The following is a 56,814-nucleotide window of genomic DNA, read 5'->3' as shown; positions in this document are numbered from 1 at the left end:
ACAGCATGACGCCAATATCCTTATACATTGTCTGCGATGGCCAAAAAGGGGCGCCAGTGTAGCGATCCCTGACGCGGGTTGCCACATTATCGACAAAGCGGTGGCGGTGACCACTCCCCTGACCAGGAAATGCGCAATTTATTGGCCTATATCAAGATCCCTCCGGGCGGGGAGATATTTAATTGGCATTAAATATGTTCATTATTGAGGTGAGAGATGTCGCAATCGGTTCATGGTCACGAAGTGATGGAGATGATGTTGGCACAAGGGGGGCAATTTACCCGTGCCAGCCTGAAACAGGCGATGGCCGAACGGTTCGGTGCCGAAGCCCGTTTTCATACCTGCAGCGCCAGCGAGATGGATGCGGAAGCGCTGATCGACTTTCTGGCTGCCCGCGGCAAATTCATCGACTCGGCCGAGGGTTTCCAGACCCGTGCCGACAAGATCTGCAACCACGGTTAATCCCGCTGCGAGCGCATCATGGCGCTCGCTCAATTCTTCGCCCTTTGCTATATTTCGCCCCCTCTCTTTTCCCTATTCAGGGCGTAGCCCGGGCGTTGTATGGATACTTTTTCTGCCGCAGTCATGCTGTTTCTGATCATGGACCCGCTGGGCAACCTGCCGGTCTTCCTCTCTATCCTGCGTCATATCGATCCCAAGCGACGTCGCAAGGTGATGGTGCGCGAGCTGCTCTTCTCGCTGGCCATCATGATGCTGTTCCTGTTCGTCGGTCAGCAGATCCTCGGTTTCCTCAACCTGCGGCAGGAGGCGGTCAGCATTGCGGGGGGCATTATCCTGTTCCTGATCGCCATCAAGATGATCTTCCCGAGTGAAGGGGGGGTGACCGGGCTGGCGGCGGGCGAGGAGCCCTTCCTGGTGCCGATGGCGATCCCGATGATTGCCGGCCCCTCGATCCTCGCCTCTTTGATGCTGCTGGCCAATCAGGAGCCGACCCGGATGGTGGACTGGTCGCTGGCACTCTTTCTGGCCTGGGCTGCCAGCGCGGTGATCCTGATGTTCTACGAGGTATTCAACAAGCTGCTGGGTGAGCGGGGACTCACTGCGGTGGAGCGGCTGATGGGTATGCTGCTGGTGATGATCTCGGTACAGATGCTGCTGGACGGGGTGCATCACTATCTGGCGGTGACCGGTCAGGGCTGAGTGGGTTACATCTTGAAGTGAATGAAACGGGGCTACGCAGAGCCCCGTTTTTTGTGCCGCCGAGAAGGGGGGGCGGTCACCCGTGAGTGGTCGCAGCGGGTTCTAGTTTGCTCATGATGAGGGAGAGCAGCAATTCCCGCAGCCAGCGGTGGCCCGGATCCTCGCTGTGACGCTGATGCCAGATGAGCAGATGGGAGATGCTGTCCAACCCGATGGGCAGCGGCAACTGCAACAGCGGATAGACCTGGGTGGCGTGGCGAGCGTAGAGCCTGGAGAGGGTCACTATCATGTCGGAGTGCATCCCCATCCGCAGCGCCGCCTCGAAGGAGGGCACGGTTGCCTCGATACGTCGGTAGAGATCCTGCTCTGCCAGCTTGTGATCCAGCATCCAGCGGTCCCGCCCCTCGCAGTAAGTCTGCACATGGGGATAACTGAGGTAGTGCTCCAGATTCCAGTTGGGCTCTCGCAGCGCGGGGTGGTGCTGCTGCACCAGACAGGTGAGATCATCGACCGCCAGCACTCGCTGACAGATGCTGTCGGGCAGGGTATCGAGCCGATAATCGGAGCTGATGCAGTTCTCTCGCACCGCGAAGGCGATGTCCACCTGTCCCTGACTCATCTCGGTTAGACTGTTCTCGGTCCACTCCTCGTAACGCAAGCGGATCCTTGGTGCCTGCCGCTTCAGCTCGCTCAGGTAGAGCGGGGCAAACAGGGTGAAGGCGCTGTCCATGCTGGCGATGACGAACTCTCGCTCCGAGCTGGCGGGGTCGAACTCGGGCGGCTGGATCAGGTTGTCCAGCGACAGCAGGATGGGTTGCAACTGCTGCTGCAGTGCAAGGGCACGGCCGGTGGGTTCCAGCCCGTAGGCAGAGCGGATGAAGAGGGGATCATTGAAGGTATCGCGCAGACGGCCGAGGGCTTTGCTGACGGCGGACTGGCTCAGATGAAGGCGGCGTGCCGCCTTGCTGCCGTTGCGCTCCTCCAGCAGTACCTGCAGGATAATCAGCAAATTGAGGTCGATGCGACCCAGTTGTTCCAGCAGCATGATATGAATCCTCTTCAATTCTAAGATGAATTTATACCATTTGTTTTCATATCTTGGCGATCTTATCCTCAAATGGTCTCAGGTTCGCATGAACCACTGGTACAGGATGTAGCGGTTGAGGGGACATGTAGCACAATCAATATGGCGACCTTTGGGTCGCCCTATTTTTTGGCTATGATTTATTTGCTCACTTGCACCTGCCTTGATTTTGCCCAACAATCCCTGCGCTCTATTTTGATACAAGTAACAGATATCTCTTTGTGAGGGAGTATCCCTATGGGACTCGGTGGAATTCATATCTGGCATATGCTGATCCTCTTGCTGGTCGTTGTGCTGGTCTTCGGCAGCAAGCGTCTTGCCAGTGCAGGTGAGGATCTGGGTACCGCCATCAAAGATTTTCGCAAGGCGATGCGTGACGACGCAAATCATCCGAAATAAGCAGTAGGAGTAGAAAATGTCTGTAGACGAGAAAGTTGAACTGAACGAAACCTGTGACAGCTGCGGCTGTTTTGCCGAGATCGGCACCATCATCGGCGAAGGCGACGATGTGATGGATCTGGTGATTGAAGCCGCTGCCGAGGCTGATGCCCGCGCCAAGCTGGCTGCCTATGAAGCACTGGCCAAACAGGTCACTGCCGAAGCTCAAGTGAGCAGCGAACTGACCCAGGGCGCCAACGGCGTGATCCTGAAAGCCCGCCTGCAATTCACCTGCACCGCCGAAAAACTGATTTTCGAAATGCGGGCCCGCTCTATCTGAGTTGTCTGATAACGCGGCAGGTTTGCCTGCCGTGTTGACCCTTCTGCTGTGGGTCGGCGTTCTATAGTTACTCTATCCCACAGACGTTTTTGCCCGGCGCGAGTCGGCCAACAGAAGGCGTAAATATCATGATGCAGCGATGGATCTCTGCTCCCAATCCCACCCTCTATCGTGATCCGTGCTGCCAACAGGCAGCAGGCGTGACCTCAGCACAGGGGCAGCCATCGTGATGCGACGCTGGATCTGGGCTCTGCTGGCCCTCTGCTGTTTTCCCCTGCTGGCGGCTGAACTCAAGCCACAGCGTCTGCCCCAACCCGGTGACCTCGAAAGCATTCTGCAAAAGCGCGAACTCAGGGCTCTGGTGGTCTATGAGCGCGGCTTCTATTTTCTCGATCGCGGCGCCCAGTACGGCATTCTGGTCAATCAGCTGCAAGGGTTCGAGCGCTGGCTGAACAAGACCTATCTCGCCAAAGAGAAGGTCAAACTCAAGGTGGTCTACATCCCGGTGCGCCAAGACAAGCTGCTGGACTATCTGACCGAGGGGCGTGGCGATCTGGTGGCGGCGACCATGACGGTGACCCCGACCCGGCGTGAACAGGTGGCCTTCTCCCGGCCGCTCATTTCATCCATCGAGGAGTGGGTGGTGAGCCAGCAGAGCCTGCCCGCCTTCAGCCGTATTACCCAGCTCTCCGGCAGGCGGGTCTGGGTGCGCGCCAGCTCCAGCTACTACGAGAGTCTGCGCCAGCTCAACTGGCTGTTTCGCGAGCTGGGGCTGCCCCCCGTCTATATCGAAACGGTGCCCGAATATCTACAGGATGGCGATCTGCTGGAGATGGTGGCCGCTGGCATTATTCCCCTGACGGTGACCGACAGCTACAAGGGGAGGATCTGGCTGGGTGGCATGATCTCCGGCCTCAAGGCCCACAAGTTGATCCCCCTGCGCAGCAACGGCACCAGTGCCTGGGCGCTGCGCAAGAACAGCCCCGAGCTGCTCAAGGCGGTCAATGGCTATCTGGCGAGCGTCAGCCGCAACAGCCTTTACAGCGACATGACCCTGCGCCGGTTGCTGGTTCGCAGCGATCAGATGAGCAATATCCTGGCGCCGGATCCCATGGGGCGCCTCGCGACCATTCGCAAGGTGCTGGAGAAGTACGCCAATAAATACGATCTTGACTGGCTGATGCTGGCGGCGCTTGGTTACAAGGAGTCCGGCCTCAATCCCAAGGCGCGTTCGCCCAAGGGGGCCGTGGGCCTCATGCAGCTGCTGCCCAGTACGGGGCGGGAAGTCGGCATCAACGGCGCCAGACTCACCACGCTGGAGGGAAATGTGGAGGCCGCCTGCCGCTACATGCGGTTGATCCTCGATACCTACTTCAATGATCCCAAGCTGGATCGGCTCAACCGCCACCTGTTTGCCCTCGCCGCCTACAACGCCGGGCCGAACCGGGTGCAGGCGCTGCGAGGCAAGGCGGAGAAGCTGGGGCTCGATCCCAACGTCTGGTTCGGCAACGTGGATCAGCTGGTGGCCAACGAAGTCGGACAGGGGCCGATCAACTATGTCGGCACCATCTACAAGTACTACGTGGCCTATCGTTTCAGCCTGCCCCAGATCGAGGGCAAGGCTGCCGCTATCGAAGCGGCTCAGCCCTGAGCCGGTTGACCGGCAGGGTCGCCTGCACGGTCGGCAATTGCCAGCCACCGTCCCTGTGTTGCAAAAACCAGTGGGCGGGGCCGGTGGCCGGGATGAGATCTGGCTGGCTGAGCTGGCCCAGATAGCGCAACATCGGGGTATCATGCAGTTCCATCAGCAACTCCTTTTGAATATGTGAAGAGGCTCGCCAGCGTTATGACACCCGGCCATGACAGCAGGATGACACCATGATCCCCGGATCCTTTGCCCTGATCGACGATCCTCTGCTGGCGCTGAAGGTGCGTTGTCAATGGATCCGCCATGCCCGCGAGCGGATCCAGGCGCAGTACTACAGCTGGGAAGAGGACAGCAGCGGCAAGTTGCTGCTGAGCGAGCTGCTTCACGCCGCTCGGCGCGGCGTCAAGGTGCAGCTGCTGGTGGATGATCTCTATGCCGGTGACAACCGCTTTCTGGAAATGGTGGCTCACTACCCGGGGATCGAGGTGCGGCTGTTCAACCCCTTCTGGCTGCGGGGCTGGCGCCCGCTGGCACTGCTGCTGGAGGGGCTGCTCAGCTTTCGCCGCATCAACCACCGGATGCACAACAAGCTGCTGCTGGTGGATGGCAAGCAGGCGCTGATCGGCGGGCGCAACATAGGCGATCGCTACTTCGGTCTGGATCCGCAAGCGCCCTTCGTGGATCTCGATCTCGCCTGTCAGGGGGGACTGTGCCAGCAGATGGCGCAGGGGTTCGAGCAGTTCTGGCACAGCCGCTGGAGTCACCCCATCCGCCATCTGCTGCGCCGCGAGCTGCTGCCCGCCGAAATAGAGGTGGTCAACGACTTCTTGTTCACCATGACGGATCCGGCGGTGGCCACGGTCTACGATCTGCCTGCGGCGCTGTTTGACGAGCGCGATTTGCCGCTGCAGTGGCATGAAGGGCGGGCCGAGGTGTGGTTCGACCGTCCCGGCAAGGGGCTGATCTCCCGTCCCACCACCGCCCGTCAGCTCTGGCGCCAGCTGGATGACAATCCCGGCTCGCTGGGGTTGGTGACCCCTTACCTCATCCTGACCCGCGGGTTCCGGCACCGTCTGGCGCGGCTGCGCCAGCAGGGGATCGCCATCGACATTCTCACCAACTCGCTGGCCAGCACCGATGTGCCACTGGTCTATGGTGCCTATCAGCGTTATCTCGGCTGGTTGCTGCGCCAAGGGATCCGGGTCGCCGAGTTTGACCATGGCCACGGCAGCCTGCACGCCAAGTTGATCCTGCTGGGGGAGGAGCGGGCGCTGTTCGGCAGCCTCAACCTCGATCCTCGCTCACTCTTTCTCAATACCGAACTGATGCTGCATCTGCACTGCCCGCCGATCTGCGAGGCGCTGCGAACGTGGCTGGCTCACTGGCAGGAGCAGGCGGGTGGATTGCCGCGCAAACCCGAAGGGTGGTCAAGGCGACTGATAGCCCGCCTTAGCGACTGGTTGCCCCTGCGCCGTTGGCTGTGAGGCGGCCATTTTTTGTGCGAGATCTCGCAAAGCCTTGTAAGCCATTGCTGATACCCTTTGCGGGTGAATAACCATGCATGAATATATCTTACTGTTTTATAACAATTTAGTGGTGATGATAAGGCTGTTTTTTGTACTCTGATGTGAATGGAATTAGCATAAAAACGTTTTTTATTTTGTTTTTATGCGTAATATTTCAGTTGCAAGGACAAACACGGCGGCTTGTCTGCCGTGTGGACGAAGGTTGTAACGGGTAGCTGGCCAGTTGCATCGCTGCAATTGGCGCTCACTTCAGATGGGTCGCGAACTATCGTAAAGTGAAACAGAGACCCGGCGTGGCCGGACTCCAATATGGAACATGCTATTTGCGAGGGGGTGACATGGACATGTCACCCCACTTTTTTGGCCGCTCGCCACCGTTTACCTTTTCCATGACTGTTGCTCATCACAAGAGCCGCAGAGGGCAAGGCAATAAAAAGAGGGCCGCAATAGCGGCCCTCGGTCTCATCTGCCCGGTGGATTAACCGGCCTTGACGCTGCGGCGACGCTGCAGCCAGACGATCACCCCGAACAGCAGGAAGCCCGGGATCCACATCCACTCCTTGGTCCAGCGCTCGGTCGGTGCCTTGACGGTGAGGATCTCCTGATCGAACTCCAGTCCCATGGTGGCGGCCGGGCTGCCAAAGGCGACGTTGTCGATCAGCGTCTTGCCGTCCTGCTCATAGAGGCTAAGCCCCAGATTGGCCAGCCGCTCTTCGCCATTTGCCCCATCCGGTACGGCGACCAGCAGGGTGAACTTGCGCGGCTTGCCCACTGCATCTTCACCGAGGATCCGCAGCCGCAGGGTGCTCTCCGCCTCCACTTCACCCATGGTCTGGGCCAGCTGGGCAGGCGGGGTCTCGCGATAGGGGTCGTGCACCATGTCCATCCAGAAACCCGGGCGGAACAGGGTAAAGGCGACCAGCAACAGCAGCAGGCTCTCGTACCAGCGGCTCTTCACCAGGAACCAGCCCTGAGTGGCGGCGGCGAAGATCAGCATGGCGATGGTCGCCACGATGAAGATCAGCACGCCGTGGGCGAAGTCCACGTCGATCAGCAGCAGATCGGTGTTGAAGATAAACAGGAACGGCAGCGCCGCGGTACGCAGGCTGTAGTAGAAGGCGGTGATCCCGGTCTTGATGGGATCGCCCTTGGAGACAGCGGCTGCCGCGAAGGAGGCCAGCCCCACCGGCGGCGTCACATCCGCCATGATGCCGAAGTAGAAGACGAACAGGTGCACCGCGATCAGCGGCACGATCAGCCCGTTTTGCTGCCCCAGCGTCACCACCACTGGCGCCAGCAGGCTGGACACCACGATGTAGTTGGCAGTGGTGGGCAGCCCCATGCCGAGGATCAGGCTCAGCAGGGCGGTGAGCAGCAGCATCAGCAGCAGGTTGCCCATGGAGAGGAACTCCACCAGATCCGCCAGCACCAGACCGACCCCGGTCTGGGAGACCGCACCCACGATAATCCCCGCGGTGGCGGTGGCAATGCCGATACCGATCATGTTGCGGGCACCGGCAACCAGCCCTTCCCGCAGATCCACCACGCCATCAGCGACGGTGCCGTAGTCGTGCTTGCCGTCCTTGCGCAGCCAGTTGAGCAGCGGGCGCTGGGTTAGCAGGATGATCACCAGCATCACGGTACCCCAGAAGGCCGACAGCCCCGGCGAGAGGCGTTCCACCATCAGGCACCACACCAGTACCACCACCGGCAGCAGGAAGTGCAGGCCGGAGAGCAGCACGGCGCGGGTGTTGGGCAGCTCGGTGAGCGGCTTGTCGGGATCTTCGGCAGGCAGTGGTTCATTGCTGGCGGCGATCTTCAACAGAGCCACATAGGTGGCAGCCAGCAGTACCGAGATCCCCGGCAGGGCGTAGTCACCCAGAGCAGGTTTGAGCCAGCCGAGGCCATAGTAGACCGCCAGTGACAGGCCGCTGATGAGGGCTGCGCCAAAGGCAAAACCGGTCAGGCGACGCAGCCAGGGTTTGGGTTGATGGTTGCCGATGGGCTGCATGCCCAGTTTCAGCGCCTCCAGATGGACGATGTAGAGCAGCGCTATGTAGGAGATGGTGGCAGGCAGGAAGGCGTGCTTGATGATCTCCACATAGGGGATGCCCACGTATTCGACCATCAGGAAAGCCGCAGCCCCCATCACCGGTGGCATGATCTGGCCGTTGACCGAGGAGGCCACTTCCACCGCCCCCGCTTTCTCTGAACTGAAGCCCACCTTCTTCATCATCGGGATGGTGAAGGTGCCGGTGGTCACCACGTTGGCGATCGACGAGCCGGAGATCAGACCGGTGAGGCCGGAGGCGACCACTGCCGCCTTGGCCGGGCCGCCGCGCAAGTGACCGAGCAGGCTGAAGGCGAGCTGGATAAAGTAGTGACCTGCGCCGGCCCGCTCCAGCAGGGCGCCGAACAGCACGAACAGGAATACGAAGCTGGTGGAGACGCCAAGGGCGATGCCGAACACCCCTTCGGTGGTGATCCACTGGTGGTTGGCCAGCGCGGTGAAACCTACCCCGCGGTGTGCCAGCAGTCCCGGCATCCAGGGGCCCGCCAGGCTGTAGATCAGAAAGACGATGGCGATGACCGCCAGTGCTGGCCCCAGGGCGCGGCGCGCCGCTTCCAGCAGCAGCGGAATGCCGATGCAGGCAGTCACCAGATCGGCGGTGGTGAGGGTGCCGGGACGCAGCGCCAGCGCTTCATACATCACGAACAGGTAAGACGCGGCGCCAGCGGCGATCAGACCGAGGGCGATATCACCGAGGGGGACCCGATCCCGCGGCGAGGAGCGAAACGCCGGGAACACCAGAAAAGCGAGCAACAGGGCAAAGGTGAGGTGAATGGAGCGGGTTTCGGTGTCATTGAGTACGCCAAACCCCACCATGAAGGGGAGTGGCGAGGCGATCCAGAGCTGGAACAGCGACCAGGCCAGCGCCAGCGTGGTTATGATCCAGCCCAGCGGGCCCAGCGGCAGGCGAGCGCCCACATCCTGGGCGATCAGTTCCTCGGTAGAGAGTTGTTTATCTTGCATAGGGTTTACTTGTGCCAACGAGTACAACAAGAGCGACACCCGCCCCCGCAATCAGGCGGCAGACGGGTGTCGAAGAGAGTGACAAAGGCCCCGGGGCCTTCAATCAGAGCCAGCCGCGCTCTTTGTAGTAGCGGGCAGCCCCTTCATGCAGCGGTGCAGAGAGACCCACCTTGATCATGTCGGCCTCTTTCAGGTCGGCAAAGGCAGGGTGCAGGCGCTTGAAGCGATCCAGGTTGTCGAACACCGACTTGACCAGCTGATAGACCACTTCCGGATCGGTTTTGGCGCTGGTGGAGAGCACCGCTTTGCCACCGATGGAGGGAGTCGGCTTGTCGCTGCCCTTGTAGATGCCGCCCGGGATCTCGGCCTTGCTGTAGTAGCTCTTCTCGGCCAGCAGCTTGTCGATGTCGGCGCCGGTCACAGGGACTAGTACTGCATCTGTGGTGGTGGAGGCTTCCTGAATGGCACCGTTCGGGTGACCGACGAAGTAGCTCATGGCGTCGATGTTGTTGTCACCGAGGGCGGAGGCCTGTTCGGCCGGTTTCAGCTCGGAGACCAGACCGAAGTCACCCTTTTTCCAGCCTTTGACCGCCATGATCTCTTCCATGGTGTCACGCTGGCCGGAGCCCGGGTTGCCGATGTTGACGCGCTTGCCCTTCAGATCGTCGAAGCTGGCGATCTTGGCATCGCGGCGAGCCAGGATGGTGAACACCTCGCTCTGCAGGGAGAAGACGGCGCGCATATCGTCCATGGCCCCTTCGGCCTGGAACGGTGGCAGCCCTTTCATCGCTTTGAACTGGTGGTCGGATTGCATGATGCCGAAGTTGAACTCACCGCTGCGGATGCCGTTGACGTTGGCAACACCACCGCCACTGGCCGGGGCGTTGCACTTGATCTGGTGATCGGCGGCGCCGCGATTGAGGAAGCGGCAGATGGACTGGCCAGCGACATAGTAGACGCCGGTCTGACCGCCGGTGCCTATGGTCACGAAGCGCTCCTGCGCTTGTACCGGACCACCGAATGAGACACCGACCAGAGCCGCCGACAGGGCGCATGCCAAAGTTAATCCTTTCATTTTTTCTCCCTTTTCTTTGATTTTGTTTATCCGATCCCCGGATAAATTGATGGCAATCCCGTTCTGCGCCGGGCTTGCCCGCTCTTCTCGTTGCGCGAAAGCGGGGGAGTTGATCACCCCCTTTCCGGCAGTCACCCTCATCCTGTGGTGAGGCTACCGACCTCCTGTCGGTCGAAGATAAATTGGCCCCTGAGGGGCCAAATAAAAAGTTGCAAGCACTCCGATTAAGCACATTCACCCAACATAAATCAAACGAAATGGCAAAATAACGGAGTTAAATCTTGAGAAACATGACCTCGATCATTCATTTTCTTGCCGAAGATTAATTTGATATGGAGGGAAATGGAAGAGGGAAAAACTGCGAGAGGATTCTTATGTGGCCCTTGAATGACAAGGGCCGAGGTCATAATGGATCAGTTGGCCGGGGTGGCCAGATCCAGGATAAAGGCGTATTCCAGCGCGATATCCTCGTAGGCTTTGAAGCGGCCCGACTTGCCGCCGTGGCCGGCGTCCATGTCGGTGTTCAGTAACAACTTGTTATCATCTGTCTTCAGTTCGCGCAGCTTGGCGACCCACTTGGCGGGCTCCCAATACTGCACTTGCGAGTCGTGCAGCCCGGTGGTGACCAGTAGGTTGGGATAGGCTTGCGCCTTCACCTGATCGTAGGGGCTGTAGCTCTTCATGTAGTCGTAGTAGCGCTTCTGGTTCGGGTTGCCCCACTCGTCATACTCCCCGGTGGTGAGGGGAATCGACTCGTCCAGCATGGTGGTGACCACATCGACAAACGGCACCTGCGCCACCACGCCGCGATAGAGTTCGGGCGCCTGATTGATGACGGCCCCCATCAGCAGGCCGCCGGCGCTGCCGCCCATGGCGTAGACCTGATCCCTGGCCCCGTAGCCTTGCTCAACCAGCGCCTTGGTGACATCGATAAAGTCATTGAAGGTGTTCTGCTTTTTCAGCAGTTTGCCATCTTCGTACCAGTGACGGCCCAGCTCTTCACCACCCCGGATATGGGCGATGGCGTAGACGAAGCCGCGATCGAGCAGGCTCAGGCGCGAGCTGCTGAAGTCGGGATCCATGCTGGCGCCGTAGGATCCATAGCCATAGACCAGCAGCGGATTCTTGGGCGCATCAGCCTGCTCTTTCTTGAACTTGTCCTTGCGATAGACCAGCGACACCGGCACCGATACACCGTCGCGGGCGGTTACCCAGAGCCGCTCGCTGGCGTACTGGTCGGCCTTGAAGCCGGCCACCGGCTGCTGCTTGAGCAGGGTGCGCTTGCCGCTCGCCATATCCAGCTCATAGGTGGAGGCGGGGGTGGTCATGGAGGAGTAGCCATAGCGCAGGGCGCTGGTATCCGGCTCTGGGTTGTAGGCGAGCCAGGTGACATAGGCGGGATCGTCGAAGGCGATCTCCTTCTCGTCACCGCTCTGCCAGTTGATCTGGCGCAGTCGGGTCAGCCCCTTGTTGCGCTCTTCCAGTACCAGCCAATCCTTGAACAGGGCGTAGCTCTCCAGCAGCACATCCGGATTGGGGGCGATCACCGCCTTCCAGCGATCGACCGGGCTCTCTTGGGTCTCGTAGAGGCCGAAGTTCTTGCCATCCTTGTTGGAGCGCACATAGAAGCGGCCGCGGTAGTGATCCAGGCTGTATTCGTGATCCACCTGACGGGGCAGGAACAGGCGTGGGGCGTGCTCCGGCTGGTTGGCATCGATCAGCCGTGCTTCGCCTGTGGTGGTGCTGGAGAGCGCGATGACGATGAAATCTTCCGAGGTGGTGGCGTAGAGGCTGATGTAGAAGGAGTCATCCTTCTCTTCATAGACCAGCTTGTCCGTTGCCGGATCCGTCCCGAGCGTATGGCGATAGACCTGATAGGGCAGCAGGGTCTGCGGGTGCTTGCGCACATAGAAGACGGTCTTGTTGTCGTTGGCCCACACCAGATTGCCGGAGGTATTTTCCAGTTTGTCGGTGGCCCACTGGCCGCTCTCCAGATCGAGGAACTGGATCTGGTACTGACGACGGGAGAGGAAATCTTCCGCCACCGCCAGCCAGCGATTGTTACGGCTCACCTCAAGGGCGCCGAGGGCATAGAACTCGTGCCCTTCTGCCCGCTGGTTGCTGTCGAGCAACAGGCTCGCCTGCTCTTCACCGAGCTTGGTGCGCGAGTAGATCCCGTACTCCTTGCCCGGCTCATAGCGGGTCTGGTAGCGGTAGCCATTTTTTACATAGGGTACCGACTCATCCTGCTGGGGGATGCGGGCGACCATCTCTTTGTAAAGCTGTTCGCGCAGGGGTTGGGTCGGCTTGAGCATGGCCTCGGTATAGGCGTTCTCGGCCTTGAGATAGTCCAACACCTCGGGCTTCTGCCGCTGGTCGTCGCGCAGCCAGTAGTAGTTGTCGATGCGGGTATCCCCGTGTTTTTTCAGGGTGCGGGGATGTTTGGCGGCCACGGGCGGCTGGATTGGATGTTCGCTTGTCAGCATGGCGGGCTCTTCATTGGCATAAGTGGGGGGGAGAACTGTCAGAAAGGCTAGCAGCAGAACTCCTCGGGAAAAGGTAAACATGTCGCATCCTTGGCGCTGGAAAGGGTTGGTAGACCTGAGCATCGGCTCCATGAATTGGCGTTAAATCTGCCCCTTGTTGCCGGTGGTTGCAAGCAATCCCTTGTTATTGCAGGAAATGTAATCAAAAAAAGCCGCTATCTCGCGATAGCGGCCCTCTTTCTGGCCATGAGCGGCAAGAGTCCGCTCAGGTGTGCCTCACATGATATGGGAGTGCCCTCTCATGGCCAGTTTTCGTCAGCCTGGGTAGCTCGACCAGCGGTTGGTCGCGCCCTCGTTGCTGATACTCAGTACCTCATAGGGATGGCCCGGAATATCCATGCCCCGCGCACTCTGGGGCATGCCCGGAATGGTCAGGCCACGGATCGCCGGTTTTTCCCTGAGCAGCTTTTGTACATCGGCGGCCGGTACATGCCCCTCGATCACATAGCCATTTACGATACCGGTATGGCAGGAAGCCAGTTCCGGCGCGATACCGTATTGCTGCTTCACTGCGCCGAGCTGTTCGGTTTCGATGACGTCCAGTTCGAAGCCATTCTGCTCCATGTGCTCGTTCCAGCTTTGGCAGCAGCCACAATATTTGGATTTGTAGACGGTCATCTTCTCGGCTGCGAGAGCCGAAAAGCTGACGGTACCGGCCAGCATGGCCAGTAACAGGGGTTTGTACATCACTCACCTCAGATTGAAAGAAAAGATGCCCGATACGGGATGCGTTTCAGATCCGGGTACGTGGGGGACGTTCGAGCCGCTCGCACGGGGCGTCCGGCATAAAGAGAGAGGGGGAGGCGAAGTCGGGGGTATCCGGTTCCAGTACGGCGACCGTCAGGCTGTCGCTGCCTACCAGCGTCATCGAGAGGGCGGTGGTAAAGCTGCCGCAGGGCATTGCTTTTTCCAGGGTGCGCTCGCTCTGGCTGCAGTGGGTGGTCAGGGTACAGAGGTCGGTTGCGGCCCGGCTGCCAAACGACATCAACACCAGCACCAGACTCCACAAGGGGAGCCAGCGACGGGCGTGAGCGAGTTGGCGACGGGTGAGAACCATGGAATGACTCGAAAATAACAAGGGGCACATGGTAACCCTGTGCCCCGGGGGAGGGTCAAGCCCTCCCCATGGTGTCAGTCAGCCAGTATTAAGGTTGCTGACGGGTCGCCGCCAGCACGATCTCGCGCACGCAGACGTTGGCAGGCTGGTTCCAGGCGTAGAGCACGGCATCGGCGATCACTTCCGGCGCAATGACGCCACCCATCTGATCTTTCCAGTCGTGGTAACCGGCCTTGATGCTCTCGTCAGTGGTGTGGCTGAGCAGCTCGGTCTCGACCGCACCCGGGGCGATGGTCACCATCCGCACGCCGACATCGGCCACCTCTTCCCGGATGTTCTCGGTCAGGGCGTGCACGGCGAACTTGGTGGCGCAGTAGGCAGCATGGTTCGGGAAGGTCTTGCGACCGGCGATGGAGCTGATGTTGATGATGGTGCCGCTGCGGCGCTCCTTCATACCTGCCAGCACTGCGTGGACGCCGTTCAGCACCCCCATCACGTTGATGTTGAGCATCTGCTGCCACTCGGCGGGATCCTGCACATCGGCCTGACCCAGCAGCATGACACCGGCGTTGTTGACCATGCAGCCCACCGGGCCAAATTTGGCTTCTGCCTGCTGGACGGCGGCTTTCATGGCGGCGGTGTCGGTCACATCGACCCCGATGCAGAGGGTATCGGGCAGATTCAGCGCCTGCATCGGCTCGACCCGGCGGGCCAGCAGCAGCAGCGGATGACCGGCAGCAGAGAAGGCACGGGCGATGGCGGCACCGATCCCGGCGGAGGCACCGGTGATCACGACGAGAGATTTGGACATGGGTCTTTCCTTCTGATTCAAGAGTCGGTTTGAGCAAACAGGTGGCTGGCCAGCACGGAACCCAATCACTATAGTCACTGCATCTATAAGTGATAAATATTGTTTTCCGCTGGTTATCATCTGAAAAAACTATGGTTGGTTTATGCTGGACTTGAGATTGCTGCGTTTCTTCATCGCCATTTATGAAGAGAAGAACATCACGGCGGCGGCCGAGCGCTGCCACGTCAGCCAGCCCTCCCTCTCGGCGGGGCTGCGCCAGCTGGAAGAGGCGCTCGGTGACAGCCTGTTTGTCCGGGGCAAGAAGGGGGTGGTGGCGAAAGATCCGGCCCACTATCTCTATCCTCACGCAGTCAAGCTGGTGGAGGAGGCGCGCCGTCTGCCGGAGCTGTTTCGCCAGAAAGCGACGCGCGCGAGGCTCAATATCGCCATCATGCCGGACTTGAGTCGCCGCCGGGTGGCCGGGTTGCTGCAGCAAGTACAGCGCGTGCTGCCGCAGCTGGATCTCACCCTTTCCGATTACACCACACCCGCCGACTGCCGCTTGACGCTGGATGCCTTGCGCCGGGAGGACGAGATCTTTCTGCCGCTGTGGGAGGAGGATTATGTGCTCTGCGTGCCGGTCGACCATCCCCTTGCCAGTCGCGAAAGGATCGAGCTCGCCGAGCTGCAACATTATGATTTTATTGAGTGCCCGCCCTGCGAAGCCCATCAGCAGACTATCGGCCTGCTGGCCTGTGACCGCCTTACCCTCAATCTGGTGGCCAAGGCTGAGAGCAAGGGGTTGGTGATGGCGCTGGTGCTGGCGGGGGTTGGCATCAGTTTTCTGCCGGACGGGCTGGTCGAGGATGAGGCGGGGCTCTGTACCCTGCCGGTGAGCGGACCGCGGATGTTTCGCCGGATCGGGCTCTGCTATCCCGCTCACCAGACCCTCAATCCGGCGCTGCGGGAGCTGATCCCCGAGTTGGCAGGCTATGGCGCTTCCTGATAAGGTCGCTCTCCTGTGCACCTTTACGATGCAGCTCCCCAGACTCCCCTTTTCTGTTTACCGCGCCTTGCACAGCAAGGCTTTGTTCGGGTGATGTGGTCATGAAACGCATTCTGGTTATTTTTTCCCATCCCGCGCTACAGAGCTCGCGGGCCAACAAGCAGCTGTTGCAGGCGATTGAGGGGCTGGAGGGGGTCACGGTTCACGACCTTTACCAGCACTATCCCGACATGTTCATCGATGTGAAGCGAGAGCAGGCGCTGCTCTGTGAGCACGATATCATCGTCTTCCAGCACCCGTTTTACTGGTACTCCTGCCCGGCCATCATGAAGGAGTGGATGGATCTGGTATTGGAGTATGGCTACGCCTACGGCCCTGAAGCCCACGCCCTCAAGGGCAAGCAGTGGCTGAGCGCCATCACCACCGGCGGGGCGCCGGAGTCCTACTGCAGCGAGGGTTACAACAGCCGACCGCTGCTCGATTTTTTGCTGCCATTTCAGCAGGCAGCCACCTTGTGCGGCATGAACTGGCTGCCCCCCTTCGTGCTCCACTCCTTTCACAAGATCAAGGATCCCGCCGCCCTGCGCCGCTGTGGACAGGATTACCGCCAGCTGCTTTGCGCCCTGCGTGATGATCAGCTGACCCCGGAGCAACTGGCCGGGCGTCCTTATCTGCGTGACTTGCTGGAGGTGCTCTGATGAAACATGGGCTGCTTGTTGGCCGAGCTTATGAGCCGGACCAGATGTTCACACGGAGGGCTGACTGATGGGCCACGGGATCCTGTTTGATGCCTTTATCTACCTCTCCGCCGCCGTTATCGCGGTGCCGCTGGCCAAGCGCTGGGGGCTGGGCTCGGTGCTCGGCTACCTGCTGGCGGGGATCATCATAGGCCCCTTTCTGCTGGGGCTGGTGGGGGAGCAGAAGGATGTGATGCACTTCGCCGAGTTTGGCGTGGTGCTGATGCTGTTTCTGGTCGGCCTTGAATTGCGTCCGGCCCTCTTGTGGCAGCTGAAGGGGCCGATCCTCGGCACCGGTGGCCTGCAGGTGCTGCTCACTACGGCGGCGCTGACCGGCGTGGCGCACCTGATCGGCCTGCCGCTGCAACAGGGGCTGGCCATCGGCCTCATTCTGGCGCTCTCCTCGACCGCCATCGTGTTGCAGAGCCTGCAGGAGCGCAAGCTGATGCAGAGCGAGAGCGGTCGCTCCGCCTTTGCGGTGCTGCTGTTTCAGGATATTGCGGTCATTCCGATCCTGGCGCTGTTGCCACTGCTGGCCATGGCGCCGGTCGCCAGCAATGGTGGCTCCGAGCTGGCGGGGTGGCAGCACGGCCTGCTGGTAGTCGCGGCCATCTCAGGCATCGTGCTGGGTGGCCACTACCTGATGCGGCCGGTGTTTCGTGCCATCGCCCAGTCCCACATGCGGGAGATCTTCGTCGCCGCCGCCCTGCTGCTGGTGATCGCTATCGCCGTGTTGATGGAGTCGGTGGGGCTTTCGCCCGCTCTCGGCTCTTTCCTCGCCGGTGTGGTGCTGGCCGACAGCGAATATCGCCATGAGCTGGAGGCCGACATAGAGCCGTTCAAGGGCTTGCTGCTCGGCCTGTTCTTCATGTCGGTGGGGGCGGGGATCGACTTCGGGCTGTTTGCCGAACACCCCTTCCTGATACCCACTCTGGTGGTTGGCCTGATGGTGCTCAAATGGCTGGTGTTGATGGCACTCGGTTTCATCATCCGCATCTCGCCGAGTCAACGCTGGACCTTCGCGCTGGCGCTCGCACAGGGCGGTGAGTTTGCCTTCGTGCTCTTCTCGTTTGCCGCCCAGAACCGGGTGCTGCCCGGCGAGACCATCTCGCTGCTTACGCTGGTGGTTGCGCTCTCCATGGCGCTCACCCCGCTGCTGCTGATCCTCAATGATCGGGTGATCCAGCCCTGGTTCGATTACCGTAACCAGAGCGACGCACCGCAGCATGAGCAACCTGAGCTGGTGGAGCATCCGGTGATCATCGCGGGCTTCGGCCGCTTCGGCCAGATCGTGGGGCGTCTGCTGCATGGTCACGGCATCGGCACCACCATCCTCGAGCAGGATGCCAGCCAGATAGAGACCCTGCGCAAGTACGGTTATCAGGTCTTCTATGGCGATGCCAGCCGGATCGATCTGCTCCATGCTGCCGGGGCGCACAAGGCGAAGCTGCTGGTGCTCTCCATCAACGATCCGGCCACCTCGCTGGCGGTGATCGAGATGGTGCAGAAGCACTTCCCGCACCTGAAGATCCTGGCGCGAGCGCTGGATCGACCCCATGCCCACGAGATCCTGCGCCACGGGGTCGAGAGCGTTCACCGGGAAACCCTGGGCTCGGCGGTCGATCTGGGGGTGGAAGCCCTGACCCAGCTCGGTTTTCGGGCCAACCAGGCCTGGCGGGCGGGGCAGACCTTCAAGCAGCACGATAACTGGCTGTTGCGCGAGCAGGTCAACTATCTGGACGACGAACACACTTATATCAACAAGAGCCTGCAATACCGGGAGATCCTCTCCGATCTGTTGCAAGACGACGAGGAGGGGCAGGAGCGTATCCATGCCCACAACTGGAATAGCGGGCTACCCGACGACGACAAGGAAGCAAAATGATTGCCTATTATCCCATGTTCAAACACCTGCATATGACGCTGGCGCTGGTCAGTCTGCTGCTCTTTATCTATCGCTGGAGTCTGGCGCTGGCCGGCAGCGATCGGTTGCAGCAGAAGTGGCTGAAGATCCTGCCGCATATCAACGACACCTTCCTGCTGCTGTTTGGTGTGTTGCTGGCGGTGGCCTTGCAGTTGAGCCCGGGTCAACAACCCTGGCTGATGGCCAAGCTGATGGCACTGGTACTCTATATCGGTTTGGGTGTCATGGCGCTCAAGCGCCCGGCCCGCGGTCAGAAGCTGGTGGCCGGTGTGGCAGCGCTGGCGGTATTTGGCTACATGGTCGGTGCGGCCATCACCAAGTCAGCCTGGTCGTGGCTGATGTGAGCAAAAGGGGAGAGTCATGCTCTCCCCTGAAATCATATTCTGTGATGAATTAATTAATCGGAGTTTTATGCTAACAATAAATCGCAAGATAGAACTTTCATTTGAGGGATTTTTTGCTAATTTTAGCCTCTAGCGGCTCCTTTTTTGAGTGCATTGTCTTTATAAATCAATTGTTTAGTGTGTTTTGTATGAAAATGGCGACAGTTGTCGCAGCAAAACTTGCGACATAGACTGTCGCAAGTCACGACTAGCATACAGTCAACGCTAAACCAGTGAAGGCAAGCACCATGAGCAAGAAGCTGTTACGACAACTGACCTTGGCGCGTTGCATCCCGCACCGCCCTTACAAGCTGACCGCCAGCCAACTCCAGGTAAAACTGGAAGAGGAAGGTATCCACGTCAGTCTGCGTACCGTGCAACGGGACCTGGAGGAGATGTCCGGCATGGGACTGTTCGACCTCACCTCGGACGAGCGCAGCAAACCCCATGGCTGGTGCTTCGAGCGCCACGGCCTCAACGACTTTGCCAATATAATGCCGCTCTCGCTGGCGGTGGCCCTGAAAACCTGGAGTGATCAGGCGAGCCAACTGTTGCCGGCGAGTGTACTGACTGAATTGAACCCGCTGGTCGACAAGGCGAGCCAGGTGATCCGCGACAGCCAGAGTGAACTGGCCGAACGCTGGCTGGAGAGTGTCCACCAGTCACCGCGTCCGTTTGCCGGCAACCCGGAGATCCGCCGCAGCACCCTGATCCGCGATGCGCTCTGGCGTGGTCGCAAGTTCAGTGCCGAGATCCAGCGCGTGATCAAAGAGCGCACCGTATGGCTCTGCTACGACCGTATCAACCCGCTCGGCATTCTCAATCAGCCGGACGGTCCGATCCTGCTCTGCACTCTGTCCGAGCTGGATCCCAAGGTCTACGGCATCCCGTTTGACCATATCAAGAACGTGGAGCTGACCAACTTCAGCGCCACCCAGCCGAAGGATTTCAACATCCAGAAGCTGATCCGCGATCAGGGCTATCAGGATGTGAGCGGCCCGATCCGCTTCGTCGGCCGGATCGATGCTAACAGCCAGTCGCTGGTGGATAACCAGATCCCCGGCAACAATCCGCGCATGACCCGCTATGACAAGCGTAGCGTGGTGGTGGAGACAGAGGTGCAGGACACCCCGGAGTTTCGCAGCTGGTTGAACAACATCGGCGGTGAACTGGAGGTGCTGGCACCGGAATCGCTGCGCAAGGCCTATCTCAATCCGGCCAACCGCTTGAGCTGATTAAAAAATTGGAATGTTGAAGAGTCGAGCCTGGCCTCGGCTCTTTTTTTTGCGGTTTTTTTAAGCATATTTATTCAACTAATTTTTAAGTCTTAACGTCAGGATTGAACCGTTTTCCTGCCCCGTTTTTGGGGGCGAAACCCGTGTAAGAGATCTGCCATAGCGACTGTAAGAGGCTGGCGCTTTGAGCCGTACGCGAAGCCATGCCAGAATGATCGAGCTTTCCCGTGAAACTAAATAACTAACTGATATTAAAGGGTTAGTTTTTGAGTTCGTTTTTTGAGATGGGAGCCGCATCGGATCTTTATCATCGGATGGCCCTTGTTCGGGGTGCGCATTTCCTTAGTATGGGTCTCACAAGGACGGAGCTGGTCCGGCAGGATGCAGGGCAGCGCATAAAGATGGAATAGTCCGCAGGATGTGGACAAGGGATACCTCAGGATGAGCTCGATAATCAGGATGATTATCGTCACGGATGAATAAAGGAACACCGCGGGATGCGGCAGGACACTCTCGGGATGGGAGCAGAACGAACGGAACCTCGTTCTTCAGGATGAACAGGACCTCGCCGGATGCGAGAGGAATACTTCAGGATGAAGTGAGATAACCCGGATGGTTATCTGTCAGGAAGACGCAAGGAACCCCACAGGACGTGGTAATGGACACCTCCAGGATGGAGACAGGGAAGCAGTTCAGGATGAATTGCCAGGCTAGGAACGCCGCAGGACACGCCAACGGATTGGAAAGGGGATATTCCAAAGGATTAGGATAACGTCAGGGATTGCAGGGAGCATTGCAGTTCTACGGACAGGACGACACGACTCTAGGGGACGGCTACCGCCGTCCCCTTTTCTTTTATGGTTTGTCCGAGAGATTGCCGCGCTGGGCGGCGTTGACGATCTCTTGCAGGCGCTGACGAATGTCGACCATGCCAAACACACCAAAGATCAGCACAGTGACAAATTCGGCCTTGGTGACAGCGAAGTAGCGTTTGCAAGCCGCCTTGATCATGCTGGCCTGCAGCCAGTGCAGCAGCGCGACAATTACGCCGCAGACCGGCAGAAAGCCGTTGAGTTTGCCGGGTAGCGGGGCAATCAGGCTCATCAGCACGCCAAACCAGAAGAACAATATCAGCCCCATCGCCAACAGATTAAAGACTCGCTTCATTGTTTACCTCCCTTAGATAGAGTTGGTAGCAGACCTGACCTGCTTGTTTGTCCTTGAGTAACTGCCAGTTGGCGGGCAGCGCCAGATCGGCCATCTCCTTCTCCCGCTCCAGATAGATCAGGGCATCCGGTGCCAGCCAGCCGCGCTGCTCCAGCAGTTCGCACACCTGCGGCAGCAGCTCGCGGCGAAACGGCGGATCGAGGAACACCAGATCAAACGGCGTGGCCGGGCCTTGTAGCCAGCTCACTGCATCTGACTGGATCACCTGACCCTGACTGCTGCCGAGGGCGGTCAGGTTCTTCTTGATCTGGTCGGCGGCCCCTTTGTCCATCTCGATCAGGGTCACCTGCTCGGCATAGCGCGACAGCGCCTCCAGCCCGAGTCCGCCGCTACCGGCAAACAGATCCAGGCAGCGGGTGCCACGAATGTGGGGGGCCAGCCAGTTGAAGATGGTCTCCTTGACGCGATCCGTGGTGGGTCTGAGCCCCTCCACATCCTTGACCGGCAATTTGCGGCCTCGCCACTGGCCGCTGATGATTCTTACAAAGCCCGATTTTCCTTGCGGGGCGGGACTCTTGCTCGGGTTGCTACGGCTGGATTTCACTCTGGGCATCGCGTTTCATCGTCAGAAAATAAAGTGGTAGTATAAGGCGGTTCATTTTTATGCCGACCCGCCAAGGGACGGCTATCTTAGCAGTCAGCCTTTGATGTGAGTATTTTTAGATGGCAAAAGGTTTGTTTTCCTGGCTGGGTTTCGGCCGCAAGAAAGAAGAGGCTGAGGCTGTCCAACCACAGACACCCCAAGCCACCCCCGTTACCGTTGAGCCCGAGGTCACTGCTACCCCCGCTCCCGTTTCCGATACCACTGTTTCCGATAGTACGCCGGCCGTTGCCCCCGAAGTGCCTGCCAGCGCACAGAATTCCGTTTTGCAAGATGATTGCTGCCTGCCGACCGAGCTGGACGATCACGGCCCGCTAGTGGTGGAGGAGTGCGCCTCCGATCTGGAGCCGGTGATCGTCAACGAAACGCTGATCGCCGAAGAGGAGCGTGCCGCTGATGCCGCTCGCACTGCCGCAGAGGCGCAAGCCGCTGAGGTCAAGGCAGCCGAAGAGGCTCGTATTGCTGCCGAAGCCCGTGCTGCAGAAGAAGCACGTATCGCTGCCGAAGCCCGCGCTGCAGAAGATGCTCGTATCGCCGCCGAGGCTCGCGCTGCAGAGGAGGCTCGTATTGCTGCCGAGGCTCGCGCCGCGGAAGAGGCTCGCATTGCCGCCGAAGCTCGCGCTGCGGAAGAGGCACGTATCGCTGCCGAAGCCCGCGCCGCGGAAGAGGCTCGTATTGCAGCCGAAGCCCGTGCCGCGGAAGAGGCTCGCATTGCCGCCGAAGCCCGCGCTGCGGAAGAGGCACGTATCGCTGCCGAAGTCCGCGCCGCGGAAGAGGCCCGTATTGCTGCCGAGGCTCGCGCTGCGGAAGAAGCTCGTATTGCCGCTGAAGCTCAGGCTGCGGAAGAAGCCCGTATCGCCAAAGAGGCCCAGCGAGCGGAAGATATGCGTCTGGTCGCCGCGATGGAGGCTGAGGCCGCCGCACTGGCTGCCCTGCCGCTGGCCGCCAAGGTGGACGACGACACCCAGGACAAACCGCAGCGGGAGGGCTTCTTTGCTCGCCTCAAGCGCAGTCTGGTGCGCACCAAGGAGAATATCGGTTCCGGTTTCTTCGGCCTGTTTCGTGGCAAGAAGATCGACGATGAGCTGTTTGAAGAGCTGGAAACCCAGCTGCTGACCGCCGATCTCGGTGTGGATACCACCACTCGCATCATCGAAGGGCTGGTACAGCACGCGGATCGCAAGCAGCTCAAGGATGCCGAAGCGCTCTACGGTCTGCTCAAGCAGGACATGGGCGAGATGCTGGCCAAGGTGGAGCAGCCGCTGGTGATCGACACCAGCAAGAAGCCTTATGTGATCCTGATGGTCGGTGTAAACGGCGTCGGCAAGACCACTACCATCGGCAAGCTGGCCAAGCAGTTCCAAGCCGAGGGCAAGAGCGTGATGCTGGCGGCGGGTGACACCTTCCGTGCCGCAGCGGTCGAACAGCTGCAGGTTTGGGGTCAGCGCAACAACATTCCGGTGATTGCCCAGCACACCGGCGCCGACTCCGCTTCCGTCATTTATGACGCTATCGAGGCCGCCCGCTCCCGCGGGGCTGACGTGCTGATCGCCGACACCGCCGGTCGCCTGCAGAACAAGAGCAACCTGATGGAGGAGCTCAAGAAGGTGGTGCGGGTGATGAAGAAGCTGGATGAAGAGGCGCCCCACGAGATCATGCTGACGCTGGATGCCGGCACCGGCCAGAACGCCCTGAGCCAGGCCAAGCTGTTCAGCGAGGCAGTGGGCCTGACCGGTATCACCCTCACCAAGCTGGATGGCACTGCCAAGGGCGGCGTCATCTTTGCGGTGGCCGACAAGTTCCAGATCCCGATCCGCTATATCGGGGTGGGCGAGGGGATCGACGATCTGCGTCCCTTCGTGGCCAACGACTTCATCGAGGCGCTCTTCAGCCGCGATGAATAAGTCCGGCCGCGATGAGTCAGCTCAGCCGTGATGAGTAAGTGTTCCATACCCCGACTCCGGTCGGGGTTTGTCAATTTCAGGGAACCGTTATGATTCGTTTTGACAAGGTCAGCAAGGTATACAGCGGTGGCCATCAGGCGTTGCAGAAGGTCAGCTTTCACCTGCGCAAGGGAGAGATGGCCTTTCTAACCGGGCACTCGGGGGCGGGCAAGAGTACCCTCCTCAAACTGATCAGCGTGATGGAGCGTCCGACCGATGGTCGCGTCTTCTTTCATGGCGATGATGTCAGCCATATCCAGCGCAGCCAGATCCCCTATGTTCGCCGCCAGATCGGGATGATCTTTCAGGATCATCGCCTGCTGATGGACAGAACCGTGTTCGACAACGTGGCGCTGCCGCTGGTGATCGATGGTTACAGCCATGCGGACATCAACAAGCGGGTGGCGGCGGCGCTGGACAAGGTGGGGCTGCTCGGCAAGGAGCGTTACCAGCCGCGCATGCTCTCCGGTGGTGAGCAGCAGCGGGTCGGCATCGCCCGTGCCATCGTCAACAAGCCGCCGCTGCTGCTGGCGGATGAACCGACCGGCAACCTGGACCCCCAGCTATCCATGGATATCATGCGGCTATTTCAGGAGTTCAACAATTTTGGGGTCTCGGTACTGATTGCCACCCACGATCTGGGGCTGATCGCTCGCATGCGCTATCGCACCCTGACCCTCAAGGCGGGTCGCATGTATTCGGCCGGGGAGGAGCTCTGATGGCTATCGTTCGTCATAAACAACCGCCGCTGCGCCGTCTGATGATGTACGGGGTTGACCATGTGCGGCAGGCGTTTGCCAGTCTCGGAGAGTTGTGGCGCAATCCGCTCGCCTCCCTGATGACGCTGGCGGTGCTTGGCGTCAGTCTGGCGCTGCCATCCTGCTTCCACGTGCTGCTGAAAAACGCCGAGGTGGTGGAGGGGAGCTGGCAGAGCAGTTCCCAGATCTCTCTTTACCTGCGCAAGGATCTGCCGGAGCAGAGCATTCTCGATCTGCAGCACCGGATCCTGCTCTATCCCGAGGTGGATTCGGTCACCTACCTGAGCCGTGACGATGCGTTGCGGGAGTTTCGCGAGATCTCAGGCTTTGGCGATGCCCTCGATTATCTGGACAGCAACCCGCTACCGCCTGTGCTGAGCGTCATTCCGGATCCACGCTGGCAGAACCCTGAAGGGGCCGCCGAGCTGCTCAGCAAGCTCAACAACGAGGTGGGGGTCGAACAGGGCAAACTGGATCTGCAGTGGCTGACCCGGCTGCAGGGGATCATGAACCTGCTGCGCCACACCATTACCGGTATCGCGGTGCTGTTGCTCTCCGCCGTATTGCTGATCGTCGGCAATACCCTGCGTCTCAACATCCTCAACCAGCGTTCCGAGATTGAAGTGCTCAAGCTGGTGGGGGCGACCGATTCCTTTATTCATCGTCCTTTCCTCTATACCGGTATCTGGTTCGGGGTCATCGGCGGCATGCTGGCCTGGTGGCTGACCGAAGTGATGGTGATCTGGAGCGAAGGGGTGGTGAAGGAGCTAGCGGGCTTGTATAACAGTAACTTCCGGCTGGTTGGCATGGGGGCGGTAGACGGGATCAATCTGATCTTGCTGGGCGCTCTGCTGGGGCTGATTGCCTCCTGGTTCTCGGTCCATCGCCACATTCGCGACATCGAACCATCCTGATTACTTTGTCATCAAAGTAAATCGCTGGATTTTGAGAGGCGGATCAAGTAAAAGAGGGGCCGTTTCTGGCTTGGCCCCCATAGTCAGAGTATTCTGAATAACAATGATCTTCCGGATCTTCGCGAGATCCAGTGAACCTTCTGATTTATAAGCAGTCTATTAAAGCTGAAGCATTTATACGGGTGTGGCCCCTCTGCCTTGCTCGTCAGACTTGGCAAGCATGTGAAGGTTGCGAGCTCCGCAACAATGGACTTAGCATGCTACTTTTCGGGGGTCCTTCATTGTGACCCCCTTTTTTTGACTGTTCATTCATGATTCATCCTGCAGGCTTAAGATAAGCCGGTCTAAAACTGGGCATGTTCTTTGATACACGCCGCAGAATGGCATCCGGTCAGTAGACAGACCCTCTCAGGGTGTTAGACTGATTCGATTGAAAAGTAAGAGGTAACAGATGGGAACTTCATTGCAGCGCACTATGGCTCTGATTCCGCAAGGTAGTCTGGAAGGCTATATCCAGGCAGTAAACTCTATTCCTGTGCTGAGCGCAGAGGAAGAGCGTGAACTGGCTGAGCGTTTGCAGCAGGATGGCGATCTCGAGGCTGCCCGTCAGCTGGTTATGTCGCATCTGCGCTTTGTCGTTCATGTCGCCAAGAGTTATGCCGGTTACGGCCTGCCTCAGGCCGATCTGGTTCAGGAAGGCAACATCGGCCTGATGAAGGCGGTCAAGCGCTTCGACCCGACGGTCGGCGTGCGTCTGGTCTCCTTTGCCGTGCACTGGATCAAGGCCGAAATCCACGAATATGTCCTGCGCAACTGGCGCATGGTCAAGGTGGCGACCACCAAGGCCCAGCGCAAGCTCTTCTTCAACCTGCGCAAATCCAAAAAGCGTCTGGGCTGGCTGAACCACGAAGAGGTTCAGGCCGTGGCGGCCGATCTCGGCGTCTCTGCCGCTGACGTGACCGAGATGGAAGCGCGGATGGCCAACTACGATCAGGCGTTCGATCTGGTGGGTGATGATGAAGAAGAGGGCGGTTTCGCTCCGGTTCACTATCTGGAGGACAAATCCTCCGATCTGGCCGCGACCATCGAGAATGACAACTGGGACGATCACGCGACCCGTCGCCTGAGCTCGGCCCTCGCCACCTTGGATGAGCGCAGCCAACACATCATCCGCGCCCGCTGGCTCGATGATGACAGCAAGACCACTCTGCAGGAGCTGGCCGATACCTACGGCGTCTCTGCCGAGCGTGTGCGTCAGCTTGAGAAAAACGCACTCAAGAAGCTGAAAGATGCCATGGAAGCCTGATGCTTCCTCTCATAAAAACAGGGCCTGATGGCCCTGTTTTTGTTTCGCAAGGATCTGGTCGGCCTTGCTTTGGTTACCCTTGAGTGTGTTATGTTGCCGCCACTGCCACATTAGGGAGAGCAGAAGTGAAACTGTTGAACGACCTGTTTACCAACAACCGTGAGTGGGCCGAACGGATCAAAGCCGAAGATCCCGCTTTCTTTGCCACTCTTTCTGCCCAGCAGGCCCCCGAATACCTCTGGATCGGTTGTTCCGACAGCCGGGTCCCCGCCAACCAGCTGATGGGCTTGCTGCCGGGGGATGTCTTCGTCCACCGCAACGTCGCCAATCTGGTGGTGCATACCGATTTCAACTGCCTCTCCGTGCTGCAATACGCGGTGGAAGTGCTCAAGGTGAAGCACATCATCGTCTGCGGTCACTATGGCTGCGGCGGCGTCAAGGCTGCGATGCAGAACCAGGAGCTGGGGCTCATCGACAACTGGCTGCGCAACATCAAGGATGTCTACTTCAAATATGGTGAAGAGCTCGAGGCCATCGAGGATGAGCACGAGCGCTTCGACTACCTGTGCGAGCTGAACGTGGCCGAGCAGGTGGCCAACGTCTGCCACACCACCATCATTCAGAACGCCTGGCGCAAGGGGCAGGAGCTGGCCGTTCACGGCTGGATCTACGGGATCAAGGATGGCTTGCTGCACGATCTCGATCTCTGCATCAGCGGCCCGGATCAGATCCCCGATGTCTATCGCGCCTGGCCGGACATGCGTCCGCCCCACCGTCGGCGCTAGGGAGCTTCATGGTGGCGCCAGCCCTCTATCTGCAGATCAAGCAGCACATTCTGGACGGGATCCGCGAACGCCACTATCAGGCGGGGGACAGGATCCCGACCGAAGCGGCCCTGTGCGAGCAGTTCACCGTGAGCCGGATGACGGTCAACCGGGCGTTGCGGGAACTGGTGGCTGAGGGGTGGCTGGTGCGTACCGCCGGTTCCGGTAGCTTCGTGGCGGACAGGCGCACCGAGTCACCGCTGCTGGCTATTCGCAATATTGCCGACGAGATCGCCGAGCGTGGCAGCGAGTACAGCGCCCGGGTGATCCGGCTGCAGCGACTGGCTGCCGACGAGAAGGTGGCGGTACAACTGGGGCTACGGGTTGGCGCCCCCATCTTTCACAGCCTGATCGTCCATCAGGCCGATGGCGAGCCGTTGCAATTGGAGGAACGCTTCGTCGATGCCGGGCGCTTGCCGGGCTATGGCGAGCAGGATTTTACCCAACAGACCCCCAACCGCTATCTGATGGATGTCTGCCCCCTCTCCGAGATGGAGCATGTGGTGGAAGCCGTGCTGCCGAGCGCCGGTGAGGCGGGATTGTTGCAGATCCGCGTAGATTCCCCCTGCCTGTTGTTGCATCGGCGTACCTGGTCGGAGGGGCATCTGGTCTCCTACGCCCGTTTGCTCTCCCCCGGTTCCCGCTACAAGCTCAGCTCCAAGACTCAGCTGGAGTGAATGTATATACAACTCGATTTTGCAAAGCCCACCTCCTGGTGGGCTTTTTTGTGCTTAAACTCTAAGTTTGATGCTGTTATCAGGATGTGAACTTCGCTCTTTCTTTCGTCATAGAGATCGACTATAAGAATATGTATATACATTTGAGGTCGCTATGAACAAGGAACTGTTGAACTGCGAGCGGGTCTGGCTCAACGTGACGCCCGCCACCCTGAATGCCGGACTGGCCGATTACGGTCTGCTGCCGCGCCATGCCATCGGCGTGAAGGATGGCAAGATCCATGCGCTGGTGCCGATGGCCGAGTTGAAGGGGCCGCATCCCGCCCATTGGCAGGATATGCAGGGCAAGCTGGTTACTCCCGGTCTTATCGATTGCCACACCCATCTGGTCTTTGCCGGCAGTCGTGCCGAGGAGTTCGAGCTGCGCCAGCAGGGGGTGCCCTATGCCGAGATCGCCCGTCGGGGCGGCGGCATCATCAGCACGGTGCGTGCTACCCGCGCCGCCAGTGAAGAGCAGCTCTTTGAGCTGGCGCTGCCGAGGGTGACATCCCTGATCCGCGAAGGGGTCACTACGGTGGAGATCAAGTCCGGCTATGGCCTGACGTTGGATGATGAACTCAAGATGCTACGGGTGGCCCGCCGACTGGGAGAGGCGTTGCCGATCCGGGTCAAGACCACTCTGCTGGCGGCCCATGCGGTGCCGCCGGAGTATCGCGACGATCCCGACAGCTGGGTCGAGACCATCTGTCAGGAGATTATCCCGGCCGCCGCCGAGGCGGGCCTGGCCGATGCGGTGGATGTCTTCTGCGAGCATATCGGCTTCTCGCTGGCCCAGACCGAGCAGGTCTATCTGGCGGCGGATCAATACGGCCTGCCGGTGAAAGGGCATATGGATCAGCTCTCCAACCTTGGTGGCAGCACCCTCGCCGCCAACTTCGGCGCCCTTTCGGTGGATCATCTGGAGTATCTGGATCCGCAGGGGATCCTGGCGCTGGCCCAGCGCGGCGTAGTTGCCACCCTGCTGCCCACCGCCTTCTATTTTCTCAAAGAGACCAAACTGCCGCCGGTCGCCGCGCTGCGCAAGGCGGGGGTGGCGATGGCGGTCTCCTCCGACATCAACCCGGGCACGGCCCCTATCGTCTCGCTGCGGATGGCGATGAACATGGCCTGTACCCTGTTTGGCCTGACTCCGGTGGAGGCGATGGTCGGGGTGACCCGCCACGCCGCCAAAGCGCTTGGCGAGCAGGAGCTCCTTGGCCAGCTCAGGGTGGGGATGGCGGCTGATTTCCTGATCTGGCACTGCGCCCATCCGGCCGAGTTGAGCTACATGGTCGGAGTCGATCAGCTGGCAGGCCGCATCTTCAACGGCGAGGAGACCCTCCATGGATAAATTCAACCCGGTCGACATGTCGCTCTGGCAGGGACGACAGGATCCGGAAGATGGCGAACTGGCACTGCGCTGGCACGACAAAGTTCTGCCTTGGCAAGAGGTGCAGCCCTGGACCGCCGGGGCACAAGAGGCAGCAGGTGTAGTGCTGCTCGGTTTTGCCTGCGATGAAGGGGTGCGCCGCAATAAGGGGCGTGTCGGCGCCGCCAGTGCGCCGCTGGCGGTGCGCAAGCTGTTGGCCAACACTGCCTGGCACCTGAATCGACCCGTCTACGATGGCGGGGATGTGAGCTGTTCCGATGGGGATCTCGATGCCGCCCACGGCCGTCTGGCCGAGCGGGTCGCTGCTGCGCTCGAACTGGGCCACTTCCCGCTGGTGCTGGGGGGCGGTCACGAGGTGGCTTTCGGCAGCTGGAGCGGCCTGAACCGTCATCTTGGTGGTGAGGGGCGGGTCGGGATCATCAATTTCGACGCCCACTTTGACCTGCGGATGAAACTGGAGCAGGCAAGCTCCGGCACCCCCTTCTTCCAGATTGCCGAGCAGTGCGCCGCTCAGGGCACACCGTTTCACTACGCCTGCCTCGGGGTGGCCGAGATCGCCAATACCCAAGCCCTGTTTGCCCGCGCCAAGGCGCTGGGAGTGTGGCATGTGCTGGACGAGGCGATGACCCAGACCGGGTTGCCAGCCTTGCTAGGTGGGCTGGACGCCTTTATCGCCGATTGTGATCACCTCTATCTGACCATCGATCTCGACGTGCTGCCCGGCAACCTGATGCCGGGAGTGAGTGCCCCCGCCGCCCGCGGCGTGGAGCTGACGGTGATCGAACCGCTGATCGCCCATATCCGGGCCAGCGGCAAGCTCAGGCTTGCCGATCTGGCCGAGTACAACCCGACGCTGGATCAGGACAACCGCAGTGCCCGCGTGGCCGCGCGACTGGTTCATCTGTTGACCCGTTAACCCCTTTGGCCGCTCGTCGCCGAAGGCACCCTATTGATACAACAAGGAGTGTGTATGTCTGTGCAACAGCAGGATCCCCGTCATGATCCGAACCGCGTGATCCGTGCCCCGCGCGGCACCGAACTGACCGCCAAGAGCTGGCTCACCGAAGCGCCGCTGCGGATGCTGATGAACAACCTGGACCCCGAGGTGGCCGAGCATCCCCAGTCGCTGGTGGTCTATGGCGGCATCGGTCGTGCCGCCCGCAACTGGGCCTGCTTTGACAAGATCGTCGAGGTGCTGACCCGGCTGGAGGAGGATCAGACCCTGCTGGTGCAATCCGGCAAGCCGGTCGGGGTGTTCCAGACCCACAAGGATGCACCGCGGGTGCTGATCGCCAACTCCAATCTGGTGCCCCACTGGGCCAATTGGGAGCATTTCAACGAGCTCGATAAGAAGGGTTTGATGATGTACGGCCAGATGACCGCGGGCTCCTGGATCTACATCGGTACTCAGGGGATCGTGCAGGGCACCTACGAGACCTTCTTCGCGGTGGCCAATCAGCACTTCAACGGTGAACCCAAGGGACGCTGGATCCTGACCGGTGGTCTCGGCGGCATGGGCGGTGCCCAGCCGCTGGCTGCCACCATGGCCGGCTTCTCGATGATCGCGGTGGAGTGCGACGAGACCCGCATCGATTTTCGTCTGCGCACCCGCTATGTGGACAAGAAGGCCCACAGCCTGGATGAGGCGCTGGCCATGATCGAAGAGGCCAAGCAGAGCGGCACCGCCGTCTCCGTCGGCCTGCTCGGCAACGCCGCCGATGTGTTTGCCGAGCTGGTGGCCCGGGGCATCACACCGGATGTGGTGACCGACCAGACCTCCGCCCACGACCCGGTGCACGGCTACCTGCCGCAGGGCTGGAACGTGGCCAAGTGGCGCGAGCTGCAGCAGAGTGCCCCGCAGGAGGTTAATCTGGCCGCCCGTCGCTCCATGGCCCGTCAGGTGGAGGCGATGCTGACCCTGCAAGAGCGCGGTGCGGCGACTCTGGATTACGGCAACAACATCCGCCAGATGGCGCTGGAGGAGGGGGTGGCGAACGCCTTCGACTTCCCCGGCTTCGTCCCCGCCTATATTCGCCCGCTGTTCTGCGAGGGGATTGGCCCGTTCCGCTGGGTGGCCCTCTCCGGCGATCCGGAAGATATCTATAAGACCGATCAGAAGGTGAAAGAGCTGATCCCCGATGATCCTCATCTGCACAACTGGCTCGACATGGCCCGCGAGCGCATCGCGTTTCAGGGGCTGCCGGCGCGGATCTGCTGGGTCGGGGTCAAGGATCGGGTACGCCTCGGTCTGGCCTTCAACGAGATGGTGAAAAACGGTGAGCTGAAAGCCCCCATCGTCATTGGCCGCGACCATCTGGATTCCGGCTCGGTGGCGAGCCCGAACCGCGAGACCGAGTCGATGATGGATGGCTCCGATGCCGTCTCCGACTGGCCTCTGCTCAACGCCCTGCTCAACACTGCCAGCGGCGCGACCTGGGTCTCCCTGCACCACGGCGGCGGGGTGGGGATGGGCTTCTCCCAGCACTCCGGCGTGGTGATCGTCTGTGACGGCTCCGATGACGCTGCCAAGCGGGTCGGTCGGGTGCTGCGCAACGACCCGGCCACCGGGGTGATGCGCCACGCGGATGCCGGCTACGAGATTGCCATCAACTGTGCCCATGAGGCGAAACTGGATCTGCCGATGATTGACGGCGCCAACGGTGTCAAAGGAAAGGTGTAACACCATGTTTGAATTGACTATTACCCCGGGCAAGCTGGATCTTGCCACCCTGCGCCGCGTCAGCCGCGAGCCGGTGCATATTTCACTGGATCCGGCCGCCCTGCCGGGGATCCACGCCTCCGCAGCTGTGGTTACCAAGGTGATCGAGCAGAACCGGGTGGTGTATGGCATCAACACCGGCTTTGGCCTGTTGGCCAACACCCGCATTCCGGTGGAGCAGCTGGACGAGCTGCAGCGCTCCATCGTGCTTTCCCATGCGGCAGGGATTGGCGAGTACATGGATGACGCCACCGTGCGGCTGATGATGGTGCTCAAGCTCAACTCGCTAGCGCGGGGCTTCTCGGGCATCCGCCTGACGGTGCTTGAGGCCCTGATGACCCTCATCAACGCCGAAGTCTATCCGGTGGTGCCGAAGAAGGGCTCCGTCGGTGCCTCCGGCGATCTGGCGCCGCTGGCCCATATGAGCTGCCTGCTGATCGGGGAGGGCAAGGCCCGCCACAAGGGCGAGCTGATCGACGCCGCCACGGCGCTGAAAATTGCTGGACTCGAGCCTATCGCGCTGGCGCCCAAAGAAGGATTGGCGCTGCTCAACGGCACCCAGGCGAGTACCGCCTTTGCGCTGGAAGGGCTGTTCCATGCCGAGGATCTCTACGCCGGTGCCATCACCATAGGTGCCATGAGTGTGGAGGCTGCGCTCGGCAGCCGTCGGCCGTTTGATGCCCGCATCCACGCGGTGCGCGGTCAGCGTGGCCAGATCGACGCGGCCGCCTGCTATCGCCACCTGCTGGTGGATGGCAGCGAGATCGGCATGTCCCACCACAATTGCGAGAAGGTGCAGGATCCCTACTCATTGCGTTGCCAGCCGCAGGTGATGGGGGCTTGTCTGACCCAGATCCGCCACTCTGCCGAGGTGCTGGTGTGCGAGGCCAACGCGGTCTCCGACAACCCGCTGGTGTTTGCCGAGGATGAGGAGATCATCTCCGGTGGCAACTTCCATGCCGAGCCGGTCGCCTTCGCCGCCGATAATCTGGCGCTGGCCATCGCCGAAATCGGCTCGCTCTCCGAGCGGCGGATGGCACTGCTGATTGACTCGCGGATGTCCGGTCTGCCGGCGTTTCTGGTCAACAACGGCGGGGTCAACTCCGGCTTTATGATCGCTCAGGTCACCTCGGCGGCGCTGGCCTCCGAGAACAAGACCCTGGCCCATCCCGCCTCGGTGGATAGTCTGCCCACGTCGGCCAATCAGGAGGATCACGTCTCCATGGCGACCTTCGCTGGCCGCCGGCTTGCCGATATGGCGGAGAACACCCGCGGCATTCTGGCTGTTGAACTGCTGGCGGCGGCACAGGGGCTCGATTTCCGCGCGCCGCTGCGCAGTACCGAGCTGATCGAGCTGGCCAAGGGGCGACTGCGGACAGAGGTGAGCTTCTACGACAAGGACAGGTACTTCGCGCCGGATATCGAAGCGGCCGCCGCCCTGCTGGGCCGTGCCAGCTACAACGATCTGATCCCGGCCGGGGTGCTGCCCAGCCTGTAAGCCTTGATCCCCCTTCTCCTCTGGCGGGAGAAGGGTTGGGGATGAGGGGAAAGCCGCTTCACTGGCGCCGGTGACAGCCGGGAGCAGATAACAAAAGACCGCCCATCGGGCGGTCTTTGCGTGTCTGACGTTGGTTGAACGCGGTTATTCGTGTTCGAACATCAGGAACAGATAGACCACAAACAACACCAGATGGGTCGCACCATGGAGCACATTGGTACGGCCGCTGCTGAAGGTTACTTTACAGACCATCAAAGTCGTGACCAGCAGCACCATATCGGCGGGGGAGAGGCCGAGGCGCACCTCCTGACCCAGCATGGAGCCGATAAAGAGCACGGCAGGCACGGTGAGGGCGATGGTGGCCAGCACAGAGCCGAAGTAGAGGTTCATTGCCCGCTGAAGCTGGTTGTTGAAGGCGGCCTTGATGGCGCCGACTGCTTCGGGGGCCAGCACGATGCAGGCGACGATAAAGCCGCCCAGTGCGGCGGGTGCTTCCATTACATGCACCCCGTAGTTGATGGGGATGGCCAGGGTCTTGGCCAGCAGGATCACCACCAGCAAGTAGGCGAGCAGCAGGATGGTGTGATAGACGTTGCTCTGCAGCGGGCCGTGGTGCTCCTCGTAATCCTCGTGATCGCTGTCGACGAAGAAGTGGCTGTGGCTGCGGGTCTGGATCAGCAGAAAGACCCCGTAGAGCAGGATCGAGATGATGATCAACATCCACGACATGGCGCGCGACATACTGCCGATTGCACCGCCCTCGGTGAAGTTGGGCAGCACCAGACAGAGCAGGGCCAGCGGGATGATGGCCACCAGATAGGATTTCACTCCGTCCAGATTGAAGCTCTGGGTGTGGTAGCGCCAGCCGCCAAACAGCAGGGTGAAGCCCACCAGACCGGTACTCACCAGCATCACTACCGCAAACATGGTATCGCGGGCCATGGTGGGGTTGGGCTCGCCGGTCAGCATCACCGAGGAGATCATCACCACCTCCAGCGAGATGACCGAGAGGGTGAGGATCAGGGTGCCGAAGGGCTCGCCCAGCTTGATGGCGAGGGCATCGGAGTGGCGCACGACCGAGAAGATGGCCCAGGTGACGATGGCCAGTAGTGCCGCCGAAACCGGAAGATAGATCCCGAGCGGAGTTGTCTCTGTCAGCAGGTCACTGCCCAGGGTCTTGAAAAAGAGCAGGGTCAGCAGGCCAACGGGCAGGGCAATCTCTTGCCGGATAACTGTCTTCATAGGCAATGGTTCTCTATTGGGGGTCTTGACGACCGGATGACATAAACAGGCTGCTCGGTTATCGGTTGCGCAATAACCGGCTCCTTATGATAAAGGTTGTTATCCCCGTCAGGGCAGATCATTTTGTTGCTGAATGTAAATAAGGGGTGGCAGGAGGCGGTTCGATTTCACCATGGAGCCGGGCCCGGGTCTGCAGGGGGATTTACCCGCCTGATGGCCGGGCTGGGTTACGGCGCTACCGCCAGCATCAACCTGATGATGTCGAGCTGCTGGCCAAACCGTTTCACGGCCGGATCATGCCATATCTGCGTTAGCTGGCCTTCTGGTGTTGCGACTGCCACTCCCGTTGCCAATGGGTCAGTATCTTCAGCGGCATGGGTTTGCCGAAGAAGTAGCCCTGGATCAGATAGACGCCGTGCTGGCTCAGATAGTCGACCTGCAACTGGCTCTCGACCCCTTCGGCGATCATCTCCATGCCCGATTCCCGACCGAAGACGATGATGGCGTCCAGCACGCTGCGCTTGAGGTCGTTGGTGCCTATGGTATCGACGAACATCTTGTCGATCTTGATCTGGCGGATCCCCAGGCTCTGCAGGTAGGCAAAGCCGCCGTAGCCGGTACCAAAATCATCCAGCTTGAAGTGATACCCCATCTGTTGCAGCAGGGTGATCTCCTCGGTAGCCGCCTTGATGTCGAGGATCGGCTTGCGCTCCGTCAGCTCGAAGGTGAGCCGGGTGGGTGAGGGATTTTGGCTGTGAGCGAGCAAGGTGCGCAGCAGGGGCTGCTCGATATGGGCCGCCACCAGATTGACGCTGACCCACTGCTCTGGCGCCAGCTGCGGCAGGTCGGTGATCACCTGCTCCAGCAACTGTTCGGTCATCGGCAGGATCAGCCCCTGCTCCTCTGCATATTCGATAAAGGTGCCCGGAGGGATCAGCTCGTTTCCCCGCTGCCAGCGCAGCAGCGCCTCGAATCCCACCACTTGGTGGGTACGGGCATCCACTATCGGTTGGTAGAGGGGAATAAATTCCTTGCGGATCAATCCTGTTTGCAGCAGTCCCTTGAGGGAGCGCCGATAGCTGCGCAGCAGCCAGTATGTGACGCTTAACAGGGTACCGAGCGCGATACCGAACCAGAGACCGTAGTGATTGAGTTGGTCATGGGCATATTGCTCCAGCGCTTTTCCCGCCCAGACCGTCTGTTTGGTGAGTTCATTGGGATCGAAGAAACTGAGGCTGATATTGCTCTCTTCCTGTTTGATCTCCTTGTCGCCACGGGGAAAGTGGACTGTGCTTGCATCGGCATCCTGTCGGCTGAACTCCAGATAGAAGCAATGGCTGCAGGGGTGTTGCAGCAGGTCGTGGCTCCAGCTGTTATCCAGCACCCAGTAGGCGAGGTTGTCACCGGATCGGTAAAAGGCCATCAGCTCCTGCTCGGTATTGTATTTGGCCACAGTGGCGGTGATCCCCAGTTTGCCAAACTTCTGCCCGCTGTTCTGGAGCTCTTTGATCAGCGGGATCTCCACCCCCAGGCTGGAGCAGCTGTTGCCGGAAGCGAGCTCCAACCCTTGCAGGCGGATATGAGCGCTGTAGAAGCGCGGATCGCGCAGCAGCTCCATGTCTTTGGCACCGCAGTTGAACTCAAATTGTGCCAGCTGTTTGTTGATGGCAGCATCCAGCTCCCGGTGGCGTACGGCCATGGCTCCCTTGAGCTCGGCAACCTTCTCTTCCAGCAGATGAAAGGCCATCGGCTTGGCAAACCACAGGCCGAGAAACTGACTGCCCACGACAGGCAGGACGAACAGCAACAGAGCGATCCAGACGGGTGATTTACGCAAAGGAAGTACCTGCCAGTTTCATGAGACACAAATGGACTTTGCCATCATAGAGCATTAGTGCAATCAATTTGAGTCCGAGTTGTCACACTTGTTGATTGATTTTTTAACTGCATGATTTTAAATGTTTTTATTATTAACTTTGGCTAGATTCAATCGCTGACCTGTCATAAATGACAATTGCTCAGCTTATCCGAACTGCATTAGAGTAGCCCTGCGGTTTGACTCACCGTGTGTTCAATACTCCTGTATCTGTTTTTTGTCAGTAGCACAGAGTGTTAGTTTTGATATGAGTGTTCCTTTTGGTCCCCTTTGAGGGACCATTTTTCTGTCTGTCATCCCGCCCTTTCCCGCGTCTGTAGCCCGTCATCCTTGGTATTCTCCCTCTGCTTTGGGTTATGCTTGCCCGCTTAAATTGCAGAAGCGGGATCTTCATCCATAGCTGTGGCCCGATCGCCGCTGCTACCATGAGGCGACATGGATGATGCCGGGCATACGGAAAGGCGCATGAAACTCACTACACAGCTTGTCTCATTTATCACCCTTTGCGTGATCGCAGCCATGGCGACCGTGCTGATTGGCGGGGTGTTCAGCTTTCGCGAGCTGGGCATGGAGTTGCAGCAAAAGAAGGTGGATGCGCTGGTCGAGGTGATCGACAAGCAGCTCGATGTTGCTCACGACATGGAAGATATGAGCCACTGGCTGCCCACTCTGCTGCGGGCTGCCCATGTGGTCGAGCTGGAGGTGCGCCAGAATAACCAGCGGGTCTACTGGTTCCGCGATGTGCGCAATCCGGTCGACGAACAGCTGCTGGTGCCATACAGCCACCCGCTTCCCCATCAGGCCGGCATGCAGGCCAACTTCAAACTGGAGCGCCCCTTCAAGGAGGCGGAATACTCCATCAAGGCGATGTCTGGCATCTCGCTGGGCATCTTTATCGTGGTGTTCGGTCTCTGGTACTCCATCCGCTGGCTGCGCCAGCAGTTGCGCGGGGCCGAGCTGCTGGGCATTCGCGCCCAGCTGATCCTCGATGACAAGCTCTCCAAACTGAGTCATGACCCCGCCGAAGAGTGGCCGGTGGCCGCCAGTCAGGCCCTCGATCATCTGCTCGCCGAGCTGGCGGATGCCCGCAAGGAGCGCAGCCGCTTCGACAACTTCATTCGCAGTAACGCCTTCGTCGACAAGATGACCGGCATCGGCAACCGGCTGTTTTTCGACAACCGGCTGGAGAGCGCCATCATGGAGGCGAGTGTGATGAGCGGCGGCGTGCTGCTGATCGATCTCGCCTGTCTGGAGGAGCTGGAGGCCGATCAGTTCGAACTGCTGGGGCACGATTTGATGATGGAGGCGAGCGCCACCATAGGTGCCTTCGTGCGCAAGCATAACGGTGCCCTGCAGGCCCGCTACGCCGGCCAGGTCTTTGCGGTGCTGCTGCCCAATATGTCCGAGAGCGAGATGGTGGATGGCGCCAGCCAGCTGCTCAAGAGCCTGCAACGGCTGCACTGGCCGCAGGAGGTCAATCCGGAGACTGCGGTCTATCTCGGCGCCGTCTGTTATCAGGCAGAAGACAGCCTGCTCAAGGTGCAGGAGGAGGCGGAGCTGGCCCTCAAGAGCGCCCGTCTGCAGGGGCACAACGGCTGGTTCCTCTACGAGAAGCAGCTGGATGAGGAGCAGAGCAGCAAGGGCACGGTACGCTGGCGCACCCTGATCAGCCGACGTCTCGAAGAGCACGGTATCGAATTTTACACCCAGCCGATCCAGCAGGATCGGGGGCAGGTGGTGTTGCAGCAGGAGCTGCTCACCTATCTGCACGACGAGCAGGGGCGTGCCCTGCAGGCGGGGATCTTCATGCCGATGGCGGAGAAGGTGGGCTTGTTGCTGCAACTGGATCGGCTGGTGGCGGAGCAGACCCTCGCCCTGCTGCGCCAGCGCTCCGAGCAGAGCTGCCCCATCAGCCTGACCCTCAGTGCCCAGAGCCTGCTCAACCGCGAGTTCCAGCGCTGGCTCTTCTTCGCCCTATTCCAGCTGCCGCGCAGCACCAACGAGCGGTTGATCCTGCAACTCTCCGAATCCCAGGTGACCCGCCACTTCGAGGCGCTCAAGCGGCCGCTGCGCTCCTTGCGGATGCTGGGCTGCCAGCTGGCCATCGATCATGCCGGTCAGGATGTGGTGAGCACCCAGTACATCAAGGAGTTCGAGATCAACTTCCTCAAGTTGCACCCCAGCCTGGTGCGGGAGATCCATGCCCGTCAGGTCAACCAGATGGCGGTGCGCAGTCTGGTCGGGGGCTGCGCCAATACCCGCACCCGGGTTCTGGCAGTGGGGGTGGAGAGTGGTGACGAGTGGAAGATGCTACGCCACCTCGGGGTGCATGCAGGGCAGGGGCCCTGGTTTGCCGAGCCCCAGCGGCTGGTGCTGGAACCGGCTGGTGATTGAGATAAACGAGAGAGGGTCGCCTTGGGGCGACCCTTTGTTGTTTGCGATGCTGTTTGCGGTTGCCGTCAGGCGGGGATCACAGTCGCCCCTGCTCCCGCAGCCCGGCGAGCCCTTGCATGCCGCCAGTGTGGATAAAGACGATTTTGCAGCCGGGGGCGATACGGCCTGCTGCCAGCTCGCGAAACAGACCCCACATCGCCTTGCCGCTATAGATGGGCTCAAGGGGCAGATCGGTCGTGGCGCTGAAATCCTGCACCCACTGCCAGAGGGCTGGGCTGAATTTGGCATAGCCACCGTCGTGGTGATCGAGTGCGATGCGCCAGCCGGGGATATTGGCAGCCGCGGGATGGAGGCGACACACCTCGTCAGCGATAAAGCCACCTCCTTTCAGTACCGCAATGGCGAGGATCTGCTCCCGATCCCGTTTGCCAGCGATCAGGCCCGCCAGAGTGCCGCCGCTGGCGCAGGGCAGTACCCAGAGATCCGGCGAGAAGGGCACTTCGCCGACCAGTTCCGCCACACCGGGGATGGCCAGCGGGCTGCTACCCCCTTCCGGCACGATCAGGGTATCGGGTGCATCGAATTGGGCCAGCCAGTCGGGATCCTGCCGTCGCCGGTAACTCTGGCGGTCGACAAAAACGAGATCCATGCCCCAGCGCTGGGCATCCCGCAGGGTAGAGTTACTGACGGCGTCATATTCGCCCCGTATGATACCGGTAGTACGAAGACCAGATTGGCACCCCGCTGCCGCCAGCGCGTGGATATGATTGGAGTAGGCGCCGCCAAACGAGAGCAGATGCCGTTTGCCGTGCTCTTTGGCATGCAGCAGGTGGTACTTTAGCTTGCGCCACTTGTTGCCGGAGATGGCCGGATGGATCAGATCATCCCGCTTGCACCACAGCTCGACGCCATAGCGGGTCAGCAACGGATGGTGGAGGCGTTGCAGGGGGGAAGGGAGGATGGCTTGACCCTCTGATTCGGCGGAAAGGCTGGCTTGCAATGGTGAGTCCGTCTTTTAATCTGGAGGCTAATCTGCTGTTTATGTTAATATTTCATACATTTAATCACTATTGATGGGCGGGCTTACATGAAACAACTGTTCAGACGGTCGACGCCAAGCCGCCAGGTCGGGCTCTTGCTGGCCAATGACAGGATCATGCTGGCTGCGGTGGGCAATCCCCCCGTCTTCGCGACGCGCACCATCAACGGCCCACAGGAGTGGGCAGTGGCCATGAACGAGCTGTTCAGCCGTCATGGGCTGGCCAAGTCTACGGTGCGGGTGGCCCTCGCCGCCAGCCTTTATCAACAGATCCAGATCGACAAGCCTGCCGTGCCTGACGCCGAGATGGCGGGGGCTCTCCCCTGGGCCATCAAGGATTATGTCAGCGAACCCGTGCTGCAACTGGCGATGGATTATGTGGACTTGCCCACCCCGCCTGCCGGTCGCCCGCGCATCAATGTGATCTGCCTGCCCAAGAGCCGGGTGCAGCAGCTGGCCGATGCCATCAACGGCATCGCGACCCTGCAATCCATCATCAGCGACGAATTGGCGCTGACCTCTCTCTATGACGCTGACGAGACGGTGCGCATGCTGCTGTGGCAGCCCAAGGGGCACGATCTGCAACTGCTGGTCTTCCATCAGGGCGGGCTCTGCTTCTCCCGCCAGCTGCGCGGTTTCACCAGCCTGACTGGCGAACATGAGCCGGACAGTATGCTGCTCGATTCACTGGCGCTGGAGATCCAGCGCTCCCTCGACTATCTGGCGGGCCAGCTGAAATTGCCCGAGCTGGGGCAGATGCAGTTTGCCGTCGCCTCGCCCTTTATCGGTACCCTGGTGCGCCACATGGAGCAGACCTTCGGCTTTGCCGTCTCCGCCATGGCCAACAAGGCGGTCCTGGCCGGCGTCGAATACCTCTCGGCCTACGCCGCCGCCATCGGGGAGGATGCGTGATGAAACGTCAGATAAACCTCTATGGCGCCGAGTTTCGCCCCAAGCGGCAGTGGGCCAGCCTCAATCAGATGGCGCTGGTATGGGGCTTTGCGCTGCTGCTGATCCTGTTGACGGGTGTCGGTTACAGCTGGCAGCAGCAGCAGGTCAGCCGGGCGCTGGCGCAGCGCTCTGCCGAGCTGGAACTCAAGCGCAGCGAGGCGCAGCGGCTCGATGCCGAGCTGGCGCGCCATCAGGCAGATCCCCGGCTGCAACAGCAACTGGTCAACAAGCAGGATGAGCTGACGGCCAAGCAGGGGCTGATGCGCCAGCTGGGCAGCCTGACCCTGCAAAAATCCCAGGGCTATGCCAGCGTGATGGCGGATCTCTCCCGCATACGCAGCAGCAACCTGTCGTTGCAGCGCATCGAGATCAACGAAGGGCGGATCAACCTCTCCGGCTTTGCTGGACGCAGTCAGGATGTACCGGCCTGGGTCAATCGCTTCAAGCAGACCCCGAGTCTGGTGGGCAAGGAGTTTGGTGAACTGACCCTTGGCCGTGACAAGGAGGGCCGTCTGACCTTCCAGTTGAGCGGCATTGCGCGGGAGAAACCCTGATGAACCTGAAAGCACAATGGCAGGCATGGGGCCAGCGTATCGCCGTGTTGAGCCAGCGGGAGCGGGTGTTGATCCTGCTGACCGGTCTGGTGCTGCTGGGCGCGGCCGGACTCTACGGCTGGCTCGATGGCGCTGATACCCGCCTGCAGCAGGATCGCATGGCCCTGAGTGCCGCCGAGCGTGACCTCGAGATCATGGAGCTGGAAAACCTCGGCAAGCAGGCCCGGCTCAAGCGGGATCCCAATCAGGGAGTTCGCGACCAGCTGGCGCAGGTCGAAGCGGATCTGGCCCGGATCGACGATGAGCTGAAGGCACAGACCGTCGATCTGATCCCGGCGCACGAGATGCCGCTGGTGCTGGAGGCGCTGCTCTCCCGCTCCGCCAACCTTCACATGCTGGCCCTCAGTTCGCTGGAGCCGACCCCGCTGATGGCGGGAGAGCAGAAGGTCAATCTCTACAAGCATGGTATCCGGCTTCAGCTGGAAGGCGGCTATTTCGATGTGTATCAATATCTTAAAGCGCTGGAAGCCTTGCCGCGTCACTTCTACTGGAAGCAGTTCGACTATCAGGTCAAAGCCTATCCCGGCGCGGTGGTGGAGATGGAGATCTACACCCTGAGTACCAGCAAGGAGTTTATCCGTGGCTAGAGTATTTGCGTTGTGCTGTTGCCTGTTCAGCTTGCAGGCACAGGCGGAGCAGGTCGAGGTATTGCAGGATCCCACCGCGCCGCTGGCTGATGTGGCGGTTGGCGCCCGTGCGACCAGCGAGAGCAGCGCCGGTTTGCCGAAGCTGCAGAGTGTGGTGCTGGGCAATGGCCCGGCACTGGCGGTACTCAATGGCAAGAGTTATCGGGTCGGACAACAGGTGGACGGCTATACGCTGGTGACCATCAATGCCGATGCCGTGGTGCTGGAAAAGGCGGGAAAACGCCATGCGGTAACACTGTTTGCCAGCAAGATCCGGGTTTGAGTCGTGCTTGCCTCTCGAGAGGTGAATCGGCTTTATCGAGTTTAATTGCAAGTCAGGGTGCCCTAATTACATGAAAAAACACCGTCTCTGTCTGATCACCGTGGCCATGATGGCTGCAGGCTGTACCACGTATCAGCACCCCGAGCCGACCCAGGCCAAGGATGCTCTCAAACAGGCCATGAACGAACAGCAGAAACAGGCTGCCCCTCTGACCGCGTTGCCCAAATCGGTGCAAAGTGAATTGCTGCAGTTGAACCGGCCGCAGATGCCGGTCGGCATGCCGGAGAAGCGGCTGCGTATCGCGGCTCACGACGTGGAGGCGGTAGAGTTTTTCGGTTCCCTGTTCAAGGGCTCCCGCTACAGCGTGGCGGTTCACCCCGGGGTGGCCGGGCTGGTCTCCGTCGAGCTCAAGGATGTGACTCTGCCAGAGGTGCTGGCGGTGGTGGGCGATATGTACGGCTTCGACGTGCAGCGCAAGGGCAATGTCTTCCATATCTATCCGGCGGGTCTGCGTACCGAAACCATCCCGGTCAACTACCTGATGATGTCCCGCCGTGGCCTCTCGCGCACCTCGGTCAGCACAGGCGGGGTGACGGCCAATGACAGCAATAACAGCAGCGACAGCAGTTTTGACAGTGCATCTAACAACAACAGCGGCAGCAACAGCTCAACCAGCAACAACTCGAGCGGTGACAATAACAACGGCACCCGTATCGAAACCGACACCAACAGCGACTACTGGACCGATCTGCGCGACTCCCTGCAGACCCTGATTGGCACGGGTGACGGTCGCGCCGTGATCACCAGCCCGCAGGCGGGTCTGGTCACCATCCGCGCCTATCCGAAAGAGCTCAAGGCTGTGCGTGAATTTCTGACTCAGTCCGAGAGTCACCTCAAGCGGCAGGTGGTGCTGGAGGCGCGGATCATCGAAGTTGCCCTCAATGAAGGGTATGAGCAGGGGGTGGACTGGAGCGGTCTCTCCGCCAGCTGGGATGGCAACAAGGGGATTACCGGTGGCCAGTCGCTTGCCAATACTCAGCTGCCCAGCACCCCCAACCAGATCTTCAGTGCGCTGGGGGGCGGTGCAGGCTTCAAGATCTCTGATGGCAACTTCAATGTGGCGGTCAACCTGCTCAAGACCCAGGGCGATGTGAATACCCTCTCCAGTCCCCGTGTCACCGCGACCAACAACCAGAAAGCGGTGATCAAGGTGGGGACGGACGAGTATTACGTCACCAATGCGTCAACCACCATTACCACTACCTCGACGGGCACAGACAAGACGCCTAACGTGGAGCTGACCCCCTTCTTCTCCGGTATTGCGCTGGACGTAACGCCGCAGATCGATGAAGAGGGCAAGGTGCTGCTGCATATCCATCCCTCGGTTATCGATACCGAAGAGCAAAACAAGGTAATCGACATGGGTACCTCGGGTGGCAAGTTGCAACTGCCGCTCGCCAAGAGCTCGATCCGCGAGTCGGATACCGTGGTGCAGGCCAATAACGGTGACATCATCGTTATCGGCGGCCTGATGAAGACCGACAAGCAGGAGATCGTCAGCAAGGTGCCGCTGCTGGGGGATATTCCCTGGGTGGGTGAAGCCTTTACCAACCGCCGCGAGAGCACCAAGAAGGTGGAGCTGGTGATCATGCTCAAACCGACCGTGGTGGAGAAAGATACCTGGCAAAACGAGCTGCAACGCTCCTCCGAGCTGCTCGACAAGTGGTATCCGGCCAAGGGCTGACCCATGACACCAGATGCGGTCACCCTTATCCCGAACGGCCTGTACTGCCTTGCCAGCACAGGCGGCTTGCTTGTCGTGGCAGGTGAGGTCCCATGTATCTGACCCACTTCGGCCTGCAGGAGGCGCCGTTCAGCCTCACCCCCAATACCGGCTTCTACTACGGCCTGCCGCCTCACGAAGAGGCGCTGCAGGTGCTCAACTGGGCGCTGGCGCAGGGGGAGGGCTTTATCAAGGTGACCGGCGAGGTGGGTACAGGCAAGACCCTGCTCTGCCGCAAGCTGCTCAGCGAGCTGGGTTCGGAAGCCCGTCCGGTGCGGCTTGCCTGGTTGCCCAATCCCCATCTCACTCCGGCCGAGCTGCGTATCGCGCTGGCGCTGGAGCTGGGGTTGGCGGTACGGGATCAGAGCGAGCTGGATCTGACCGATCGCATCCATCGTCACCTGATCAGCCTGCACCAGCAGGGCAGCCGGGTGGTGGTGCTGATCGACGAGGCGCAAGCGCTGCCGGACGAGACGCTGGAGGCGATCCGCCTGTTCGGCAATCTCGAGACCGAATCCAGCAAGCTGCTGCAGATCGTGCTGTTCGGCCAGCCGGAGCTGGATACCAGACTGGGCAAGCCGCATCTGCGCCAACTGCGCCAGCGGATTGGCTTCTCCTACTGCCTGCGGCCGCTGCGTTTTGACGAGACCCGCGCCTATCTGGAGCACAGATTGCAGGTCTCCGGTTACCGCGGGGCACCGCTGTTTGCAGGTCGAGCCATGCGCCTGTTGTGGCGCGCATCGCGAGGGATCCCGAGACTGATCAATATCCTGGCGCAGAAGTGCCTGATGCTGGCCTATGGTCAGGGTGTGCGTCAGGTCGACAGTCGTCTGGTCCGGCTTGCCGTTCGCGATACCGACGATGCGAGCCGCTTTGCGCCACGGCGCTGGTGGCCCCTGTTACTGTTGCTGGGGTGCGCCCTGGCTTATGGAGTCTGGCCATGAGCGTTATCAACCAGATGCTGAAAGATCTGGACCGGCGCCAGCAAGGATCCGAAGGTGCTGCTGTCTATATTGCCCCTGCGCGCCAGCAGGGATGGTGGATGTTGCTGCTGACCCTGATCTGCGGTCTGGCACTGGGGATCCTTGGTTGGCGAACCTGGATCTATTGGCAGCAGACCCATACCGTGACGGCTGCCAGTGAAGTGCTAGCTCCCGATGCGGTGACTCCCGATGTGGTGGCAAGGGCCGCCGCGCCAGTCAGCCAGCCCGAGCCGGTCGAGGTGGCGGCCGCGCTGCCGTTGCCAAGTCAGGATGAGGTGAATGATGAGGCAGGCGAGAATGACTCGGACAGCATAGCCGACGGTGCGCCCTTTGATGCCTCCAGCGATGTTGACGAGTCCGAGCCGACCGATGAAGAGCTGCAGCCCGAGCTTTACGCCGAACTGGCGGCAGAGCAGCAGGCAGTCGCCAGCGCGCCGCGCAAGCCGAGCGTATTGAAGATCGAGACGGTCGAGCTGTCGGCCAAGGAGCTGGCGGCACTGGCGGAGCGCAAGGCGACGACCGCCATGGCCAAGGGAAGCCTGCGGGATGCGCAGGACAACTACTATCAGGTGCTGGCCCACGACCCCTATAACCAAGGGGCGCGCGAGCAGCTGGCGGGGCTGCTCTACGGCGAGGGCCGCCTGACCGAGGCGCGTCAGCTGCTGGAAGAGGGGATCCGGCTCGATCCCCAGCAGGCCGATTTTCGTCTGCTACTGGCCCGCCTTGCCATCAGCGAGGGGCAGCAGCAGCAGGCGCTTGGCTGGCTGTCCGGCTATCAGCCGGATCTCGCCAGCAACATGGACTATTACGCGACCTGGGCCGGGCTGACTCAGGAGCTGGGCCAGAATGCCGATGCTGCGGCGCTCTATGTGAAGCTGCTGCGTCAGCAGCCGGATCAGGGCCGCTGGTGGCTTGGCCTCGGCGTGGCCGAGGATGGTCAGGGTCACAGCCAGCGGGCGCTCGATGCCTATCGCAACGCCCTGCTGCACGGCAACCTCGGCGAGGCGTCGACCAACTGGCTGGAACAACGAATTGGCCAACTAACCCCTTGATAAACAGCAGGTTCGATTAGCAAAGCGGAATCGGATGCGGCAACGGGTGTGAAGTAACAGAGATCGGAGCAAACATGGCACAACCCAGACTGAAAATGCGCCTCGGCGACCTGCTGGTACAAGAGCAGATCATCTCTGATGATCAGCTGCAGCTTGCCCTGCAGCAGCAGCGTCAGACCGGCCGCAAGCTGGGCACCACCCTCATCGACCTCGGCTTTATCAGCGAGGTGCAGCTGTTGCAGTTTCTCGCCCGCCAGCTGGATGTGCCCTTCTTCGATCTCAACAACCTCACCATCGACGCCGCTGCGGTGCCGCTGCTGCCCGAAGTGCAGGCGCGTCGCTATCGAGCGCTGGCGGTCAACCTTACCGACGACAAGGTGACGGTAGCCATGTCGGATCCGGCGGATCTGAGCGCACTGGATGCCATCGCCGCCCTGCTCAGCCCGCGCATTATGGTGCTGGCGGTGGCGCGGGAAGGGCAGCTGCTGGAGTATTTCGACCGCCTCTATCGCCGTACCCGCGAGATTGAAAGTTTCGCCGAACAGCTGCAGGAGGAGTATCAGGACTCCGGCTTTGAGCTGGGCTCCAGCAATCTGGGGGCCAACGACGAGGGGGAGGCGACGGTGGCCAAGCTGCTGCGCTCCCTGTTCGAGGATGCGGTGCAGGTGGGGGCGTCGGATATCCACATCGAACCGGACGAGAAGGTGCTGCGCATTCGCCAGCGGATCGACGGCATCCTACACGAGAATATCCTCAACGAGGTGCGCATCGCCCAGGCGCTGGTGCTGCGCCTCAAGCTGGTGGCGGGGCTCGATATCTCCGAGAAGCGCTTGCCGCAGGATGGCCGTTTCAATATGAAGGTGCGCGGTCGCGATGTGGATGTGCGGATGTCCACTATGCCGGTGCAGTATGGCGAGTCGGTGGTGATGCGTCTGCTGGATCAATCCTCCGGCATCCTGTCGCTGACCGAGACCGGCATGCCGCCTGAGATCCTGACCCGTTTCCGTCGTCAGCTCAAACGCCCGCACGGCATGATCCTGGTGACCGGCCCGACCGGTAGCGGCAAGACAACCACCCTCTATGGCGCCCTCTCCGAGCTCAACCAGTCCAGCAACAAGATCATCACGGTAGAAGACCCGGTGGAATACCGTCTCTCCCGCGTCAATCAGGTTCAGGTCAACCCCAAGATTGGCCTCACCTTCTCCAACGTGCTGCGCTCCACCCTGCGTCAGGATCCGGACATCCTGCTGGTGGGTGAGATGCGGGACAACGAAACGGTTGAGATCGGTCTGCGTGGCGCCATCACAGGTCACCTGGTGCTGACCACCTTGCACACCAACGATGCGGTGACCAGTGCCTTGCGCCTTATCGACATGGGGGCGCCCGGCTATCTGGTGGCGAGCGCCCTGCGGGCGGTGGTCGCTCAGCGGCTGGTGCGGCGGGTATGTGAGCACTGCGTCGAGGAGAAGGCGCCCGACGAAGGGCAGGCCACCTGGCTCACCGTGCTCTCCGGCGAGGCGCCCGGCCAGCACATCTACCACAAGGGCCGGGGTTGCCAGAGCTGCAACTTTACCGGTTATTCCGGCCGGATCGGGGTCTACGAGCTGCTGGAGCTGGATCAGCCGATGATGGATGCTCTGCGCCGCAACGATGCGGAAGGGTTCGCCAAGGCGGCCCGTCAACACGAACACTACCGGCCGCTGGCCCTCACTGCCCTCGATTATGCCCGTCAGGGGATCACCTCGGTGGATGAGGTGCTGCGACTGGCCGAGGATTTGGGGTAAGCGATGGCTAACTTTGCCTACAAGGGGCGTGACAGCCAGGGCAACGCCACCAGTGGCGTGGTCGAAGCGGCCAATGAGATGGCGGCCGCCGAACAGCTGATGCGCCGTGGCGTGATGCCCACCGAGCTCAAACCGGGCAAGGCCAAATCCGCTGCCATCGACTGGTCATTGTTGCTGGAAGGGGGCGTCAAGCTGGATGAGCTGGTGATCTTCAGTCGCCAGATGTATGCCCTGACCCGGGCGGGGATCCCGATCCTGCGTGCCATCGCCGGGCTGGAGGAGAGCACTCACAGCAAGCCGCTCAAGCGGGCGCTTCACTCGCTGGGGGAAGATCTCGGCAACGGTCGTCCGCTGTCGAGCTCGATGCAGGCGCACCCCAAGGTATTCAGCAGCCTGTTTGTCGCCATCATCCATGTGGGTGAGAACACAGGTCAGCTGGAAGAGGCCTTTTTGCAGCTCGCCAACTATTTCGAGCTGGAGCTGGAGACCCGCAAGCGGATCAAGACCGCCATGCGCTACCCCAGCTTCGTGATGATCGCCATTGGTATCGCCATGGTGATCCTCAATATCATGGTGATTCCGGTGTTTGCCGGCATGTTCGCCAAATTCGGGGTGGAGTTGCCGCTGGCGACCCGCATTCTGCTCGCCACCTCGCACTTTTTTGTCAACTACTGGTGGCTGCTGCTCGCTATTCTGGCGGGGATGGTGTTCGGTTGGCGCCGCTGGGTTGCCACCACCAAGGGCAAGCTGATCTGGCACCGTTGGCAGCTCAAGTTGCCGATCGTCGGCACCATCATAGAGCGCTCCCTGCTGGCCCGTTTTGCCCGCAGTTTTTCCATGATGCTCAAAGCCGGGGTGCCGCTGAACACGGCGCTGACCCTGGTGGCCGATGCGGTGGATAACGCCTATATGGCGGGGCGAGTGCGGGATATGCGCGTCGGTATCGAGCGGGGCGAGAGCCTGCTTCGCACCGCCAGCAGCAGCGGCCTGTTCACCCCGCTGGTGATGCAGATGATCGCCGTGGGTGAGGAGACCGGTCAGGTCGATGACTTGCTGCACGAAGCGGCCGAGTATTACGAGCGGGAGGTGGATTATGACCTCAAGAGTCTCACCGCTCGGATCGAGCCGATCCTGATCGGGATCGTGGCGGTGATGGTACTGATCCTGGCACTGGGTATCTTCACCCCCATGTGGGACATGATGCGCGCGGTTCGCGGCAAGTAACTCGGCATCTTCACGCTTGAGTGGTGGGAGATGATGCGCGCGGTTCGTGGTAAGTCGCCTGCCTGTACAAGCGATCTTCACTTCTGGATGGCGGGCATGATGCGGGCCGTTTGTGGCAAGTGATCGGTGGAGTCGAGGGGTGGATGAGCAGACAGACGGAGCAGGATGATCGCTGGCTGACGGGATATCGGCGGATCGCCGTGATCATCCTGCTGATGGTGATTGTGGCGACCCTGGTGCGCAGCTATCAGGGCCACCGGGAAGAGGCGCAGCAGCTCACTCTCACCTTGCTGGGGGAGCAATTTGCCGAGCGGGCACAGCGTTTGCACGGCATTTGGCTCGATGAGCGGCGCCCGCAGACACTGCATGTCGCCGGCAAGGGGTGGCAGTTTGATGCCCGAGGGTGGCCCTTGGGGCTGGTGCCGCTGCAATCTCCTTCGGAAAATTGCCGTCAGTTGTGGCTGGTACTGATGGGGGAGACGAAGGGGGGCATGCCTCCCCTGCAGGTTCTGGCCCGCCCCGATGGCAATGGCTGCGAGATGGGGTGGGATGGTTATTGGCTGGTTTATCAGTTTTCTGACGGGCGGGTGATGAAAAAGCCTTGAATGAAACTAATCATATGACCCAACTACATGATTTTTTTGGGCCTGCATGAAATAATGCGGGGCATTACGGAGGGAGCATGACAATGAAACCAATGGCACCAACAATGCCGGAAAACGAGATGAGAAGACGGTCTGCCGGCTTTTCCCTCATTGAGCTGGTGATCGTTATCGTGATCCTGGGGATCCTGGCGGTGACTGCACTGCCGCGCTTTCTCGATGTGACTGACGAAGCGAAAAAGGCTAGCGTGGAGGGGGTCTCTGGCGGTTTTGCTACCGGCGTTTCACTGGTGCGGGCGCAATGGGAGGCGGAAGGTCGCGCCAAACAGGATAGCCTCAATACCGTGCTTTATGACGGTAGTCGCTTCTATCTGACCACACCGACCGAGACCCAGATCAGTAACGGCGAGCTGTCGCCCGGCTATCCGATGGATACCATTGCAAGCGGTAATCCCGATGTGGATCCGGCCAATCTGACCGCCGAACGTTGTCTCAATATTTGGGAGGGGTTACTGCAAAACCCGCCCAAGGCTACGGCCAGCTTCAATGAAGTGCGCGGTAGCGGCAATGACCTGAAATACTATGCCACAGTAAGCAGTAATGGACTGGATTCGGTCTGCCGTTACTATTTGGTCAATAGTTTGAGTAAGGGCAGTGATGGCAAGTATCAGGATCCGCAAGGCAAGACTGATGCATTTATGAGTTTCAGTTACCGTCCGGCGTCCGGTCAGGTGACCACCAATATTAACTGACAGAGGAAAGTGAAATGAAAAAACAGGCGGGTTTTACCCTGATCGAACTGGTTATCGTGATCATCATTCTGGGTATTCTGGCGGTCACCGCTGCACCCAAGTTCCTGAATCTGCAGGATGATGCCAAGAAGGCCGCTGCAGATGGTGTACTTTCGGGTATCAGTAGTGCAATGCAACTGGTTTACAGTAAATCTGCTCTTGAAGGGGAAGAGAAGGCTGAGAAAACAGATAATCCAGCGCCTTCAGTAGAATCTGCAGGGGGAGTTGTCGCCACTCACTTTGGGTATCCGACTGCAGCCTCGGCTGGCATTGAAAAGGCAATTAGCCTTGATGGAGCTTGGAAAGGTGAGATTCTTGATGATAAATCTACACCACCTACCTATCAATTCTATTCAACAGATAAGGATGGTAATGCAGTTAATAGTTCCCCTTGTGTAATCTACACCGAGGCCAGTAGTGCAACGGCTGCTGCCATGGTCAAAAAAGGTGAGGTTACTGGCGGTAAGTGTGCTTAAGCGGTTGGTCAAAAGCGAGGCTTAAGCCTCGCTTTTACTATGACGGGCATGAATAATCCAAAACCTGCCACCAAAGGCTTTACCCTGATTGAACTGGTACTGGTGATCCTGTTACTCGGGATTCTGGCCGCCTTTGCCGTGCCCAAATGGCTGGGCAAAGGCGGCTTTGAAACTCAAACCGTACGTGACGAGCTGCTGACCCGCTTGCGGCTGGTGCAGACCGTCAATATGCATGAGCCCGCCAACCGCTGCACCCAGCTGGTGGTTGCCTCCCCCCATTTTGCCCACCGTACTTATGCAGCGTGTCCCGCCAGCGATGATCTGAGCAGTGGCTGGACCGACAATCTGCGCAGCCGTGGTCGGCTGGTGACCCCCTCTGCCGGTATGTCTATCTCCCTCAATAACAGCAACAACTTCGTGTTGCGCTTCGATCAGATGGGCAGACCGCTAGGCAGCTGCGCCACCGGTTGTACCTTGCTGGTGAGTGATGGTCGCGAAACCAGCCGTATCCAGATTGAGTCAGAGGGATATATCCATGAGATCCCTTAAGCGTGGTTTCACCCTGATTGAGCTGATCGTTGGCATCGTGCTGCTGGCGGTGGCCTTGACTGGCATTTTGGGGTTGCTTATCAATCAGGCGCCGCAGGCGGTAGACCCGGTGCAGCAGGTACGCGCCGCCCAGCTGGCCCAGCGCCTCTCCGGCGAGATCTTGCAAAAGTCGTTTGATGAACATTCGGATCATAACGGTGGTCGTTATCGTTGTGGCGAGCAGGTGGCAGGGGTGACGATCTCTTCCTGCTCCACCAGTTATGGCCCTGATGGCGAGCCCGCATCCTATGCCTATAACGATGTGGATGATTTCGATACCGCAGGTAACTGGGTGGATGCCAACACCCTGACTCAGACTGCGACGGGAGTCAGCAGCGAGGAGTATCGCAAATATCAGGTGAAAATTGCGGTGAGCGGAGCCGATTTCAGCGACGGCACCTTCAAGAGTTGTGCCGCACCCTGCTCTGTGGGCAAGCGTATTGATCTGCAGATCAAGCTACCGGATCAGAGCGTGCTCGACTTCTCCTTCTATCGGGGGAATTACTGATGGATCGCTCTGCTGTTGGGGGTTGCCTCTCTACCAGAATATCCGCGCCCCTAGCCAACTCCGGCGCCAGATTAAGCCCGGCGGCCAATCGAACCGACCGTAAACCTCGGGGTAACAGTGGCTTTACCCTGGTCGAGCTGGTGATGGTCATCCTGTTGCTCGGGATAATGGCGACCTTTACCAGCCAGTTTATCGGTATCGGTACCCAGATTTATGGCGATGCCAGCAGCCGTGAGCAACTGATGAGCGATGCCCGATTCGCCATGGAGCGGCTTAACCGCGAACTGCGTGATGCGGTGCCGGGCTCGGAGCGGATCGAGACGACTGGCGGGACATGGGTCGACACCGGCGCCTGTTTGCGGTTCTGGCCCATCAGCACCTCGAGCCGCTATCTGGCACTTAACCGCGCCATGTCGGGGAGCACGGCCACCCTTGAGCTGGTGATGGCGACCCCGGCTTCTGCTGCCAATCCGCTGGATGTGGATGCCACCGCCGTTAAAAAAGACGATCAGCTGATTGTATTCCCCGTGCCGGACAAAAATGTCGGTTCGCTTACTGCAGGCTGCGATTATGGCCGCTGCGTAGCCAGGGTCACGGATGTGCTGACGCCCGTATCCGGAGCGCAAACTATCCGCTATACCAGTGCCGAGAGTCTGACTGGCCTCTCTCCAGGCAGCCGGGTCTACTTTGCCAACCAGCAGGTTCGCTACTGTGTGGAAGGAAACACGCTGACCCGTGCCGCTGCCCCCATTGGTGCATCCTTACCTGCACAGGGCGTGTTGATGGCGGACTCCCTTCGTAATGGCACCTTCTATCGGGAAACCTCGGCGTTTAACGCCGAAGGGGAGTTTGGCATGCGCTTTGTGTTCGAACGCAAGGGGGAGTCGGTCACCTTCAACCACAAGATAGAGGTGTTCAATGTGCCCTGATCCACAGGCTTTCGGACGGATGCGAGGCAGTGCCTTGATGATCGCCCTGTTTGTGATTGTGGTGATGGCACTGCTGGCGGCTGCCATGGGCCGTTTTCTGGTCGATAGCGGCGAGAAAAATACCGTGGAGGTGCGCAGCGTGCGGGCCCTGCTGGCCGCCCAGAGCGGGCTGGAAGTGGCGCTTTATCGGTTGTTCCCCAAGCGCACGCTTGCCCAACCGACCCCCCCAGCGGTCTGCCTGGCAAGCAGCCCACTGAGCTTTGCCAGCAATCCAGGGCTGACCAACTGTCAGGCTGTGGTTCGTTGCGCCACGGTGCCGGTGACCTACAACGGATCTGTGACCAATGGCTATCGTCTCGAGAGTGTCGGAACCTGTGGCAGCTCGGACCTTAACAGTGCCAACCCTGATTTTGCCGTGAGCCGAACCCTGATGGTCGAAGCTTATGATGGAGGCCAGATATGAGCCAAAAAATGAAGTGTTTTTTGCTATGGCTGCTGCTTTTGGTCTCTCAGTTGGCTCGAGCAGATATTGTTTTACCTGGACAGTTTTTGATTGGTGATAATACAAGTAATGCCCTTCGTCCAACTACCTTGGTTTCGACTCGATTTTCGGCTTACATACCTGTCAACCCTATCCATTTTTATATTAGTCACCCTGTGACCTTATCCGAGCTCCGGCTTGAGAGCGCTACTGGTTTGGATGCAGGAGCTAATTTTGTTATTTGGGACAGCCTAGGAAATGTAGTGCTGAATGAGAGGGCTAATGACTATTCACGGGATAGGGTATCTCGTTATGGCGGATGGTTGCTAAACCCCGGTGAGTACAAGATGGCTGTTTGGGGTGGTTGTTTTTCAAATGGGTACTATTGGGGGGCGTATGACCCTTATTGTAGAGACTGGGATGACTTTTCATTCAAAGATATAAGGTTGGTAACCAATGGTGCTACGACAGCGTTCCATTTTATTGAACGTTCCCATATAGGTGAGAATACTGATGCTACTCGCTGGTATCCCCCCGCGCCAAACGGTACTTATATATTGTATCAATTCACGCTTAATAAGCGGTCACAATTGAATGCACTCACGTTATATAACTTGCGTGATTGGGGCGTGAATAACGGTTCACGCATGTTCATCCGTCCAGTTGGTAGTGCATATACACCATTGGTTTATTACTTCAATAGCAATGGGGATGTCAATTGGAATATAAACTATGAGCTTGCTGCTGGTAATTACGAATTATGGATCGAAACAGTAAATGCCAGAGATAGGGATGATATAAGCTGGGATGATATGATCCTGCGTTACACGCCTAAAAATGATATTCCTGTACTTGATGATTTATGTACACAGGTTTTTCCTTATCCAGCCCAAGGTCGAGAAAGTAGCGACAGAATTGACTTCTCAGGGAGTACGAATTATACGGCAGGGCAGTTATTTGGTTCTCAAGGGGGTCGCCTTGGATACGGTCCTAATGGTCAGATAAAAGGTACATCTGGTCTAAACTGTGATAATAGCGCTTGTGTTGCTGCAGGTATGGTAAATGGCTGGTCTGGCGCTCCCTCTTCCCGGTTTCCATTAAGTGCAGGTAGTAACATTTCCGTTGGTTTTGCCGAAACGCGTTTTCTCACTGCCGTAGAGGGCAATCAGTTTGGGACAATTAGCACAGCTCATCAGTCACAAATAAATATCGAGAACTCGGGTATTAGCATTAAAGTTCTTGACTTGGGAAGTGGGCGTGGTGGTAGAGATTATACGGTGAAGTTGGCCGCTGGCGATTACTGGATCGAAACATTGAAGATGAATAATGATACATCGATCATTGTTGATGGCCCGGTTCGTATATTTGTTAAAAATCTCGATATGGGATCGGCTAGCTACATTAACAGTCCTGGCTCAAATATTTCCGGTGACATCAGTAAGTTACTGATGGTTGTTTATGATAGTGCATATTTAGCCAATGGTTCAACCCTATCCGGGATGGTCTATCAAGCAGATAGCTCAGCTAAAACTATTAACTTATCTTCGGCTTCATATTTAATGGGGCGCGTGAATGGTAAATCCGTGGTGTTAGGCAATAACTCGCGCATCGATAGCCAATCTTTCCAATGTACAGCTACGGCGGTTGTTGACCATTATGAGGTTTATTATCCTTCTTCCTCATTGACGTGTGAACCCGCACAGGTTCGGCTTGCCGCGTGTCTTGATAACAGTTGTAGCCAACTTTATAAAGGTAACGCCAGTGTCAGTATGACGCCGAGCAACGGATGGAGTAGTAACCCGGTCAGCTTGGGTAGTTCAGGAACAGCTGATATCACATTATCTTCTCTGGCTGCCAAGAGTGTTGTCATTGGGTTATCAAGCGCAAATCCCTCGGCGTTATTACGTTGTTATCGCGATGGTGTGCTTGATAGCAGTTGTTCTATGAATTTTTCCGATGCTGCTCTGCAGTTTGATTTCTCCACCTTTTATGCCGGTAGTTCAACAAACTCGACGATTCGAGCCATTAAATCCAGCGATGTTGGAGCAACCAAGGTATGCGTTCCATTATTGACAGGAAATCAGACCCTGCAATTCGGCTCTACCAAGGTCGTGTCTGATACTGCCAGCAATGCAGTGCCGACGATCAATGGCAGCACAATATCGCCAAGTGGGAACGTTAACGTATCGTTCGATAGCAATGGAGTTGGCCAGTTGACGTTGCAATATCCGGATGCCGGTGTGTTGCGACTGGATACTACTTTCCTTAAGAATGATGTCACAGGCACCCTCAAGTTGACCGGTAGTGATACCGTTGCCGTGATTCCCAAAGCGATCGCACTCCAGGCTCAAGGACAGAGTGTGTGCTCGGGAAATAACGACAGTACTTATGCCACTTGTCCTATCTATCGCAAAGCGGGCGAGCCTTTTACTTTACAAGCCAGTGCAGTCAATACTCAGGATCAGTTAACCCCAGGGTTTACTACCAGTAATAAAACGCTCTCTTGGGCCCTGTTAGCGCCGACAACGGGCGTCAGCGGAGCATTTTCGCCAACCACGATCACGTTGGCGAGCGGGGTAGCAAACGTGACGGCGAATTGGTCTGAGGTCGGGGTGATCCGGTTAGGCGTCAGCAACTTTGTGCCTTATCCCGCTTATCAGGATGAATTACCCCAACTTGAGACTGTGTTGCGATGGAGCGTACCCATCGGTCGTTTTGTCCCTTGGGATTACAGTTTGAGTAATGGCTTTATCACGCCTGCCTGCAAT

53 protein-coding genes (1 of these 53 only partly in view) are annotated in these 56,814 nt (G+C 59.5%); 39 read left to right on the top strand and 14 right to left on the bottom strand.

The genetic code is table 11. From position 1 onward, the window contains the following. Positions 1–7, bottom strand: the 5' end (the start) of a protein-coding gene (locus tag AB5Y82_RS12780; RefSeq protein WP_040069539.1) for a dicarboxylate/amino acid:cation symporter. It extends 1,277 nt beyond the left edge of the window; 7 of the gene's 1,284 nt are visible here — the first part of the coding sequence; the start codon lies at positions 5–7; its stop codon lies off the left edge, out of view. Positions 8–216: 209 nt separating this feature from the next. Here AB5Y82_RS12780 and AB5Y82_RS12775 point away from each other — a divergent pair, with 209 nt between their 5' ends. Both AB5Y82_RS12775 and AB5Y82_RS12770 read left to right on the top strand, forming a co-directional pair. After that, positions 217–462: a YecH family metal-binding protein gene (locus tag AB5Y82_RS12775; RefSeq protein WP_005357633.1), complete on the top strand. Its 246-nt coding sequence runs from the start codon at positions 217–219 to the stop codon at positions 460–462. A 99-nt stretch (positions 463–561) separates the two neighbouring features. After that, complete coding sequence (locus AB5Y82_RS12770) at positions 562–1,161, top strand: YhgN family NAAT transporter (RefSeq protein ID WP_013724175.1); 600 nt, start codon at positions 562–564, stop codon at positions 1,159–1,161. Between the two features lie 76 nt (positions 1,162–1,237). On the opposite strand, the gene AB5Y82_RS12765 is transcribed toward AB5Y82_RS12770, so the two are convergent. Continuing rightward, positions 1,238–2,206, bottom strand: coding sequence for a LysR family transcriptional regulator (locus tag AB5Y82_RS12765; protein WP_005357635.1), 969 nt, complete (start codon positions 2,204–2,206; stop codon positions 1,238–1,240). Between the two features lie 276 nt (positions 2,207–2,482). Between AB5Y82_RS12765 and tatA the strand changes: the two genes are divergently transcribed. The 3 genes from tatA (at position 2,483) to AB5Y82_RS12750 (ending at position 4,614) form a co-directional block, all read left to right on the top strand. Next, a complete protein-coding gene (tatA, locus tag AB5Y82_RS12760; RefSeq protein ID WP_005339944.1) occupies positions 2,483–2,644 on the top strand; it encodes a twin-arginine translocase TatA/TatE family subunit in 162 nt (53 codons plus the stop codon). A 16-nt stretch (positions 2,645–2,660) separates the two neighbouring features. Beyond that, positions 2,661–2,963 (top strand): YfcZ/YiiS family protein, encoded by a 303-nt coding sequence (locus AB5Y82_RS12755; protein ID WP_005339945.1) that lies wholly within the window; start codon positions 2,661–2,663, stop codon positions 2,961–2,963. Between the two features lie 229 nt (positions 2,964–3,192). After that, positions 3,193–4,614, top strand: coding sequence for a lytic transglycosylase F (locus tag AB5Y82_RS12750; protein WP_083249982.1), 1,422 nt, complete (start codon positions 3,193–3,195; stop codon positions 4,612–4,614). On the opposite strand, the gene AB5Y82_RS12745 is transcribed toward AB5Y82_RS12750, so the two are convergent. Further along, positions 4,592–4,768 carry a hypothetical protein gene (locus tag AB5Y82_RS12745; RefSeq protein ID WP_005339947.1) on the bottom strand — a complete coding sequence of 59 codons (177 nt, stop codon included), beginning with the start codon at positions 4,766–4,768 and terminating at the stop codon, positions 4,592–4,594. The genes AB5Y82_RS12750 and AB5Y82_RS12745 overlap by 23 nt on opposite strands. 73 nt (positions 4,769–4,841) lie before the next feature. On the opposite strand from AB5Y82_RS12745, the gene AB5Y82_RS12740 reads away from it, so the two are divergent. Further along, a complete protein-coding gene (locus AB5Y82_RS12740) occupies positions 4,842–6,095 on the top strand; it encodes a phosphatidylserine/phosphatidylglycerophosphate/cardiolipin synthase family protein (protein WP_368174052.1) in 1,254 nt (417 codons plus the stop codon). A 520-nt stretch (positions 6,096–6,615) separates the two neighbouring features. Here AB5Y82_RS12740 and AB5Y82_RS12735 read toward each other — a convergent pair. From AB5Y82_RS12735 to AB5Y82_RS12710, 6 genes are all read right to left on the bottom strand, one after another. Further along, positions 6,616–9,171 (bottom strand): TRAP transporter permease, encoded by a 2,556-nt coding sequence (locus tag AB5Y82_RS12735; RefSeq protein ID WP_111900335.1) that lies wholly within the window; start codon positions 9,169–9,171, stop codon positions 6,616–6,618. 103 nt (positions 9,172–9,274) lie between these two features. Continuing rightward, complete coding sequence (locus AB5Y82_RS12730) at positions 9,275–10,246, bottom strand: TAXI family TRAP transporter solute-binding subunit (RefSeq protein ID WP_005339950.1); 972 nt, start codon at positions 10,244–10,246, stop codon at positions 9,275–9,277. A 413-nt stretch (positions 10,247–10,659) separates the two neighbouring features. Then, entirely contained in the window at positions 10,660–12,813 is a 2,154-nt protein-coding gene (locus tag AB5Y82_RS12725; RefSeq protein WP_368174051.1) for a S9 family peptidase, read from the bottom strand. Positions 12,814–13,047: 234 nt separating this feature from the next. Further along, positions 13,048–13,479: a DUF411 domain-containing protein gene (locus AB5Y82_RS12720; RefSeq protein ID WP_368174050.1), complete on the bottom strand. Its 432-nt coding sequence runs from the start codon at positions 13,477–13,479 to the stop codon at positions 13,048–13,050. A 46-nt stretch (positions 13,480–13,525) separates the two neighbouring features. Further along, complete coding sequence (locus tag AB5Y82_RS12715; protein ID WP_005339955.1) at positions 13,526–13,849, bottom strand: hypothetical protein; 324 nt, start codon at positions 13,847–13,849, stop codon at positions 13,526–13,528. An 88-nt stretch (positions 13,850–13,937) separates the two neighbouring features. Next, positions 13,938–14,660 (bottom strand): SDR family oxidoreductase, encoded by a 723-nt coding sequence (locus AB5Y82_RS12710; protein ID WP_005348556.1) that lies wholly within the window; start codon positions 14,658–14,660, stop codon positions 13,938–13,940. A gap of 142 nt (positions 14,661–14,802) precedes the next feature. Here AB5Y82_RS12710 and AB5Y82_RS12705 point away from each other — a divergent pair, with 142 nt between their 5' ends. From AB5Y82_RS12705 to AB5Y82_RS12685, 5 genes are all read left to right on the top strand, one after another. Further along, on the top strand, positions 14,803–15,645 hold the full coding sequence (locus tag AB5Y82_RS12705; protein WP_005339957.1) for a LysR family transcriptional regulator: 843 nt from the start codon (positions 14,803–14,805) through the stop codon (positions 15,643–15,645). A 101-nt stretch (positions 15,646–15,746) separates the two neighbouring features. Next, positions 15,747–16,343, top strand: a complete 597-nt coding sequence (locus AB5Y82_RS12700) for an NAD(P)H-dependent oxidoreductase (RefSeq protein WP_005339958.1) — start codon at positions 15,747–15,749, stop codon at positions 16,341–16,343. Between the two features lie 67 nt (positions 16,344–16,410). Next, on the top strand, positions 16,411–18,267 hold the full coding sequence (locus tag AB5Y82_RS12695; protein WP_005357666.1) for a monovalent cation:proton antiporter-2 (CPA2) family protein: 1,857 nt from the start codon (positions 16,411–16,413) through the stop codon (positions 18,265–18,267). Continuing rightward, positions 18,264–18,650 carry a SirB2 family protein gene (locus AB5Y82_RS12690; RefSeq protein ID WP_111900333.1) on the top strand — a complete coding sequence of 129 codons (387 nt, stop codon included), beginning with the start codon at positions 18,264–18,266 and terminating at the stop codon, positions 18,648–18,650. The genes AB5Y82_RS12695 and AB5Y82_RS12690 overlap by 4 nt, the downstream gene beginning before the upstream one ends. A 287-nt stretch (positions 18,651–18,937) precedes the next feature. Beyond that, positions 18,938–19,924, top strand: coding sequence for a YafY family protein (locus AB5Y82_RS12685; RefSeq protein WP_005339987.1), 987 nt, complete (start codon positions 18,938–18,940; stop codon positions 19,922–19,924). 855 nt (positions 19,925–20,779) lie between these two features. Here AB5Y82_RS12685 and AB5Y82_RS12680 read toward each other — a convergent pair. Both AB5Y82_RS12680 and rsmD read right to left on the bottom strand, forming a co-directional pair. Continuing rightward, positions 20,780–21,091, bottom strand: a complete 312-nt coding sequence (locus AB5Y82_RS12680; RefSeq protein ID WP_042052536.1) for a DUF1145 domain-containing protein — start codon at positions 21,089–21,091, stop codon at positions 20,780–20,782. Further along, positions 21,075–21,704, bottom strand: a complete 630-nt coding sequence (gene rsmD, locus AB5Y82_RS12675; protein ID WP_088870315.1) for a 16S rRNA (guanine(966)-N(2))-methyltransferase RsmD — start codon at positions 21,702–21,704, stop codon at positions 21,075–21,077. Before rsmD ends, AB5Y82_RS12680 begins: the two co-directional genes overlap by 17 nt. A gap of 110 nt (positions 21,705–21,814) precedes the next feature. Between rsmD and ftsY the strand changes: the two genes are divergently transcribed. The 10 genes from ftsY (at position 21,815) to hutH (ending at position 33,820) form a co-directional block, all read left to right on the top strand. After that, positions 21,815–23,656 (top strand): signal recognition particle-docking protein FtsY, encoded by a 1,842-nt coding sequence (ftsY, locus tag AB5Y82_RS12670; protein ID WP_213387923.1) that lies wholly within the window; start codon positions 21,815–21,817, stop codon positions 23,654–23,656. A gap of 89 nt (positions 23,657–23,745) precedes the next feature. Beyond that, positions 23,746–24,414: a cell division ATP-binding protein FtsE gene (ftsE, locus tag AB5Y82_RS12665; RefSeq protein WP_005339995.1), complete on the top strand. Its 669-nt coding sequence runs from the start codon at positions 23,746–23,748 to the stop codon at positions 24,412–24,414. Continuing rightward, the gene (ftsX, locus tag AB5Y82_RS12660; protein ID WP_005339996.1) at positions 24,414–25,367 is read left to right on the top strand and encodes a permease-like cell division protein FtsX; all 954 of its coding nucleotides are present in this window, start codon (positions 24,414–24,416) and stop codon (positions 25,365–25,367) included. Before ftsE ends, ftsX begins: the two co-directional genes overlap by 1 nt. A gap of 451 nt (positions 25,368–25,818) precedes the next feature. Continuing rightward, complete coding sequence (rpoH, locus tag AB5Y82_RS12655) at positions 25,819–26,673, top strand: RNA polymerase sigma factor RpoH (RefSeq protein ID WP_005339997.1); 855 nt, start codon at positions 25,819–25,821, stop codon at positions 26,671–26,673. Positions 26,674–26,798: 125 nt separating this feature from the next. After that, positions 26,799–27,458, top strand: a complete 660-nt coding sequence (can, locus tag AB5Y82_RS12650) for a carbonate dehydratase (RefSeq protein WP_005339998.1) — start codon at positions 26,799–26,801, stop codon at positions 27,456–27,458. Positions 27,459–27,469: 11 nt separating this feature from the next. Then, positions 27,470–28,174 (top strand): histidine utilization repressor, encoded by a 705-nt coding sequence (gene hutC / locus AB5Y82_RS12645; protein WP_026035093.1) that lies wholly within the window; start codon positions 27,470–27,472, stop codon positions 28,172–28,174. Between the two features lie 154 nt (positions 28,175–28,328). After that, positions 28,329–29,564, top strand: a complete 1,236-nt coding sequence (gene hutI, locus AB5Y82_RS12640) for an imidazolonepropionase (protein WP_368174049.1) — start codon at positions 28,329–28,331, stop codon at positions 29,562–29,564. After that, complete coding sequence (gene hutG, locus AB5Y82_RS12635; protein ID WP_368174048.1) at positions 29,557–30,519, top strand: formimidoylglutamase; 963 nt, start codon at positions 29,557–29,559, stop codon at positions 30,517–30,519. The genes hutI and hutG overlap by 8 nt, the downstream gene beginning before the upstream one ends. A gap of 54 nt (positions 30,520–30,573) precedes the next feature. Next, positions 30,574–32,283 carry a urocanate hydratase gene (hutU, locus tag AB5Y82_RS12630; RefSeq protein ID WP_368174047.1) on the top strand — a complete coding sequence of 570 codons (1,710 nt, stop codon included), beginning with the start codon at positions 30,574–30,576 and terminating at the stop codon, positions 32,281–32,283. A 4-nt stretch (positions 32,284–32,287) separates the two neighbouring features. Further along, a complete protein-coding gene (hutH, locus tag AB5Y82_RS12625; protein WP_368174046.1) occupies positions 32,288–33,820 on the top strand; it encodes a histidine ammonia-lyase in 1,533 nt (510 codons plus the stop codon). A 144-nt stretch (positions 33,821–33,964) separates the two neighbouring features. On the opposite strand, the gene AB5Y82_RS12620 is transcribed toward hutH, so the two are convergent. Next, on the bottom strand, positions 33,965–35,062 hold the full coding sequence (locus tag AB5Y82_RS12620; RefSeq protein ID WP_040069504.1) for a calcium:proton antiporter: 1,098 nt from the start codon (positions 35,060–35,062) through the stop codon (positions 33,965–33,967). 310 nt (positions 35,063–35,372) lie between these two features. Continuing rightward, positions 35,373–36,899 carry an EAL domain-containing protein gene (locus tag AB5Y82_RS12615; protein WP_042081408.1) on the bottom strand — a complete coding sequence of 509 codons (1,527 nt, stop codon included), beginning with the start codon at positions 36,897–36,899 and terminating at the stop codon, positions 35,373–35,375. Between the two features lie 504 nt (positions 36,900–37,403). Here AB5Y82_RS12615 and AB5Y82_RS12610 point away from each other — a divergent pair. Then, complete coding sequence (locus AB5Y82_RS12610) at positions 37,404–39,332, top strand: EAL domain-containing protein (protein WP_201910156.1); 1,929 nt, start codon at positions 37,404–37,406, stop codon at positions 39,330–39,332. Positions 39,333–39,408: 76 nt separating this feature from the next. Here AB5Y82_RS12610 and AB5Y82_RS12605 read toward each other — a convergent pair whose 3' ends face one another. After that, complete coding sequence (locus AB5Y82_RS12605; RefSeq protein WP_368174045.1) at positions 39,409–40,332, bottom strand: 1-aminocyclopropane-1-carboxylate deaminase/D-cysteine desulfhydrase; 924 nt, start codon at positions 40,330–40,332, stop codon at positions 39,409–39,411. A gap of 87 nt (positions 40,333–40,419) precedes the next feature. Between AB5Y82_RS12605 and AB5Y82_RS12600 the strand changes: the two genes are divergently transcribed. The 17 genes from AB5Y82_RS12600 to AB5Y82_RS12520 all read left to right on the top strand — a co-directional run. After that, positions 40,420–41,283, top strand: coding sequence for an MSHA biogenesis protein MshI (locus AB5Y82_RS12600; RefSeq protein ID WP_110304179.1), 864 nt, complete (start codon positions 40,420–40,422; stop codon positions 41,281–41,283). Then, a complete protein-coding gene (locus tag AB5Y82_RS12595) occupies positions 41,283–41,876 on the top strand; it encodes a PilN domain-containing protein (RefSeq protein ID WP_069528443.1) in 594 nt (197 codons plus the stop codon). The genes AB5Y82_RS12600 and AB5Y82_RS12595 overlap by 1 nt, the downstream gene beginning before the upstream one ends. After that, entirely contained in the window at positions 41,876–42,523 is a 648-nt protein-coding gene (locus AB5Y82_RS12590; RefSeq protein ID WP_005340017.1) for a hypothetical protein, read from the top strand. The genes AB5Y82_RS12595 and AB5Y82_RS12590 overlap by 1 nt, the downstream gene beginning before the upstream one ends. Then, positions 42,516–42,845, top strand: a complete 330-nt coding sequence (locus AB5Y82_RS12585) for an MSHA biogenesis protein MshK (RefSeq protein ID WP_368174044.1) — start codon at positions 42,516–42,518, stop codon at positions 42,843–42,845. Before AB5Y82_RS12590 ends, AB5Y82_RS12585 begins: the two co-directional genes overlap by 8 nt. Positions 42,846–42,915: 70 nt before the next feature. Further along, entirely contained in the window at positions 42,916–44,589 is a 1,674-nt protein-coding gene (gene mshL, locus AB5Y82_RS12580) for a pilus (MSHA type) biogenesis protein MshL (RefSeq protein ID WP_108613787.1), read from the top strand. A 92-nt stretch (positions 44,590–44,681) separates the two neighbouring features. Next, positions 44,682–45,572 (top strand): MSHA fimbrial biogenesis protein MshM, encoded by an 891-nt coding sequence (mshM, locus tag AB5Y82_RS12575; RefSeq protein WP_368174043.1) that lies wholly within the window; start codon positions 44,682–44,684, stop codon positions 45,570–45,572. Continuing rightward, a complete protein-coding gene (locus AB5Y82_RS12570) occupies positions 45,569–46,663 on the top strand; it encodes a tetratricopeptide repeat protein (protein ID WP_368174042.1) in 1,095 nt (364 codons plus the stop codon). The genes mshM and AB5Y82_RS12570 overlap by 4 nt, the downstream gene beginning before the upstream one ends. Before the next feature lie 74 nt (positions 46,664–46,737). Then, entirely contained in the window at positions 46,738–48,447 is a 1,710-nt protein-coding gene (gene mshE, locus AB5Y82_RS12565) for an MSHA fimbrial ATPase MshE (RefSeq protein ID WP_064341307.1), read from the top strand. A gap of 3 nt (positions 48,448–48,450) precedes the next feature. Then, a complete protein-coding gene (locus AB5Y82_RS12560; RefSeq protein WP_368174041.1) occupies positions 48,451–49,671 on the top strand; it encodes a type II secretion system F family protein in 1,221 nt (406 codons plus the stop codon). Between the two features lie 143 nt (positions 49,672–49,814). Next, on the top strand, positions 49,815–50,276 hold the full coding sequence (locus tag AB5Y82_RS12555) for a hypothetical protein (protein WP_368174040.1): 462 nt from the start codon (positions 49,815–49,817) through the stop codon (positions 50,274–50,276). Positions 50,277–50,353: 77 nt separating this feature from the next. Next, a complete protein-coding gene (locus tag AB5Y82_RS12550) occupies positions 50,354–51,025 on the top strand; it encodes a type II secretion system protein (RefSeq protein ID WP_368174039.1) in 672 nt (223 codons plus the stop codon). A gap of 14 nt (positions 51,026–51,039) precedes the next feature. Next, positions 51,040–51,540 (top strand): prepilin-type N-terminal cleavage/methylation domain-containing protein, encoded by a 501-nt coding sequence (locus AB5Y82_RS12545; protein ID WP_107682229.1) that lies wholly within the window; start codon positions 51,040–51,042, stop codon positions 51,538–51,540. Between the two features lie 48 nt (positions 51,541–51,588). Further along, entirely contained in the window at positions 51,589–52,089 is a 501-nt protein-coding gene (locus AB5Y82_RS12540; protein ID WP_368174038.1) for a prepilin-type N-terminal cleavage/methylation domain-containing protein, read from the top strand. Beyond that, positions 52,076–52,636 (top strand): prepilin-type N-terminal cleavage/methylation domain-containing protein, encoded by a 561-nt coding sequence (locus AB5Y82_RS12535; RefSeq protein ID WP_111900316.1) that lies wholly within the window; start codon positions 52,076–52,078, stop codon positions 52,634–52,636. The genes AB5Y82_RS12540 and AB5Y82_RS12535 overlap by 14 nt, the downstream gene beginning before the upstream one ends. Continuing rightward, positions 52,636–53,565 carry a type II secretion system protein gene (locus tag AB5Y82_RS12530; protein ID WP_201296144.1) on the top strand — a complete coding sequence of 310 codons (930 nt, stop codon included), beginning with the start codon at positions 52,636–52,638 and terminating at the stop codon, positions 53,563–53,565. Before AB5Y82_RS12535 ends, AB5Y82_RS12530 begins: the two co-directional genes overlap by 1 nt. A gap of 37 nt (positions 53,566–53,602) precedes the next feature. Then, entirely contained in the window at positions 53,603–54,028 is a 426-nt protein-coding gene (locus AB5Y82_RS12525; RefSeq protein WP_111900315.1) for an MSHA biogenesis protein MshP, read from the top strand. Further along, a partial coding sequence (locus AB5Y82_RS12520) for a DUF6701 domain-containing protein (protein WP_368174037.1) occupies positions 54,025–56,814 on the top strand: 2,790 nt, incomplete at its 3' end. The genes AB5Y82_RS12525 and AB5Y82_RS12520, both read left to right, overlap by 4 nt.

Source organism: Aeromonas sp. s13 (assembly GCF_040907905.1).
GTDB classification, from domain to species: Bacteria; Pseudomonadota; Gammaproteobacteria; order Enterobacterales; family Aeromonadaceae; genus Aeromonas; species Aeromonas veronii.
The sequence above is the reverse complement of the archived record's forward strand: the minus strand, read 5'-3'. Positions and strand labels throughout refer to the sequence as shown.

What these genes read in the sequence shown, in the direction of transcription:
- rsmD (WP_088870315.1), bottom strand. Translation starts at nt 21,704, where the DNA reads ATGCCCAGAGTGAAATCCAGCCGTAGCAACCCGAGCAAGAGTCCCGCC.
- ftsY (WP_213387923.1), top strand. Translation starts at nt 21,815, where the DNA reads ATGGCAAAAGGTTTGTTTTCCTGGCTGGGTTTCGGCCGCAAGAAAGAA.
- rpoH (WP_005339997.1), top strand. Translation starts at nt 25,819, where the DNA reads ATGGGAACTTCATTGCAGCGCACTATGGCTCTGATTCCGCAAGGTAGT.
- ftsX (WP_005339996.1), top strand. Translation starts at nt 24,414, where the DNA reads ATGGCTATCGTTCGTCATAAACAACCGCCGCTGCGCCGTCTGATGATG.
- AB5Y82_RS12720 (WP_368174050.1), bottom strand. Translation starts at nt 13,479, where the DNA reads ATGTACAAACCCCTGTTACTGGCCATGCTGGCCGGTACCGTCAGCTTT.
- AB5Y82_RS12735 (WP_111900335.1), bottom strand. Translation starts at nt 9,171, where the DNA reads ATGCAAGATAAACAACTCTCTACCGAGGAACTGATCGCCCAGGATGTG.
- AB5Y82_RS12595 (WP_069528443.1), top strand. Translation starts at nt 41,283, where the DNA reads ATGAAACGTCAGATAAACCTCTATGGCGCCGAGTTTCGCCCCAAGCGG.
- AB5Y82_RS12610 (WP_201910156.1), top strand. Translation starts at nt 37,404, where the DNA reads ATGAAACTCACTACACAGCTTGTCTCATTTATCACCCTTTGCGTGATC.
- ftsE (WP_005339995.1), top strand. Translation starts at nt 23,746, where the DNA reads ATGATTCGTTTTGACAAGGTCAGCAAGGTATACAGCGGTGGCCATCAG.
- AB5Y82_RS12730 (WP_005339950.1), bottom strand. Translation starts at nt 10,246, where the DNA reads ATGAAAGGATTAACTTTGGCATGCGCCCTGTCGGCGGCTCTGGTCGGT.
- hutH (WP_368174046.1), top strand. Translation starts at nt 32,288, where the DNA reads ATGTTTGAATTGACTATTACCCCGGGCAAGCTGGATCTTGCCACCCTG.
- AB5Y82_RS12570 (WP_368174042.1), top strand. Translation starts at nt 45,569, where the DNA reads ATGAGCGTTATCAACCAGATGCTGAAAGATCTGGACCGGCGCCAGCAA.
- AB5Y82_RS12750 (WP_083249982.1), top strand. Translation starts at nt 3,193, where the DNA reads ATGCGACGCTGGATCTGGGCTCTGCTGGCCCTCTGCTGTTTTCCCCTG.
- AB5Y82_RS12685 (WP_005339987.1), top strand. Translation starts at nt 18,938, where the DNA reads ATGAGCAAGAAGCTGTTACGACAACTGACCTTGGCGCGTTGCATCCCG.
- AB5Y82_RS12620 (WP_040069504.1), bottom strand. Translation starts at nt 35,062, where the DNA reads ATGAAGACAGTTATCCGGCAAGAGATTGCCCTGCCCGTTGGCCTGCTG.
- AB5Y82_RS12710 (WP_005348556.1), bottom strand. Translation starts at nt 14,660, where the DNA reads ATGTCCAAATCTCTCGTCGTGATCACCGGTGCCTCCGCCGGGATCGGT.
- AB5Y82_RS12755 (WP_005339945.1), top strand. Translation starts at nt 2,661, where the DNA reads ATGTCTGTAGACGAGAAAGTTGAACTGAACGAAACCTGTGACAGCTGC.
- AB5Y82_RS12740 (WP_368174052.1), top strand. Translation starts at nt 4,842, where the DNA reads ATGATCCCCGGATCCTTTGCCCTGATCGACGATCCTCTGCTGGCGCTG.
- hutU (WP_368174047.1), top strand. Translation starts at nt 30,574, where the DNA reads ATGTCTGTGCAACAGCAGGATCCCCGTCATGATCCGAACCGCGTGATC.
- AB5Y82_RS12695 (WP_005357666.1), top strand. Translation starts at nt 16,411, where the DNA reads ATGGGCCACGGGATCCTGTTTGATGCCTTTATCTACCTCTCCGCCGCC.
- AB5Y82_RS12530 (WP_201296144.1), top strand. Translation starts at nt 52,636, where the DNA reads ATGGATCGCTCTGCTGTTGGGGGTTGCCTCTCTACCAGAATATCCGCG.
- AB5Y82_RS12770 (WP_013724175.1), top strand. Translation starts at nt 562, where the DNA reads ATGGATACTTTTTCTGCCGCAGTCATGCTGTTTCTGATCATGGACCCG.
- AB5Y82_RS12775 (WP_005357633.1), top strand. Translation starts at nt 217, where the DNA reads ATGTCGCAATCGGTTCATGGTCACGAAGTGATGGAGATGATGTTGGCA.
- AB5Y82_RS12680 (WP_042052536.1), bottom strand. Translation starts at nt 21,091, where the DNA reads ATGAAGCGAGTCTTTAATCTGTTGGCGATGGGGCTGATATTGTTCTTC.
- mshM (WP_368174043.1), top strand. Translation starts at nt 44,682, where the DNA reads ATGTATCTGACCCACTTCGGCCTGCAGGAGGCGCCGTTCAGCCTCACC.
- AB5Y82_RS12590 (WP_005340017.1), top strand. Translation starts at nt 41,876, where the DNA reads ATGAACCTGAAAGCACAATGGCAGGCATGGGGCCAGCGTATCGCCGTG.
- AB5Y82_RS12550 (WP_368174039.1), top strand. Translation starts at nt 50,354, where the DNA reads ATGACAATGAAACCAATGGCACCAACAATGCCGGAAAACGAGATGAGA.
- AB5Y82_RS12540 (WP_368174038.1), top strand. Translation starts at nt 51,589, where the DNA reads ATGAATAATCCAAAACCTGCCACCAAAGGCTTTACCCTGATTGAACTG.
- tatA (WP_005339944.1), top strand. Translation starts at nt 2,483, where the DNA reads ATGGGACTCGGTGGAATTCATATCTGGCATATGCTGATCCTCTTGCTG.
- AB5Y82_RS12535 (WP_111900316.1), top strand. Translation starts at nt 52,076, where the DNA reads ATGAGATCCCTTAAGCGTGGTTTCACCCTGATTGAGCTGATCGTTGGC.
- AB5Y82_RS12545 (WP_107682229.1), top strand. Translation starts at nt 51,040, where the DNA reads ATGAAAAAACAGGCGGGTTTTACCCTGATCGAACTGGTTATCGTGATC.
- AB5Y82_RS12525 (WP_111900315.1), top strand. Translation starts at nt 53,603, where the DNA reads ATGATCGCCCTGTTTGTGATTGTGGTGATGGCACTGCTGGCGGCTGCC.
- AB5Y82_RS12555 (WP_368174040.1), top strand. Translation starts at nt 49,815, where the DNA reads ATGAGCAGACAGACGGAGCAGGATGATCGCTGGCTGACGGGATATCGG.
- AB5Y82_RS12765 (WP_005357635.1), bottom strand. Translation starts at nt 2,206, where the DNA reads ATGCTGCTGGAACAACTGGGTCGCATCGACCTCAATTTGCTGATTATC.
- AB5Y82_RS12725 (WP_368174051.1), bottom strand. Translation starts at nt 12,813, where the DNA reads ATGTTTACCTTTTCCCGAGGAGTTCTGCTGCTAGCCTTTCTGACAGTT.
- AB5Y82_RS12715 (WP_005339955.1), bottom strand. Translation starts at nt 13,849, where the DNA reads ATGGTTCTCACCCGTCGCCAACTCGCTCACGCCCGTCGCTGGCTCCCC.
- hutI (WP_368174049.1), top strand. Translation starts at nt 28,329, where the DNA reads ATGAACAAGGAACTGTTGAACTGCGAGCGGGTCTGGCTCAACGTGACG.
- AB5Y82_RS12745 (WP_005339947.1), bottom strand. Translation starts at nt 4,768, where the DNA reads ATGGAACTGCATGATACCCCGATGTTGCGCTATCTGGGCCAGCTCAGC.
- AB5Y82_RS12560 (WP_368174041.1), top strand. Translation starts at nt 48,451, where the DNA reads ATGGCTAACTTTGCCTACAAGGGGCGTGACAGCCAGGGCAACGCCACC.
- mshE (WP_064341307.1), top strand. Translation starts at nt 46,738, where the DNA reads ATGGCACAACCCAGACTGAAAATGCGCCTCGGCGACCTGCTGGTACAA.
- AB5Y82_RS12690 (WP_111900333.1), top strand. Translation starts at nt 18,264, where the DNA reads ATGATTGCCTATTATCCCATGTTCAAACACCTGCATATGACGCTGGCG.
- AB5Y82_RS12600 (WP_110304179.1), top strand. Translation starts at nt 40,420, where the DNA reads ATGAAACAACTGTTCAGACGGTCGACGCCAAGCCGCCAGGTCGGGCTC.
- hutG (WP_368174048.1), top strand. Translation starts at nt 29,557, where the DNA reads ATGGATAAATTCAACCCGGTCGACATGTCGCTCTGGCAGGGACGACAG.
- mshL (WP_108613787.1), top strand. Translation starts at nt 42,916, where the DNA reads ATGAAAAAACACCGTCTCTGTCTGATCACCGTGGCCATGATGGCTGCA.
- AB5Y82_RS12700 (WP_005339958.1), top strand. Translation starts at nt 15,747, where the DNA reads ATGAAACGCATTCTGGTTATTTTTTCCCATCCCGCGCTACAGAGCTCG.
- AB5Y82_RS12705 (WP_005339957.1), top strand. Translation starts at nt 14,803, where the DNA reads ATGCTGGACTTGAGATTGCTGCGTTTCTTCATCGCCATTTATGAAGAG.